The sequence below is a fragment of the Candidatus Centipeda massiliensis genome (assembly GCF_900290285.1).
GTDB classification, from domain to species: Bacteria; Bacillota; Negativicutes; order Selenomonadales; family Selenomonadaceae; genus Centipeda; species Centipeda massiliensis.
Genome location: NZ_LT985757.1, coordinates 57,672 through 115,342 on the forward strand (window position 1 = coordinate 57,672; position 57,671 = coordinate 115,342).

Below are 57,671 nucleotides of genomic sequence, written 5' to 3' on the forward strand. Positions count from 1 at the left end.
AGTACAGAGGTGAAGACCGTGGCAAAGAAGAAATCATCCGAGGATAAGACTGTCAAGCAGAAGTCTGTACAGGAACAGGCAGAAAAAACATCGGAGCAGCAGAAGAAGAAAACGACAGTAACCGTCAAGAAAAAAGATTCACCCGGCAAAGCGGTGGATGAGACGGTGAAGGCTGCCACAAAGTCCAAGAAAAAGCAGGTACAGAACTCCACAGCTCCTGTAGAAAGCATGCCAACGCCTACGATGACGGGATTTTTGACCGTACGTCTCCCCAAGACGCTGCGCAATTCGTTGGAACAAAAGATGCTCGAAGAGGAGGTTTCTCTGGATGAACTCGTGACCTATCTCCTGATGCGTGGACTTGCGGAAAAATAAAGGGAACGACAACGATGAAAAAAGAAGAGCGCGTTCTTCTCTATCAGTTTCCCGATGACCAAATCCATACGGCGCAGGATGTGTTCCGTACACTTGGTATTCGTATACAGATTCTTCCTGCGGACGCATGGCGTGAAAAGGTCGGCTACCTGCTCGGACACAAGGGATTTAAAGCCACGCAGATACAGGAAGAGCAGGAGTTCAGCTTCTCACACCGCCTCATTTTGTTGGAAAATATTCGTGGGAAACGGCTGACGAAAGTTCTCATGGCGATGGAGGAAGCGGGGATTCCGCATATCACGTACAAATCGACGATTACTCCGTACAATACACTGTGGACTCTGCGTTACCTGTGCGAACATATAGCGAAGGAACATGCAGTATCTGTCGAGGATCGGGAAGGAAAGATACAATGAAGAGATTTCTTGCCGTAGTGCTCTCTTTGATGCTTCTTTTTGTCGTGGGCTGCGGCTCGGAGCCGCAGGAAGCAACGGATGTGAAGCTCTCAAAACTGACCATCGGGCTGATGCCTGATACCGACTCCATCCCGTTTATCATTGCAGCAGAGCGCGGATATTTTGCCGAGGAAGGCGTCGAGGTGGAACTCGTTCCTTTTAAGAGTGCGATGGAACGGGATGCGGCACTCCAGAGCGGCAATCTTGACGGCGCAGTTTCCGATCTGCTTGCCGTCATCTTCGCGCGATCCGGAGGATTCTCTCTGCACGCGACATCCTATACGGACGGAAACTACAATCTCGTTGCGGGAAAACATACGGGGATTTCCTCTGCCGCCAATCTGCACGGAAAGGATATTGCCATTTCACGCAACACCATCATTGAGTATGTGACCGATGAAATTCTCGCAGTCAATGGCATGACGGAACAGGATGTCTCCAAGGTCGTTATTCCGCAAATTCCCGTGCGCCTCGAAATGCTGCAGAGCGGCAATCTTGCGGCGGCGGTTTTACCGGAGCCGATGGCGAGCGTTGCAGTGGCATCGGGCAGCCGATATGTAACTGGGTCGGGGGATCTCGGTATCAATCCGGGGGTGATCGTATTTACGGACTCCTCCATCAACGAGAAGGCGCAGTCTATTCGAGCAATGTATCGCGCCTACGATAAGGCTGTCAAATATCTCAATGATACACCGCGTGTGGAGTATATCGATCTCGTGATGGAAAAGAGCGGCTTTCCCGCCCCCGCACGCGATGCCCTCGAACTGAAGCCCTACCGATCCTCCGGACTTCCAGCGGAAAAGGATGTAGAGGAAGCAGTACACTGGGTAAAGAGTAAGGACTTGGGTAGGGACTATCGCTATGACGATCTTGTCTCCAAGCTGCTCACGGAGGAGAAGTAATGCCGTATCTCTCGCAGACAAGTGCGCCCATTCAGGAGGCTCTTGAACGAATGAAGCGCGCACGGCTTGTGCCATTTGACGTTCCAGGGCACAAGCGCGGACGTGGGAATCCGGAGCTTGCGGCATTCCTCGGGTCTGCCTGTCTCGATGTCGATGTGAACTCCATGAAGATGCTTGACAATCTCTGCCATCCGGTCTCGGTGATTCGGGACGCGGAGATTTTGGCAGCAGAGGCATTTCGTGCAGCACATGCATTCTTCATGGTGAGCGGTACAACAGGATCCGTACAGGCAATGGTGCTCTCGACGGTCGGGCGCGGCGATAAGATCATTATGCCGCGCAACGTCCATCGGAGTGCGATCAATGCTCTCATCCTCTGCGGTGCGATTCCGATCTATGTGAATCCCGGCATTGACGATATGCTCGGGATTGCGCTTGGTATGCGCGTGGAGGATGTTGTTGCGGCGATTGCACAGCATCCAGAGGCAAAGGCGGTTTTCGTCAACAACCCGACGTACTACGGGATCTGTTCCGATCTTCGTGCGATTACAGAACTCGCACACGCGCACGGCATGAAAGTACTTGTGGACGAGGCACACGGCACACATCTGTATTTCAGTGACCGTCTGCCCGTTGCAGCGATGGATGCAGGGGCAGACATGGCGGCAATCAGTATGCACAAATCCGGGGGTTCACTCACGCAGAGTTCACTCCTTCTCTGTTCGGACTCCATGCCGCTTGGTTATGTGCACCAGATTATCAACATCACGCAGACCACAAGTGCGTCCTATCTGCTCCTTGTCAGCCTAGACATCAGTCGGCGGAATCTTGCGCTGCGCGGGCGGGAGGTCATCGACAAGATCATCGATCTTGTTGCGTATGCGCGCGACGAAATCAATACCATTGGCGATTATTATGCTTACGGACGTGAGCTGATCGACGGCTCTGCAGTATATGACTTCGACACAACGAAGCTGTCCATTTTCACGCGCGCAACGGGACTTGCGGGGATTGAGGTTTATGATATCCTGCGCGATGATTACGATATCCAGACGGAGTTCGGGGATATTGCCAATCTGCTCGCCTATGTGTCGGTCGGGGATCGCCCGAAGGACATCGAACGCCTTGTCGCGGCACTGGCGGAGATTCGGCGCAACTACCGCAAGGATCCATCCAAGACCCTCAAGATGGAGTATATCGATCCTACGGTCATCTGCGGTCCGCAGGATGCGTTCTATGGAGCGAAGGAGTCTCTGCCCATCGCAGAAACATGCGGACGAATATGCAGTGAGTTTGTCATGTGCTATCCTCCGGGCATTCCAATTCTCGCTCCGGGGGAGCAGATCACGGAGGAGATCCTGACCTACATCCGTTATGCCAAGAAGAAGGGCTGTCAAATCACGGGGCCGGAGGATATGAGCATACGAAAACTCAATGTGATGACGGAGAGTTAAACGATGGAATTTTGGTACACAGAACAACATACACAAAATGTGCGCTTATCGATTCGCGTCAATCGTCAGCTCTACAGTGGACAGAGCGAGTTTCAGCGGATTGATGTATTTGAATCGCCTGAGTTCGGGCGATTTCTGACGCTTGATGGCTATATGATGCTGACAGAGAAGGACGAGTTCATCTATCATGAAATGATCGCACACATCCCTATGTGTGTTCATCCCGAGGCAGAGAACATCCTTGTAATTGGCGGCGGTGATGGGGGAACGGTGCGCGAACTCCTGCGCTATCCGTCCATACGACATATCGACCTCGTAGAGATTGACGAGATGGTGGTCGATGTCTGCCGTGAATACCTTCCATCGACTGCGTCATGTCTCTCGAATGAGCGCGTTCACATCCACTACGAGGACGGACTGCGCTTCGTACGCAAACCCATCGACACATACGACCTCATTGTCGTGGATTCAACTGATCCGTTCGGTCCGGGAGAGGGACTGTTCACGAAGGAGTTCTACGGGAATTGCTTCAAGGCACTGAAAGAGGACGGCATCATGATCAATCAGCATGAGAGCCCATTCTACGAGCAGGACGCCTATGCAATGCAGCGTATGCACCAGCGCATTGTACATTCGTTTCCATTCAGTCGTGTATACCAAGTCCATATACCAACCTATCCATCGGGACATTGGCTCTTTGGGTTCTCGTCTAAAAACCGCCACCCTGTGGAGGGCGTGGACTTTGCACGTTGGAAGTCGCTCGGCATAAAGACCCGCTACTATAACACACAGCTGCATGCAGCTGCATTTGCCCTGCCGAACTATGTGGAGGAGATACTTGAAGATGTGGAACCGCAACATTGAAACGTTTCTCGGATGTGACGGGACGTATGAGGACAGCCATATCGTGATCTTCGGCGCACCGTTTGACTCGACGACATCCTATCGCCCCGGAACACGCTTTGCCGCGCGTACCATGCGGGCAGAGTCCTACGGACTGGAGACGTACAGCCCCTATCAGGATCTTGATCTTGAGGATGCACACGCATTTGACGGCGGCGATTTGGAGCTCCCATTCGGAGACACAGAGCGTGCGCTGGATATGATCCATACATTTACGAAGAATATTTTGACAGACGGACGGCTTCCCTTTCTGATTGGCGGCGAACATCTTGTGAGTCTGCCCGCGATCAAGGCGGCGGCGGAAAAACACCCTGATCTTGTCGTGATTCATTTCGACGCGCATACGGATCTCAGAGACGAATATCTCGGCAATCACCTCTCCCATGCGACGGTTATCCGCCGTGTTTGGGATTTCCTCGGCGACGGACGCATTCATCAGTTCGGCATTCGCAGCGGTGAGCGTGCGGAGTGGAAGTGGGCACGCGAGGGTCATACGAATCTTCGCCCTTTTACATTTGCAGGGCTCTCCGAAGCAATCGCAGAGGTCAAGGATCGTCCCGTATATCTCACCATAGACCTCGATGTGCTCGATCCATCCGCATTTCCTGGCACCGGAACCCCAGAGGCGGGCGGCGTAACATTCATCGAACTCATGAAGGCAGCCCTTTCCGTCATTTACGGGTGCAATGTCGTTGCCTGTGACATGGTGGAGCTTTCACCGCCGCTCGATGCGAGCGGCACATCGACAGCGACGGCGCTCAAGCTCCTGCGGGAGATGATCCTTGCGCTCGAGACAGCTTTTCTTCGCCCGCAAACGGTATGAGGATTTTCGTTTGATACCTGCGGAGCGATTTGCTATAATGATTCGGATATAACAAAGAAAGACGGTGGAGGCATGAAGGTAACGGAACAGGATCTCACGACAACAGCGCATCTCTCGCGCCTTGCGATTCCTGCGGAGGAAAAAGAAGAAGCACTCAAAACATTGGGAGATTTTCTAACGTATGTGGATAATCTATCCAGTGTCGATACGGAGCATGTGCATCCAACGACGTATGCACTTCCCATCGAGAATGTCTTCCGTGCCGACGAGGTGCGCCCGTCCCTTTCCAACAAGGCGGCACTCTCGAATGCTCCTCTTGCAGAGGATGGCTATTTCAAGGTACCGAAGGTACTCGAGGGGTAAGGAGGATTTGTTTTGAGCCTATATGAAAAACCGGCGCATATCCTGCATGATATGCTAACGCGCAAGGATATCAGTGCACGCGAACTGACCGAAGATGTACTTTCGCGCATGGACGCGGTCGAAAACAAAATCGGCGCATATCTTTTGGAAAATCGTGAGGATGCACTTGCCGCGGCGGGTCGCGTGGATACGAAGATTGCAGCGGGGGAGGAGATTCCTTTCCTCGCGGGTATCCCGGGCGCGATCAAAGACAATATCTGTACGAAGGGCGTGCGCACGACAGCCGGATCAAAGATTCTGGAGAACTTTGTTCCGCCCTATGATGCAACGGTCATGACAAAACTGCATGATGCGGACGCTGTCATCCTTGGCAAGGCAAACCTCGACGAGTTTGCAATGGGCGGCTCGACGGAGAACTCTGCCTATCACCCGACTCATAATCCGTGGGACACAGAGCGTGTCCCTGGCGGATCATCGGGCGGCAGTGCGGCGGCGGTTGCATCGGGGACGGCGATCTGGGCGCTTGGCAGCGATACGGGCGGATCGATTCGTCAGCCTGCATCGTTCTGCGGTATTGTCGGGCTGAAGCCGACCTATGGACGTGTTTCCCGCTACGGACTTATGGCGTATGCCTCCTCCCTCGATCAGATTGGCCCCCTCACCCGTGATGTCACGGATGCCGCGCATCTCATGAACGTCATTGCGGGGAACGATGTCATGGACTCGACCGCAAGCAGGGCGGATGTTCCGGACTATACAAAGGCGCTGCGGAATGACGTAAAGGGACTCAAGATTGGTCTGCCAAAGGAATACTTCATCTCGGGAATGGACAGCGATGTCGAAGCCTCCGTTCGCAAGGCGATTGCGGATGTAGAAGCGATGGGAGCGGACGTGCGCGAGATTTCGCTCCCGCACACGGACTACGCCGTCTCGACCTACTATCTGATCGCCCCCGCAGAGGCGGCGACCAATCTTGAGCGTTACGACGGTGTCAGCTACGGTGCGCGTGTGGACGGCGAAGACCTCGTTGACATGATGACGCGTACGCGCACGGAGAAATTCGGTGCAGAGGTCAAACGCCGCATCCTCATCGGCAACTATGCATTGTCCGCAGGTTACTACGATGCCTATTATCTCAAGGCACTCAAGGTACGTACCCTCATTCAGCAGGACTTTACGCGTGCCTTTGAAGAGGTCGATGTTATCATGACGCCGACGGCGCCGACTCCCGCCTATAAGATCGGTGAGATGACAAGCCCCTTGCAGATGTATCTGCAGGACATCTCGACCGTTCCCGTCAATCTTGCGGGGCTCCCAGGGATTTCCATCCCCTGCGGTTTCACTGCGTCTGGTCTGCCCATTGGGCTGCAGATCATCGGGCGTCCGCTTGCCGAGGAGGCCATCCTGCGTGCGGCGTACGCCTATGAGCAGGCACATGATTTCCATACGAAATTGGCGCCGATTGGAGGAAGGGCATGAAATACGAAACCGTCATCGGTCTTGAAATTCACTGTGAACTCAAGACAAAGACCAAAATTTTCTGCGGCTGTGCGACGGGCTTCGGTGCAGATCAGAATACGCATGTCTGTCCCGTCTGCCTCGGACTTCCCGGCGTCCTGCCCGTCGTCAATCGTCAGGTGGTAAACTACGCCATCAAGGCGGGACTTGCAACCAACTGCGAGATCAATGGATATAGCAAGTTTGACCGCAAGAACTACTACTATCCAGATCTCCCGAAGAATTTCCAAACCTCGCAGTTCGACCTCCCGATTGCGGAGCATGGGTGGGTCGATATCGACACAGAGTCTGGGAAGAAGCGCATTCGTCTGACGCGCATCCACATGGAGGAGGACGCAGGGAAGCTCGTGCACTCCGGCACGACGATCAAGGACTCCTCCTCGTCCAACGTGGATTACAACCGTACGGGTGTCCCCCTACTTGAAATCGTCTCCGAGCCGGATATGTCCTCGGCGGAAGAAGCGCGTGCCTACATGGAGAAGATCAAGACGATCATGGAGTACATCGATGTCTCCAACTGCCGCATGGAGGAGGGGAATCTCCGCGCGGATATCAACGTCTCTCTGCGTCCTGTCGACTCGGACAAACTGGGAACGCGCACGGAGATGAAGAACATCAACTCCTTCAAGGCACTCGAAGATGCCATCAACTATGAAATTGAGCGGCAGACCGAGGTGCTCGAGGACGGCGGTCACATCATTCAGGAAACGCGCACATGGGATCCTGAGCGCGGCATCACCCTCTCCATGCGCAGCAAGGAGGAGGCACATGACTACCGCTATATGCCGGAGCCTGACCTGCCGCCGATTGTGACGAGCGCAGAGGAGATCGAGGCGATCCGCAAGGAACTGCCCGAGCTGCCCGATACACGCCGTGCCCGTCTGATGGACGAAGCGGGGCTTTCCGCTTACGATGCGGGCATCATTACAAGCTCGCGTGCAATGGCGGAGTACTACGATGCCATTACGGCGACGGGCGCGGACGCGAAACTCGCAGCAAACTGGCTGATGGGCGATCTCGCAAAGAACCTCAATGCCGAGGGCAAGACGATCGAGGATTCACCCGTTGATGCAAAGCGTCTCGGTGAGATGATCCTACTCATCTCGAAGGGGACGATTTCCTCGAAGATCGGCAAAACCGTATTCAAGGAGATGTGGACATCGCCCGATACACCTGAAAAGATCGTTGCGGACAAGGGGCTTGTCCAGATCACCGACACAAAGGAGATCGAGAATATTGTCGATCAGGTCATCGCAGCGAACGCAAAAGCCGTCGAGGACTACAAGGGCGGCAATAAGAAGGCAATCGGTGCGCTTGTCGGACAGGTGATGAAGCAGTCCAAGGGCAAGGCGAACCCACAGATGGTCAACGAACTCTTGGCAAAAAAACTCGGCTGACCAAGACTTTCCCATATGACAGGGAAGGGGAACCGCGAAGCGGTGGAAGGGGCACAAAGAAGGGGCGTTGTACGAAGTTTTGCTTCGTGCAACAGCCCCTTTGTCAAAGGGGGCATTTCCATGAACTATGAAGCTGCTATTTTCGATTTGGACGGAACGCTCGTCAACTCATTGGACGATCTGGCGGACAGTGCCAATGCCACACTTCACGCACACGGATTTCCTACACATGAAGTGGAGGCATATCGTTATTTCGTGGGCAACGGCTCCCGAAAACTCATCGAGCGAATCCTGCCGGAGGAACACGCAACAGATACGGCTTTCGTGGAGCAATTTATGTCGGAGTACAAGGACTGCTACGCGCGAAATCTGCTCCAAAAGACGAAACCGTACGACGGCATTCTGAAAATGCTTGAAGAGCTGCAGCGACGCGGTATTCCGATGGCAGTCTGTACCAACAAACATCAGTCCGCGGCGGAGACGATTGTAGAGGCACTGTTCCCGCACGATACATTTTTGGAAATCATCGGCGATCAGGAAGGACTGCCACGTAAGCCTGATCCGCAAAAGGTGCTTCGCATCATGAAAAATTTTGGCGTTACGGGGGAGCAGACCGCGTATTTTGGCGATACAAGCGTGGATATGGATACAGCGCGCAATGCAGGAGCGTCTGCAATCGGCGTTCTCTGGGGATTCCGATCGAGGGAAGAACTCGTGGCACATGGGGCAGATATTCTCCTGACACATCCGATGAAACTATTTGAAAAGGTAACATTTGCAGAACGATGAAGCAGAAAAAGATGATAAAGAAAGCCGTGCAGGCGATTCCCGTTTGCGAAGGACAGACCTATGAACTTCATATTGACCGCCTCGGAACGAGCGGGGAGGGAGTAGGGAGATATGAGAACTTTACCATCTTTGTCCCGCATGCACTCCCCGGCGAGACCATCTCTGCCGTCATTGAAGATGTAAAGAGCAGCTATGCACGCGGCCGTATCAAGCAAATCCTGCACGAGAGTGTCGACCGCGCTGCACCGCTCTGCGCACTCTACGAGGAGTGCGGCGGCTGTCAGCTCCAACACCTCTCCTATGAGGCTCAGCTGCATGCAAAACGTGCACAGGTCATAGACGCATTGACCCATATCGGCAAACTCCCGCAGATTCCCGTGCGGGAAACACTGCGTGCAGAAGAACCGTGGAACTATCGAAACAAGATGCAGTTTCCGATTGGACGAGACAGCGGAAAGATCGTGATTGGCTGCTTTGCACAGGGCAGTCACACGATTATCAATACGGAAAACTGCCATATCCAGCGTGCGGAGAACAATGACCTAGCAAATACTGCACGTGAGATTGCAGAACATCTCCACATTCCTGTCTATAACGAGGACACACACAAGGGGGTTCTACGCCATATCGTCGGACGGGTTGGGCGAAGCAACGATCTCATGGCCGTCATCGTTACTGCAACAAAGCAACTGCCGCGTGCCAAGGATTTTGTGCGCATGCTGCGCGAGCGTCTGCCGAACCTCGCCAGTGTTCATCAGAATATCCAGACCTATCGCAACAACGTCATCATGGGGCGCGACACACAGCTGCTCTGGGGACGACCGACGATTATCGATTCTTTGGGTCAGCTGAACTTCCACATCTCCCCACGCTCCTTCTTTCAGATCAATACAAGACAGGCAGAACGCCTTTACGAGCAGGCACTCTCCTATGCCGATCTTCACGGAACAGAAACGGTCATCGACGCCTATTGCGGCACGGGAACAATCACACTGTTTCTTGCCCAAAAAGCGAGGAAGGTCTACGGTATTGAAATCGTACAACCCGCCATCCTCGACGCGCGAAAAAATGCACGCGACAATCATGTAAAGAACGCCGAGTTCATCGTGGGCGATGCGACCGCCGTCATGCCCGCTCTCTACAAGCAGGGCATTCGCCCCGATGTCGTCGTCGTCGATCCGCCGCGTGCCGGCTGCACCGAAACCGTTCTGCGTACCTTTGCGAATATGAAGCCACAGCGCATCGTCTACGTCTCCTGCAACCCCGCCACACTTGCGCGCGATCTTGCTATCCTAAAAGACCTCGGTTATGCCGCACAGGAAGTTCAACCCGTAGATTTGTTTCCTCAGACATCACATGTCGAGACGATAACATTGCTGTTACGGATGAGGAAATAAAAGTTCGGAATACAATCTGAAAAACATACTTCCTGAAACACCATCGGGAAGATCATACCTCCGCAACACGTCAAATCCCCCCAATAAATTTATTGCAGGGGGATTTGAATGTGTACGTTTGGCGGTCTATACAAGAAAAAACCTCTCGATCCATTTGAATCGAGAGGTTTTGAGGTAAGTGTAATCTTAGTGAATCGCTGATAAGCTGAATTTATCAGTTCTTCCTTAGGTCATATCCTATTCTTTGACGTATGCCGTAATCGGCTTGTAATGCTTCTGGAAGAACTCCTCTGCAACCTGTGGGAAGAGTGCATAGGAGAGAACATCCTCATCGGACGGGTTGAGATAGCCCTTATTCTTGAGTTCCTCTTTAAACTCTGCAAATGTCGTTGCCTTCGCATCCTCGATGGAGCAGTCCTCGATGATATCCTCAGGCGCAATGCCAAGCGTGTCGGTCAAGAACTTGCGATCGATCTCAACAGGGGTTCTGCCGAACTTGCCGCGTGCGAGATCCTTGAACTCGGTTGGAACCATCTTGTAGCGCTCACCAGTCATAACATTGAAGGTCGCCATAGTACCGACAATCTGAGAAGACGGCGTAACGAGCGGGGGATAGCCGACATCCTTGCGAACGCGCGGCATCTCATCCAACAGATCCTGATACTTGTCCTCCATACCGGCTTCCTTGAGCTGGTTCGCAAGGTTGGAAAGCATTCCGCCGGGAATCTGGAAATCCAACACATTCGGGTTCACATCGAAGTAGCCCTTAAGGTTAAAGGTCTTGATGAGATCCTGCTTGACCCCAAGGAAGTACTTCGAGATTGGCGTCATCGCCTGACGGTCAAGCCCTGTATCGCGCTCTTCGCCTTCGAGCATTGCCACCATCGTCTCTGTGCACGGCTGCGAAGTATCGCTTGAGAAGGGGGCAAGTGCTGTATCAATGATATCGACACCTGCTTCGATCGCTTTCAGATAGGTTGCATGACCGAATCCCGAGGTGCAGTGCGTATGAAGATCAATGGGAATCTTTACCGCAGCCTTGAGCTTCTTGACAAGATCCTCTGCCACATACGGCTTCAGAAGGCCTGACATATCCTTGATACAGACGGAATGACAGCCCATTTTCTCGAGTTCAACAGCCAACTCGACGAAGCTCTCATTCGTGTGAACAGGGCTGATCGTATAGACCAGACAGCCTTGAACATGCGGCTTCTCAGGGCACTTGAGCGCCGCGTCAATCGCAACTTTGAGGTTGCGAATGTCATTGAGAGCATCAAAAATACGGAATACGCCAATGCCATGCTCAGATGCCTTCTGGACGAACTTTTCCACGACATCATTGGAGTAATGATTATAACCAAGCAGGTTCTGACCACGGAGAAGCATCTGGATCGGAGTTTTGAGATTCTTCTTCAAAATATCCAAACGCTCCCACGGATCTTCATCAAGGAAGCGCAGGCAGCTATCAAACGTAGCACCGCCCCATGCTTCAAGAGAATTGTAGCCAATGGCATCAAGTGCCGCAAGCTGTGGAAGCATATCCGAAATTCTCATGCGGGTTGCCAACAGTGACTGGTGACCATCGCGGAGGACAGTCTCAGTGATTTTGACCGGATTCTTTGCCATAAAAGAACACTCTCCTTGATTAAACAGTATAATCAAAAATTATATAACCCAACATCTAAATTATAGAATCAAATTGCATTATTGTCAATGACAAGTTATAAAATTCACATATCTTTGGATATCGTTTTCCATTAAAAATTCCCCCTCCAACTATCCATAATTACCATTATGGATAGTTGGAGGGGGAATCAATCTAAAACTACATGTCGGGACGCATTCCGGTTTTTCCGGCAAATTTATGATAGCTGCCGCCGTTGTGTCTGCGTTTCAATTCTTCAAGCAAATCCTCCGGTGTCATATTGTGATAAGCCAACAAAACCAAACAGTGATACCAGAGATCACCCATTTCATAAAGCACATCTTCACGAATGTTATTTTTGGATGCAATGATGGTCTCCGCCGTTTCTTCGCCAAGTTTTTTCAGGATCTTGTCTTGCCCTTTATCGAAGAGATAGTTTGTATAAGAGCCTTCCACCGGATGCAGCCGACGGCTCTGAATAACTTGATAGAGATCGGATAGAATCTCTGCAAGCGGCATATCATCTTTTGCATCAACGGGAACAATGCTGTTTTCGCTGGCATGATAGAGTTTCCGCCCGCTAAAGCACGAATACGATCCGGTATGACATGCTACACCGGTCTGTTTGACACGGAGAAGGAGCGTATCACCATCGCAGTCGTATGAGAGTTCCTGAACACGCTGCACATTTCCCGATGTTTCTCCTTTTTTCCACAGCTTCTTACGGCTGCGACTGTAGTACCACGCAGCCCCGGTTTCAATCGTTTTTTCAAGGGCTTCGCGGTTCATATACGCGAGCATAAGAACTTGATTGTTTTCTTCCTGAACAACAACAGGTACAAGCCCATGCGCATCAAATTGAATCATAGAAAGATCAACATTCATCAGAATCGAACCTCCAGACCACGTGATTTTAGGTATGTTTTAACTTCTTTGATCGACAGATCACCATAATGAAATAAGGACGCCGCGAGCACAGCATCCGCTTTTCCATCAGCAAGCACATCATAGAAATGCTCCAACTTGCCGGCTCCTCCGGAAGCGATTACGGGAACATTGACGTTTTCTGACACAGCGCGGGTAAGTGCAATATCATAACCGTTTTTCGTACCATCAGCGTCCATACTGGTTAGTAAAATTTCGCCAGCACCAAGCGCAACAGCATTCTTTGCCCACGAAATACAGTCCAACCCCGTAGGTATCCGTCCTCCGTTCATATAGACTTCCCACGAATTCTCCCCATTGCGTCTGGCATCGATTGCAATGACAATACATTGCCTTCCGAAACGCATTGCTCCTTCCCGAATAATCTCAGGATTTTTGATTGCGGCCGTATTTACAGAAATTTTATCTGCCCCCGCATTTAACATACGCCGCATATCTTCTGTGTTTCGAATGCCGCCTCCAACCGTCAATGGAATAAATACTTTTGAGGCACAGTCGGATACAACGTCCACCATTGTATTTCGCTCCTCATTGGACGCCGTGATATCCAGAAATACAAGCTCGTCTGCCCGTTCTTTGTCATAGCGCTCGGCTAAATCACCGGGATTTCCTGCATCTCTTAATCCGACGAAATTTGTCCCCTTGACGACACGCCCGTCTTTGACATCAAGGCAAGGAATAATACGTTTTGCAAATGTTTTTTTCAAGATGGAACTCCCCCTTTTTCAAAAGATGGATTCATGTTAGCGAGCAGCAGCAATCGCCTTGGATAAAGAAAGCGTCCCTTCATAGATGGATTTTCCGGCAATCACACCGATGATTCCATCCGCTTCCCGTTCTTTCAGTGCGTGAATGTCCTCCAGTGATCGCACTCCCCCAGAGGCAATGACACGGACGCCGGATTCCAATGCCAGTTTAGCGGTTGCTTCTACATTGACACCGGAGAGGGTTCCATCCCTCGCTATATCGGTATATATGATGGTTTCTAATCCATACGAGGAGAGTTCCTTCGCCAGAGCAATGGCAGAAATACCACCTGATATACCCCATCCGTCTATTGCTGCGATCCCATCCTTGGCATCAATTCCGACGGCGATGCGCTCTCCATAACGCTGGCAGGCTTCCTTGACGAGGCTTCGATTCTGGACAGCGGCAGAGCCTAGGATCACGCGGGATACACCAAGATTCAATGTGCTTTCTATGGCTTCGAGCGTACGTATTCCACCGCCGACCTCGATCGGAATGTGGATATTGCTGAGAATGTTCTTTATCGCGGCACCGTTGCATGGTTTTCCCGCAAGTGCCCCATCAAGGTCAACTACATGCAGGAATTCAGCCCCTTCTCGTTCCCAGCGGAGAGCGGCTTCCTCCGGCGCGGTGCTGTATACTGTTTCCTGTGCAAAATCTCCTTTGTACAGACGGACGCATTTCCCATTGCGCAAATCGATTGCAGGGAGAACAATCATACACTTACCTCCAATCCGTAACGGATAAAGTTATGAATGATGCGCAGCCCAATGTCCCCAGACTTTTCTGGATGGAATTGTGTTGCCATAATATTTCCTGCGGATATCGATGCTGTAATCTTCTCGCCGTAGAAGCATGTCGATGAAATGATGGACACATCATCAGGCATCGCGTGATAGCTGTGTACAAAGTACACATAGGGATACGGAGAAAGCCCATGGAACAGTCCAGTCTCTCTGTGATGTTCCGAAATATCCAGTGCGTTCCACCCCATGTGTGGAATCTTTTCATGCGGTGCGGATATTTTGTGCACATGGCCACGCAGTAGATTAAGCCCTTCTACGCCGGAGGATTCATCACTGCCCTCGAAGAGAATTTGAAGCCCGACACAGATACCAAGCAACGGAACCTCTCGCTCAACGTTCTCTTTGATTGCAGGAATTAGTCCGGATGCTTTTAGCTGCTTCATGCAGTCTCCGAACGCCCCCACGCCCGGAAGTACAACTTGATCCGAGGAGAGGATGTCTTCACTTCGGGAGCTGACACGTACTTCTGCCCCCAATGCGGCAAATGCTTTTTCAACACTGAATAAATTTCCCGCGCCGTAGTTTATTATCGTAATCATAATGAACTCCTCACAGAAGTCCCTTAGTCGATGGGACGGCATCCCCCAATCGCCCATCTTTTTCTGCGGCAATCCGAAGGGCGTGTGCAAGCGCCTTGAATACAGCCTCTACCTTATGATGCGAGTTCGTTCCATAGAGAATCTTCACATGCAGTGTGATCCCAGCATGCACGGCAAAGGCACGAAGAAACTCCTCCGTCAGCTCTGTATCAAAGGAACCGATCATTGGCGCCATGGGAACATCCCCGGGATCATAGACGAGAAATGGGCGGCCGCTGATATCCAGTGCGACAAAGGCAAGGGTCTCGTCCATCGGAAGATAGAAAGAACCATATCGCGTTATGCCGCGTTTATCGCCAAGAGCAGCATGAAATGCCTGCCCCAGCGTAATGCCAATATCCTCAATGGAGTGATGTCCATCGACTTCGATATCTCCATTGCATTTCACATGGAGATCAAACTGACCATGCGCAGAAAAGAGTGTCAGCATGTGGTCGAAGAAGCCAATACCGGTGGAAATCTCTGATATTCCCGTACCGTCCAAACTAATGGAGACAGAGACATCTGTTTCTTCTGTTTTTCTGTGTGTTTTTGCACAGCGCTTATTCATGGATGTTCCTCCACAAAAGACTTCATGACGCGATAGACTGCATCGTTTTCCTCTGGACGACCGATGGAAACCCGCAGCATATTTTCGAGCTGCGTAGTCTTACCAAAACTTCGTACGCCGATCCCATGTTTGATAAACGCTTTGTTCAGCGCGTCTGCGTGAGGATAATGAATCAGAATGAAATTTGCATGAGATGGATAGACCGTCACAGAATGGAGCTGTCTATACTTTTCCTGCATACGCTCACGTTCCGCACAGATCATTTGAATCTGCGGCTCAAACTCCGAGCGCATTTGAAAGACGGTATCTGCTGTGACCAGTGACGGAACGTTGATATGATACGGCATATAGGTCTTTTCCACCATCGCAATGGCATCCCTATGTGCCAGCATATAACCGACACGACACGAGGCAAGTGCATACGCTTTTGAGAAGGTACGTGCAATCATGATATGTGGATATTTTTTCAGCAGCGGCAGAGCCGTATTTCCATAAAACTCAATGTACGCTTCATCAATCAGAAATGCACATGAGATATTCTCTGCGATACATTCAATATCTTCCATTGTCAATACTTGCCCCGTCGGATTGTTCGGGTTGCAGATTACTGCAAGGGAGGCATCGCTTTGATTGACCGTCTGGATGAAGGTCTCTACATCCAGTGTATAATCCTCGTTCAGAAGAACAGGAACAGCGGAAGCATCTGCCACGGCAGCATAGATTCCGTACATGGAAAATGACGGGGTTGGATAAACGATCTTATGTCTATCATCACCGCCAAAGGCGTAAAATACCTTCTCTATGATCTCGCTTGAACCATTTCCAATGATGACATTTTCTTTACGATACCCGTACGCCTCCCCAATCTGCTCACAGAGCAGATCATATTCTTCGTTGGGATAGCGTGAAAATGCTACACGTGACAGGCGCGTCATAACCCGTTCCTCTACCAAAGGGGGAAGCCCGATATTTGATTCGTTGGCATTCACCTTGATGTGCCAATCCTGTTCACTTGTATCATAGTGTGGCATCAACGCCAATCCATCACGATAGTTCAGCATATTCTCCCCTCCTCATCCGAATTGCACGCGCATGTGCCTCGAGCCCTTCTGTTTCGGCAAGACGAATGATATCATCGCTGACATCCTCAAGGGCTTTCTGCGTATAGGATATGATGCTTGTACGTTTCATGAAAGTCTCTACATTTAGAACAGAATAGAATCGCGCCGTCCCTCCCGTCGGCAGAACATGATTTGGTCCTGCGAAATAGTCCCCGAGCGGCTCCGGAGAATATTCTCCGATAAAGATAGCTCCGGCGCATCTGATCTGAGGAAGCGTATGGAACGGATCTCCGAGGAGCAGCTCAATGTGCTCGGGTCCAGATACATTCGCAAGATGAATCGCCTGCTCCATATTCTCTGTTACGATAATACGTCCGTTGGCTTCCAGAGATGCACTTGCGATATCCTTACGCGGAAGTGTTTCCAACTGGCGCAGCACCTCATTCATGGATTGCTCCGCCAACGATTTGTCATCTGTGATGAGAATACTCGACGCAAGAGGGTCATGTTCTGCCTGACTGAGCAAATCTGCGGCTATGTATGAAGGGGACGCACTGTCATCGGCCAGAATCAGAATTTCGCTTGGTCCCGCAAGCATATCAATATCGACGTGACCGTATACTTCCTTCTTTGCAAGTGTCACAAAAAGATTCCCGGGTCCCGTGATCTTATCGACACGGGGAACACATTCTGTCCCATAAGCCATCGCTGCGATTGCCTGTGCACCGCCCATTTTGAATATTTTATGAATACCGAGGAAGCGAGCGGCAACAAGAACGTATGGGTTTATCGCACCATCCTTGGTCGGAACAGACATAATGATCTCTCCAACACCAGCAACAAGAGCGGGAATCGCATTCATAAGAACCGACGAAGGATATGACGCTGTTCCTCCAGGGACATAGATGCCGACACGAGCGAGTGGAAGAATCACCTGACCGAGAATCGAGCCGTGTGCGCGGTAAGTCATCCACGCACGAGGTTTTTGCTCCTCATGATAGGAGAAGATATTGTCAGCCGCCTTTTTGAGCGAGGCGACGACGTCCGGATCAGCCTTGCGCTCAGCTTCACAAAATTCCTTCTCCGACACCATCAAGCTGTCCGATGTCAGATCAACACAATCCAGTAATTTGGTGTAGTGAAAGAGTGCCTCATCCCCCTTATCCCGCACATCTCGAACAATGCGATGAACAAGCGCAGTCGGCGAAAGATCTTCCCCGAAGATTTGCATATTGCTCTGTCGTATACAGTCGCTAAGCGTCAGCTCATCAAACGCCTTCTTTTTGAGCAGATCTTCGGCAGCACCTATGCCAATATCTGCAACAGAAACAATATTCATCGGACTTCCCCGCTTTCTAAAACTTGTTTCAAATCGTTGACGATGTTATAAATACGATCGAACTTTAGCTTAAAGCTCACGCGATTGGCAATGAGGCGGGCACTGACATCCATAATGTGTACGACCTCTTCTAAGTCGTTCTCTGCGAGTGTAGTTCCGGTCTCCACAATATCGACAATACTCTCGGAAAGCCCCACAATCGGCCCCAATTCAATTGATCCGTTCAGCTTGATATACTCCATCTGCATTCCCTGCTGTGCAAAGAATTGCTCCGCGATATGCGGATACTTCGTTGCCACTCGCGTGTGTGCATAATCGGTGAGATGTGCACGTTTCTCCGCACGCGGCACAGCCATCATGAGCCGACATTTTCCGAACCCGAGATCAAGCAGCTCATAGACATCCTGCTCAGACTCCAGCAGCACATCCTTACCGATGATACCAATATCTGCTGCGCCATACTCCACGTATGTGGGCACGTCCGATGTTTTTGTGATGATGAATTGAACCTTGTGCGCATCATTTGAAATCACAAGTTTACGAGATTTTTCACTGAGGTTGTCTGCTGTGATTCCAATTTTCTGAAATAGATGTGCGGATAGAGAGAACAGTTTTCCTTTTGGCAAGGCGATTGTCAAATAATCAGCAGCATATTTTTCCATGTAATCCCCTCTTATCCTTTAGTTGGTTAAAGAGCTAATATAATCGTATACTACCACGTTGGAGATAATAGGTCAACCAATCAAAAAGGATTTTTACCTCTTATCGCGAATACTCTGTAAGTATATAGAAAATTCATCCATACAAAAGGAGTCGCAGATGGCACTTCAAATATTATCATTTGTAAGATTAAGTGATAAACAAATAGGTCTCATCCATCAAAGCTATCCACATTGTCAATGCAGATGTATACGTCCATCGGAAGTCGGTGACGTTCTTTCCGAGATAGATATTCTGTTGGGTTATGATGCGCAAATGGACATGGAGAAGTATCTCCCCCAAATGCCGCGCCTCCAATGGATCCATACGTATAGTGCGGGCGTTGAAAAACTTCTATCGAACGTGACGTTCTCTCAGTCCGATATACTGCTGACAAATTCGCGCGGCATTCATGGCATCCCCATGGCAGAGCATGTACTTGGGACAATGCTTGCGTCCGGCAGGTGCCTCATCGAGGCATGGGAAAATCAAAAGGCACGTATATGGAAGCGCTTGACGGAGCCTGACGAGCTGTTTGGAAAAACTGCAGCCATCATCGGGTTGGGCAGCATCGGCAGAGAGATTGCAAAACATCTCAAAAATATGGGGATGCGTGTTGTTGCAGTAAAGCAAACAACATCTATCGAGCCGTTTGTCGATCAGTTATTTACGATCGATCATCTGCCAGCGGCACTGTCCTGTGCGGACTACATAATCGTTACCCTTCCCTTGACACCGCAGACCAAAAAATTATTTAACCGCAAAACATTTGACATGATGAAAGAAAATGCATTCTTCATCAATGTATCCAGGGGCGATATCGTCGAAGAAGCCGACTTAGAGGAGGCTCTTACGACAAAGCGCATACGCGGAGCCTCCCTTGATGTTTTCACGACCGAGCCGCTTCCAGAGGATTCTCCGTTGTGGGATGTGCCGAATTTGTTTATCACACCGCACCACTCGGCGATATCCCCCATGTATCTGGATCGATCCCTCAAAATTTTTCGCAACAACTTACAGATCTTCCCGCAGCGTATTGGGATGCTCAATGTAGTAGACAAGCAGCGCGGTTACTGAGCCGCACATGTTCAATTCCATGCATCCGCCTGTTTTAATATGGACAGCACCAGAGAATCCTCTGGTGCTGCTTTTTTTTGATGATATTGAATGATTTCCGCTTCTTTCACAGTGCCGATTGCACGCAATTTATCTGCACCGATATACGGATGACTGACGTAGACGTATAGCGCCATTCCGATTCTTCCACGAATACGCCGTGAATCTTTCACGCGGGTGAAATAAGGGATAGCGGATGGAACAAATCGATATAGGAGGACGGCGAGCACCTTTCCCCAGATATCAGCCGTCCCTTTTGTACGTCCAATATCATGGAGCAATGCGCAGCGCGTGAGCAGGAGATACTCAGCCGTATCCATGTGTCCATGTTCTGTATAGAGTTCTTGTGCTGTAAGTGCGACACGAAAGGCATGATACTGATCTGCCGCATGCATATCATAGAAAAGCTTTTGCTCCGCAGAGCTAAGATACGACCGCACAAAGTCATGTCCTTTCGCATCAAGCCGCCCGAACAAAGCGCGCATAAACTGATGAATCCGCTGTCTCATCCGAAATACTCTAACAATTCATATCCCCGTGCTGCGCAGGATTGTTCGGCACATGTACGGGACTGCTCCTTCATCCCAAGTTCCACAACCTTGCCCGCCCGACGAAGCTCCGTCGCTCGCCGGATCGCATTATCAATGCAAGCATCTGTATAGCCGATATACACATCTTTAGAGGAAGGCCGAATTTGTACTCCTTGGCGAGAAAGTGCAAGCAAAATTCTCTCCACACCGAGAGCAAAACCCGTTGCCGGCATGGGATGTCCATATTCTGTCAAAAGATGATCATAGCGACCGCCACCACATAACGGAAATCCCAATCCGATTGAATAGCCCTCAAAAACCATTCCTGTATAGTAGTTAAAATCTCGGATGGTACCAAGATCAAAGCGAACATAATCCTCATAACCGTATGACTGGATCAGCGCATAAATTGCGGCAAGATTGTCAACAGCTGACCGGCTCTGCGTATTGAGAGGAAGATCATAGAGTCGTTTCAGCAGGTCATCCTTGCCATTCAGCAACGGCAGCGTCTTCAGTGTTTCTCTGGCCTCAAGCGAAAGAGGCAATGCGTCAATCAGCTGATTCATGAAGACAATATCATGACGTTCTATTGCGGACTTGAACTCCTTGCACTGCTCATCCTCGATCTCATAATATGCCAGCATACCATCAAGGAAATCGACTTGTCCCATGTGTATCTGAAAATCCTTGATTCCGCATGTAAGAACGGACTCGATTGCCAAAGCAACAATTTCAGCGTCTGAGGCAGGTGTATCACTCCCCATTAGCTCTACTCCCGCTTGATGGAATTCACATTGACGCCCCATCTGCGTTTGCTCCACACGAAATACGTTGCCCAAATAGGACAATTTCAAAGGAGTGGGCGCATCCTTCAGACGGCTGCTGACCAGTCTTGCAATCGGCGTTGTCATTTCGTTGCGGAGAGCAAGAGGCTTGTTCTGATTCCCCAACAGCATAAATAGAGAATTCTCCTCCGATATGCGTGGTGCCAATGTTTCCAGATGTTCAATGGTAGGCGTGACGACCTCATCATATCCCCACAGCCGAAACAGACCGGACAGGTTATTTTCCATGTGCCGCATTTCTGCTGCATCTTCGGGCAGGAGATCTCGTGTTCCGTATGGTGTTTCCAAAATAAGTTTTTCAGATTTCATCGAAGGTTCTCCTTATCAATCAGCGGTTCAGAAATCCCCTTTTCAAGTACGAGCGTATATCCGTCTGCACCGTAATTCAGACATCGTTTAACACGGCTGATGGTCGCAGTACTGGCTCCGGTATGTGCCACAATATCGTCATACGTATTTCCGGCATACAGCATACGGGCAACATCCAGGCGCTGTGCCATCGCACGGAGTTCCCCGATCGTACAGACATCTTCAAAGAATTGGTAGCACTCCTCCATGGTATCCAGCGAAAGGATGGCACGACACAGTTGATCGGTTAGATCATCTCTCAATTTTTGATTTACCATTATAGATCCCTCTCATGAATACTCCGACTCATTTGCTTATTTGCTCACAGTATATCACAGAATCAAGCCTACGAAAAGTTGAGACAGCGATCCCCGTATCAATCAAGAAGAAAAATGCAGCACAATATCCTTACCATCCCATGCTGTTTGATCGGTCGGAACAGAGATACGAACTATCTTTTCCTCATTGTTTTCCGTGCCAGTGTCAACGATTTCCTCTACCGTCCCCTGCTCAGAAAAACCGTTCAGCTCATATTGAACAAATTGTCCCGGATAAACGCGATCTGCAAGCGCGCTCGGTATTTCCGCCTCGATCCGACAGTTATCCATAATACGCAAAGATAGAATATCGTCTCCGCTCTCAATACGATCTCCTTCTTTTACGAAAATCTGCGACACCGTACCTTCGCGCACAGCAAAGAGTCCTGTCGTTCCCGTATGGTCACGCGCTTTCGCAAATAGAGCCTCCGCTTTTTTTAGCTGCTCCTCTGCCGCCCGTATTGCGACAGGGTTTGGTGCTTCTGCAGTTTGCCCACTGCCCACAGTCAGCATATTTTTTTCCTGCTCGTATGCCGCAATAGCTTCCTTTCTTTTCGCTGCGCTGACTGCCCCCATTTCATATAGTTCATTCATGCGCTCCATACGCACGCGCGCTGACTCTAAGGCCTCTGTTGGTACGGGGATACTCTGCGCCGCCACTGTTCCATATTGGATTTGTTCGATGTTCTTTTGTGCGAGTTCTACATTCTTTTTCAAGTGTGCAAGTTCCTCGTCTGAGCATACATTCTGTACTGTGACAAGGAGTGCTCCCCGCACAATAGATGCTCCTTCCTCTGTATGTATTTCTTGAACAATCATTGGATTTGCTGCCTGTAATATGCTTTGCTCGTAGACAAGACGCGCATTTGATATTATAAATTGATCCGATTGCCTCATCCCATACAGTAGGAAAAATGAAAGACAGGTGACAACGAACAAAAAAATGGTAAGAAACAGATATGTTCTCCTTTTTAGGAGCTCGGTAATGTCGTTTTCCATAGCAGCCTCTAAAAAATATGGCTGTCAGCAATGTGACAGCCATGAGCCAATGTATCATATTAGGAAAGCACCGAAAAATTCAGCCGCGCCATCTTAGCGCATCTTTTTCTCCCGCACTTCGCCGGCAAATCTTCCACATAGCCCTTGCTATGCGTCCGGTTTTCCTCCTTGTTCGGATGAAAAATCTACGTCAATCTGAGGGGCTATTTTATCAGTGATTCCTTAGACAGATGTCTGCTGACGTATGACCGCAACCGCTTCTTCAAATGCCTGCGGGAGTTGTTCCGGATTCTTGCCGCCAGCCTGAGCCATATCGGGACGTCCACCGCCGCCTCCGCCGACGGCTTTTGCAGCCGCCTTGATGATATTGCCCGCATGTGCTCCTAGCTTCACTGCTATCTTATCCGCCTTGACTACCAGACTGACCTTATCGTCAATAACAGCACCAAGAACCACAATCCCGCAATCCAGCTTCTCACAGGTAAGATCCGCAATGTTGCGAAGTTCATCCATGGAGTCGACATTGGCTTTTCCCACAACCACATGGAACTTTCCAATCTCTTGAACGCCCATAAGAAGCTTCTGTGCATCCGCCTTATCACGGAACTCGGCAAAACTCCGCAGCTGCTCCTGCATAGACTTTCTCTCGCTCATAAACTTATCAATTTGTGCAACAAGCTCCTCGGATCTCGTCTTTAGTTTATGTGAGAGTTCCTGCACGGTCCGTGCCATTTCTGTCGCATAAGCAAACGCAGCACAACCGGTAATTGCCTCGATGCGGCGCACACCGGCCGCAACGCCCGATTCACTGACAATCTTGAACAGGCCAATCTGTCCCGTGTTGGTTACATGAGAACCACCGCAGAGCTCGATGCTGAAGTTTGGGACACGAACGACACGGACAATATCGCCGTACTTCTCTCCGAAGAGCGCCATCGCACCAAGTGCCTTTGCCTCATCAATCGGCATCGTGGAGATATGGAGGTCAATCGAACGAAGTATCTCTTCATTGACAAGCTCTTCGACATCGCGAAGCTGCTGCTCGCTCACAGGTTCAAAGTTTGTGAAATCAAAGCGAAGCCGTTCCGGTGTAACAAGTGAGCCCGCCTGCTGTACATGATCGCCGACAACGCGCTGAAGTGCCGCCTGTAAGAGATGGGTTGCCGTATGGTTTCGCGCAGATGATAGTTTTTTCGTTGTATCAAGGCAGATTTCCACGGAGTCACCGCGTTGGATCTGTCCTTCCTCGACGTACGCCACATGATAGACCGTTCCATCTGGCAGACGCTTCGTGTTGCTAACGGTGATATATCCCAGATCACTGCGCAGAACACCCTCGTCCCCGACCTGCCCGCCGCCTTCTGCGTGGAATGGTGTCGTGCTCAGAATGATTCCGGCACTCTCTCCATCACGGAGCGAGTCGACGAGTTCTCCTTCACGCCAGATTGCGACAACGGTCGCTTTCGTTGCCGCTGCATCCTCTGACAGGCTTCCGGTATCTATGCCCGAGAGATCGGGAACAGATACCGCCTGATTTTCTGCACGTGCACTCCTTGCACGCATGCGCTGCTTCTCCATCTCTCCCTGAAAGCCCTCACCATCCAAGGTGATTCCATTTTCGTGGAGAATCTCCTCGGTCAGCTCACACGGGAATCCATACGTGTCATAGAGTTTGAAACCGACTTCACCGGGGAGAACGGTCTCATTAGCAGACTTCAGTCGCGTAACTTCATTATTCAGAAGTTCAATGCCCTGTGCCAGCGTGGACGCGAAACGATCCTCCTCAACGCGGATCACACGCTTGATATAGTCCTGTTTTGCGAGAAGCTCGCCAAAATCCTTTGCATCACGGAAAATCTCAACAACAGCATCCACCGCACCATCAAGGAATGGCTTTGTTATCCCAAGCATACGCCCATGACGGATTGCACGGCGAAGCGTGCGGCGCAGAACGTATCCGCGTCCTTCATTCGACGGAAGTATGCCGTCCATAATCATGATGGCGACGGAGCGCGCATGGTCGGCAATAACCTTGAGTGAAATGTCTTTTTTCGGATCTGTGCCGTATGGCACATCCGATACTTTAGACATATACTCAATAATCGGATAGAGAAGGTCTGTCTCAAAGTTTGTTTTCTTGTTCTGCACAACAGAGGCAAGGCGCTCCAATCCGCAGCCCGTATCAATATTCTTGTGTGCGAGGAGATTGTACTCTCCTTCCTCCGTACGATCATACTGGGTAAAGACAAGATTCCATATCTCGAGAAAGCGATCACAGTCGCAGCCAACCCCGCACGTCGGTTCACCACAACCGCGTTCCTCACCAAGATCGATGTAGATCTCGGAATCCGGTCCACAGGGACCTGGACCGATTTCCCAGAAGTTATCCTCCAATGCGACAATATGATCCGGCGACACATCAGTCTCTTCTAACCATATCGCGCGTGCCTCATCATCCTCCGGATAGATGGAAACCCAGAGCTTGTCTTTTGGAAGTTCGACGACTTCCGTCAGGAATTCCCAGGCCCACGGAATCGCCTCCCTCTTAAAGTAATCGCCAAAGGAGAAGTTTCCAAGCATCTCAAAGAAGGTCTGATGACGCGCCGTACGTCCGACATTCTCGATGTCTCCGGTACGAACCGAACGCTGACAGGTAACGATACGGTTTCTGGGAGGTTTCATCTTTCCTGTAAAAAAAGGCTTCAACGGTGCCATACCCGCACCAATCAGAAGAAGCGTAGGATCGTTTTCCGGCACAAGGGAGTAACTGGGCAAACGAAGGTGGCCCTTTTTTTCTGCGAAAAACTGCAAATAGGCTTCCCGCAGTTCGTTTCCTGTCATATATTTCAACGTAATCGCCCTCCTAATACCATATTCGCAAAGAACTTGAGTGTGCGTAAGTATAGCATAAAATCATGGAAAAATATAGGAATCTAGAATTGTCAACTCGGTATACATGTACCTATATTATACAGTCACATGATACTTTTTACCAGTTCCTTTGCCTGTTCCTCCGTCATCAGGATCTCGCGCGGCTTATTGCCACCGGCGCTTGGTCCGATGATGCGCAGCTCCTCCATCGTGTCGACCAATCGTGCCGCTCTTGTATACCCAACACCCAATCTGCGCTGAATGTTGGATGAGGATGCCTGTCCTGTAGACATGACGAGTTCAACCGCATCTGGGAGAAGCAGATCCTGCTTGATCTGAACCCCATCATCTTCCGTGCTGTCATTTTCTGTCGCTTCGCTCTCCATGAAGTCAATGAGTTCCTCGTTCTCATTGATCTCCTGCCCTTGTGCACGAATATAGTCCAGAAGCATTTCAACTTCCTCGTCACTGATAAACGCACCCTGCACGCGAATAGGCTTGGCCGCACCCTGCGGAGAAAACAGCATATCTCCTTTCCCAAGCAGTGTCTCCGCTCCGCCGCGATCCAAGATTGTGCGTGAATCTACCTGGGACGAGACGGCAAAGGAGATTCGGGACGGAAGGTTTGCCTTGATGATACCCGTGATAACATTGACCGATGGTCGCTGTGTCGCGAGAATCATGTGGATTCCTGCAGCACGCGCTTTTTGCAGAATTCTGCAGATTGCATCCTCCACATCCCGTGGAGAAACCATCATAAGATCAGCTAGCTCATCAATCACAATGATGATGAACGGAATTCTCTCCTCCGGATAGCGGCGATTGAACGTCTTGATATCGCGGACTCCATGATTTGCAAAGATCGAATAGCGTTTTTCCATCTCCTGCACTGCCCAATTTAAGACGGAGGACGCTTTCTTGGGATCGGTCACAACCGGTACCATGAGATGTGGAATCCCGTTGTAATTGGAGAGTTCCACCATCTTGGGGTCAATCAGAATGAACTTCACTTCATCCGACGTTGCTTTGAACAGAATGCTTGATATGAGTGTGTTGATGCACACGGATTTACCGGATCCAGTTGCACCAGCGACCAAAAGATGCGGCATCTTCCCGATATCCGCGAAAATTGCATGACCGCTAATGTCCATGCCAAGACCTACTGTGAGTTTGGAAGCTGCTTCCTGAAACTCAGGATTCTCCAATACCTCTCGAAGCTGAACCCCCTCCAACGTACGGTTCGGGATCTCGATGCCAATTGCCGCCTTGCCGGGAACCGGTTCGATACGTACCGAGGATGTTGCCATCTGCAGGGCAATGTCCTCCGCAAGATTCGTAATCTTGCTCACTTTCACCCCTGGAGCAGGTTCCAGATCATAGCGCGTGACTGCAGGACCATGACAGGTGCTGACGACCTTCGCATTTACATGGAAACTTTCGAGTGTCTGCTGTAAAATCCGCGCATTATCCTTGATTTCCTGCGCAAGCATCTCGTTCGCTTTCTTGATATGCTTGGAAAGAATCTGTGTGACTTTGGGAAGTACGTACGGATGCTGACCGTTCTCGTCCACAGCAGACACCGTTGGAGCTGCGGGTGCTGAGTGAGAAGACATCTCTGCTTCTGCTGCCGGCACGAGAGGAAGAACATCCTGTATATCATCCGTCACGTCTTCTATCACGGGCGGATCAATCACCGTAGGCTCTTCTGCAATACATTCCTCCTGTATTGGAGGAATGTCGGTCTGCGTCTCTTCCCTTCGTCCACTGTCAAGCTCATCATCGTCTATGGGAATAGAAACATCTTTCTCCACCTGATTAAGCGTCGGCTCTTTCACCGCGATGGGACACTCCAGTTCCTCGGAGGCAGGTGCGATACGTTCTGCATTGTCGAAGGACGCACCTTCTGGTTCACGCATTGGAACTTCCAAATTTTTTGCGATATCAACAGATGCGAGTGCTTCATCTGCCTCCAAAAACATCGGATCATTCGCCTGATTGTACGGGGTTGCCGAAAGTGTATGATGAACAATCGCGGCTGTTTTTGTTTCAATTTTTTCTGCCGCAACACTTACTTTGTCGCACGTGGTACTGATAACAGCCCCTGCAGCAGTTGCCCCTTTTTTCGCCTGTTCTTTTGTCTTCATATAGCCGGAGGCAAGCGACCATGTTGTCGCCAAGAGTACAGATCCCACAATGATGGTGCTCAGCAGAATGATCGCGCCGTCTACCCCAAAACAAGTACGCAATATGAGAAGAAAGCCCCCACCGACCAATCCTCCGCCGTCTGCGAGATTCTGCGGAAGGATTTCCTCATCAACGGGCACTACAAAATGATGCCATACGGCGAGAAGTGCAATGTATATACCGATGATGCCAAAGAATTTTTTTGTATAGAGCAACCCGCGATGATGAATAATGTATTGCAGGCTGATGAGGGCGATGACCAAGATCGCAAAAGGAGCTCCCCAGCCGAACAAGTAGCGAAAGAGATCCGCAAAGAAAAAGCCAACAAAACCAACGTTCCATCCGAGAATACCTACTGCCGAAATAAGAGCAAAAGAAAGAAGGATAAGACCGATGAGTTCATACTTCCGTCCTGATTCGTTCGGTGTTGTACTCCTCCGTTTGGTGGAGACAGACCGCGACGTTCGTCGGCCGGAACTTTTCTTTCCCAAAAACAATCCCTCCATATCACAGTATGCCCCCGCTCTGGGAGAGCGGAGGCATAGCAAATAAATCACCGTTGTCTACAATACAGCAGTATACTATTTTGTCAGCCGATCTGCAACTTTTTGCGCTTCAAACAGAATGCGATCTTCATCCAAGGTCTTGAGCGCACTGTGTTCCATGAGAACTTTTCCGTTCACCATCACCGTATCAACCGACGAGGATTTCGCAGAATATGCAAGGAGTGACACAGGGTTATAGCACGGTGTCCATGCTGCTCCGTGCATGGAGAAGAGCACAATGTCTGCCTTATCTCCTGCCTGCAGTCGGCCGACACCGTGGAGGGAGAGTGCCCGTGCGCCGTATTCCGTCCCCATCTTAACTGCAGTAAGTGCCGGTACGGCAAGTGGATCGAGCGTATCCACCTTATGGAGCAGTGCCGCAAGCTGGACTTCATCCAGCATATCCAGATTATTGTTGCTGGATGCACCATCTGTTCCAAGTGCGACACAGATACCTTCTGCCAAGAGACGCGGAACAGGTGCTGTTCCGCTCGCGAGTTTCATATTGCTGCCGGGGTTGTGCGCAACACGAATATGATACTTCTTAATGATATCAATATCCTCATCGTCCAAATGAACACAATGTGCGGCAAGTGTACCGTTTTCAAACAGTCCCGTCGAAGCGACATGGGCGAATGGCCGCTTTCCATATTCCTTCAGGCAGTTCTCGATCTCGCCCACAGTTTCCGACATGTGGATATGTACCTCAGCACCAAGCGCCTGTGCCTTTGCGGCAACCTTCTTTAAGTAGTCCGGCGGACAAGTGTAGAGCGCATGAGGGCCAAACATGACGGTAATACGGCCGTCTGCAGCACCATGGAAATTCTCATAGAGAGACGCATTTTCCTCCAGCTTCTTCTCGCTGTCCGGCACAACACCAATGAGCCCTCTCGATAGTACACCGCGCAGCCCGGATGTCTCGACGACTTCGGCAACGCGTTCCATATCTGGCCCGTACATATCGGCAAACGACGTTGTCCCGCTGCGGATCATCTCGACAGCAGCGAGCATAGCGCCCCAGTAGATATCATCCGAGCGCAGATTTGCCTCGATCGGCCAGATCATCTGCTCCAGCCAATCCATCAGTTTCATATCGTCTGCATAGCTGCGCAGGAGTGTCATAGACGCATGCGTATGTGCATTGACAAATCCAGGGATTGCAAAGTGATCCGTTCCGTCAATCGTATGATCCGCTTGAAAAGTGGCAGGAACATCTCCCACAGATGTGATCCGATCATCAGTGACGGCAATATTGGCCGGCGCCGTAGTGCCATCGGGCAAAAGTGCCGTGACATTCTTAATCAGCGTATTCAATGCAGTCTCTCCTATGCCAAGCCGAGATATTCTCTCTGCTCCGCACTCAGTTCATCAATGGAAACACCGAGTGAGTTCAGTTTGATATTTGCAATCTCGACATTGATCTCATCCGGCATGAGGTGTACGCCCTTCTTCATTTCTTTTCCATGGCGTACCAGATGAAGTGCAGAGAAGAACTGCACACCAAACGAGAGATCCATGATCTCGGCAGGATGTCCATCGCCTGCCGCGAGGTTGACCAATCGACCTTCCGCCAAGAGATAGAGCCGGCGCCCATCGGGCTGAACAAACTCTCTGATATTGTCGCGTACGACTTCATTGGACACAGAGCCCTCGGTCAGTTCTGGAATATTGATCTCAACATCGAAGTGACCGGAGTTCGCCATCATAGCGCCGTTTTTCATCACATCGAAGTGGCGTTTGCAGAGAATGTCCTTATTGCCCGTAAGTGTCAGGAAAATATCGCCAACCTTTGCGGCTTCATCCATTGGCATGACGTAGAAGCCATCAAAAACCGCCTCAATCGCCTTAATCGGATCGACCTCCGTAATAATGACGTTTGCACCAAGCCCGCGTGCACGCATTGCTCCGCCCTTGCCGCACCAGCCGTATCCCGCAATGACGACCGTCTTGCCTGCAATGACGAGGTTCGTCGTGCGCATAATGCCGTCCCATGTGGACTGACCGGTTCCATAGCGATTGTCAAAGAGATACTTGCAGTATGCGTCATTTGCCGCAATCATCGGGAATTCAAGTTTGCCCTGGCGTTCCAATGCCTTGAGCCTGTGTACGCCCGTTGTCGTTTCTTCCGAGCCGCCAATGAGTCCGGGAAGAAGATCGCGCCGCGTTGTATGAAGCATATCAACCAGATCCCCGCCATCATCAATGACAATATCCGGCTTGATATCGAGTGCCTTGTTGAAGAATACGGCGTATTCTTCCTCGGTGCATCCATGCCATGCAAAGACATGGATTCCCTCCTCCACGAGTGCCGCCGCAACATCATCCTGCGTGGACAGCGGATTGCTGCCCGTAACAGCAACCTCTGCGCCGGCGTGCTTGAAGATTGTCGCCATATAGGCGGTCTTTGCCTCAAGATGCAGGGTAATCACCATCTTGATGCCAGCAAACGGCTTCGTGACCGAATACTCCTTGTCGGCTGCCGCCATTACCGGCATAAATCGCTTCACCCAGTCAATCTTTGCGTGACCAGACGGTGCGAGTGCAATATCTCGAATCATTGATTCCATGTAAGATCTCCTCTTTAGTTTTCAATTCCTTTACGCGCAGGAACGCCCTGTTCATAGTAGTGGCGTACTTCCCGCATTTCTGTAATAAGATCTGCGCGATCCATCAACCATTGTGGGGCATTTCGCCCCGTACAAACGAGCTCCATTTCGACAGGAAGATTTTGCAGAAGTTTCTCCATTTGTTCCCGCTGGAGCAACCCAAAAGATAATGCAATATTGATTTCGTCAAGAATGACGAGATCAGCATCTCCTTTGAACATAACATCCATCACACGCTCGAATCCAGATGTGAGCAGGGCAACATAATCTGCCGGCGGCTGCCCTTTGGGGAAAATAACAACGTCATCGCCTAACAGGGCTCTCGCCTTTTCATCCATCATCCCCTCTTCTGCGACAAAGAAGGGCTTTCCGCTCGTTTCAAGCGTCATATTGGGCATTGCACGCAAGAGCCCCTGCTCACTGTAGGCAAGCCCCTTCATAAACTGCATCATGAACACGCGATGTCCCGCCCCAAGTGCGCGTATGGCAAGACCGATCGCAGCCGTTGTCTTTCCCTTTCCGTTTCCGGTATAGACCTGAATCATCAGAGAAGAGCCTTGTGGCTGACGTTGATGCGTCCCTTTTCATCAATTTCGACAACCTTGACCTCAAGCTGGTCGCCGATCTTGACAACATCCTCGACATTCTCCACGCGATGTTTTGCAAGCTGTGAGATATGACAAAGCCCCTCTTTGCCGGGCAAGAGTTCAACAAACGCACCAAATTTTAGGAAGCGTGTGACGCGTCCCGTATAGACCTCTCCTACCTCGACTTCGCGTACAATGTCCTCAATCATCTTGCGGGCGCAATCCATTGCCTCCATATTCGGAGATGTGATGAAGATGTTGCCATCCTCATGAATATCGATATCCACACCTGTTTCATCAATGATCTTACGGACGACCTTGCCCCCCGTTCCAATGACATCGCGAATCTTATCGATGTCAATGGTGATAACCTCCACGCGAGGCGCATACGGCGAAAGTTCTGCCGCCGGCTTGTCAATGCATGCGAGCATCTTTTCAAGAATGAACGCACGCCCCTCCTTTGCCTGTGCGAGAGCCGAGGCAAGAATATCCCGTGTGATTCCGGCGATCTTGATGTCCATCTGAATTGCCGTAATCCCTTTTGATGTACCGGCCACTTTAAAGTCCATATCACCAAGGGCATCCTCCATCCCTTGAATATCCGTAAGGATAGAGTAGTCATCCCCATCGCGCACAAGCCCCATCGCCACCCCAGAGACAGGACGCTTAATCGGAACTCCAGCACACATAAGCGACAGCGTGCTTCCGCAGACACTCCCCATCGAGCTCGATCCATTTGACTCAAGAATCTCCGAAACAAGACGAATCGTATAGGGGAAATCTTCAATCGATGGAATCATGGGAAAGAGCGCGCGTTCCGCAAGTGCTCCATGCCCGATCTCACGCCGACCGGGACTGCGCATGGGACGCGCCTCGCCGACACTGTACCCTGGGAAATTATAGTGATGCAGATAGTGTTTCGTTGTCTCAGGACCAAGTCCGTCGATGATCTGTTCGTCTCCAATCGAACCGAGCGTCGTGACGGTAAGCACCTGCGTCTGACCTCTCGTAAAGAGACCTGAACCGTGCGTACGCGGCAAAATGCCAACCTCACAGCTGACAGGGCGCACCTCATCCAACGCACGTCCATCTGGACGGATTTTTTCGTGCGTAATCATGTGGCGGACAATCCCCTTTTCGATCTTGTAAAGGATCTGTCCAATCTCTTTTGCAGCATCCGGATATTCCTCGACGAAATGCTCCACGGTCTCCGCCTTAATGGCAGAAATATCTGCGTCACGCGCAAGCTTGTCGCTGTTCCGTGTCGCGGCATCAAGGCGCTCCTCTGCATACGCACGCACCTCGAACTCCAGTTCCTCGGAAACAGCAAAAATCGCAGGAATGATCTTTTCTTTTCCACAGGCACTCTGAATATCGTTCTGAAACTCGACAAGGCGACGAATCTCAGCATGACCGAACAGGATCGCATCGAGAACGATCTCTTCGGAAAGTTCGTTTGCACCCGCCTCCACCATCATAACAGCATCGTGAGAACCGGCCACGGTAAGGTTCAGCTCCGAAACAGCGCGCTGTGCCTCCGTCGGGTTGATAACAAATGCACCATCAATATAACCGACACGCACGCCCGCAATCGGACCCATAAAGGGGATATCCGATACAGTGAGTGCACAGGAGGCACCGATCATAGCAGCGATTTCCGGCGGATTGTCCTGTTCCACAGAGAGAACGGTAGCAACGATTTGGACATCGTTCCGAAAGCCTTCGGGGAAAAGAGGACGAATAGGGCGGTCGATCAGGCGTGCACAAAGAACGGCATCACTGCTCGGTCGTCCCTCTCTCTTGATAAAGCCGCCGGGGATCTTCCCTGCAGCATACATTTTCTCCTCATAGTCCACCGTCAGCGGAAAGAAGTCAACGCCCTCGCGCGGGGCACTGGAAGCTGTCGCTGTGACCAAAACGACAGTGTCGCCATAGCGAACCAAGACAGCCCCATTCGCCTGTTTTGCCATCTTCCCGTACTCTATGGTCAGCGTTCGTCCGCCCAACTCCATCTCAAAGCATTGCATAATATCCTCCTAGGTGTTTTCATTCGTTCCACAAGACAAAAAGCATTCGACAAAACATCTTGGAATCCTCGTCCCCATAGCAAAAAGGCGGGGATTCCCCCGCTCTTTTCTCCTCGTATCGGAAATATTACTTACGCAGATTGAGCTTCGTGATAATCGAGCGATAGCGCTCAATATCTGTCTGATACAGATAGCTCAGCAGTCGGCGACGATGCCCAACCATCTTCAGAAGTCCACGGCGTGAGTGATGATCCTTCTTATGTTCTTTCAGATGTTCCGTCAGATACTGAATACGTGCCGTCAGGACAGCAATCTGTACCTCAGGAGAACCAGTGTCCCCCTCGTGTACTGCGTGTTCCTTGATAATTTCCTGTTTCTTTTCCTGTGTGAGCATATCGAATCCTCCTTATAAAATTTCCACCAGTGACCAAGAAAACGTCGGATTATTCGTTATCTGAGTCATGGTTCTATTGCGTTCATCATAATACCATAGAAATATTTTCTTGTAAACGAAAACTTTTATCAAAAATATGTTCGACAGTTTTCTTATCCTCTGCAATCTGATGAATTAAATCATCAATCGAAGAAAACCGCTTCTCATCTCGTATTCTTTCATAGAAGGAAACCATGATCTCTGCGCCGTAAAGATCGCCGGAGAAATCCAAGATGTGTACTTCCAAACGGCGGTCACAGCCATCGAATGTTGGGTTGTTCCCGATATTTGCAACCGCGTGGTAGATCTTCTCCTGATACAGAACAGTTACGGCATAAACACCATTCGGCAGACGCTCATACACCTCGTATAATGCAAGATTTGCAGTAGGAAAGCCAAGGCTGCGCCCGCGTGCCTGCCCATGTATCACAATGCCGTTGATGGAAAACGGATAGCCGAGATATTCGTTGACTCTATGCAAATCTCCGCTCTCAATAAAGGCACGAATCCTCGTGCTGCTCACGGGTGCTCCATCACGCATGACCGACGAACAGACGGTCAATCGAAATCCATACGTCCGGGACGCTTCATGCAGAAGTTCCGGTGTCCCGACACCACTGCGTCCAAAGGTATAGTTCTCCCCCACAACAATGTACTGCGGCGAAAAATAACGTCGAAGAAGCCGAATAAAATCGTCCGGCTCAGTCTCGGCAAAATCCGAGGTAAATGGTATCTCGACCAAGGCATCCACACCGAGGTTCTTCAGAATACGGAGACGCATCGCATCACTTGCAATACGACGAGGCGTGTGCTCCGGCGTAATGACGGAGCGCGGGTGATTTGCAAACGAAAAAACAAGCGCAGTCCCTTTGATCTCCTGCGCCTTTTCGACTGCTGTACGTATGATCGCTTGGTGCCCGATATGAATCCCATCGAACATACCGAGAGCGACTACGATATTTGGATACTTTGATGGAAAATCAACAAGTTCTTTATATTTTTCCATGGGGAAGAAACATTCTCCTCGTATGTATATTCCGTCGATCAAGGCTCTCCAATCACGCGCAGCTCTGGGAAAAGCTCGACAGCGTGTTTTGCGTAGACACGTTTCTGCACTGCCGCAATCAGTCGTTGGACATCGGATGCACTCGCATTGCCGATGTTGATAATAAACCCCGCATGTTTCTGCGAAACTTGCGCACCGCCAACGGTAAGCCCTTTTAGTCCGGTCTGCTCGATCAGTGTCCCGGCAAAGTATCCGGGCGGTCGCTTAAACGTACTGCCCGCACTCGGATAGGACAATGGCTGCTTGCTTTCCCGACGGTGATTCAAGTCTGTCATGCGCTCCAGGATCATATCCCTGTCCGCTTCCCGCAAGTGCAGACGCGTTTCACAGATGACCTCGTCCCTGCTTTGAAAAATACTGTGACGATAGCCAAAATCAAGCTCGGTAGCAGCATACAGACGTTCAACCCCGTCCCGAGAAACCGTTCGGACCGAGGCGACAACAGATTTCATCTCATCATCATACGCACCTGCATTCATGAAGATCGCACCGCCGATGCTCCCAGGAATCCCACAGGCGAACTCCATCCCCGAAAGAGAGTTTTGCTGTGCAAACGCGGCAACATCTCGCAGCAGAGCGCCCGCGCCGACGATGAGGTCTGCACCATCAAGCGTAACATCTGCCATCTTTTTCCCAAAGCGTATGACAAGCCCGCGGATACCACCGTCACGAACCAATATGTTGGAGCCGTTCCCAAGCAGGGTAATCGGCTCTCCATATTCCTTTGCCATACAAATAATTTTCTGCACTTCCTCCGTATTTTTCGGATAAAAGAGAAGGTCTGCGGGTCCTCCGATCCGAAATGTCGTATGAAAGCGCAGAGGGGCATCTATAAAGAGCTGCGCAGCATCGAATACTCTCTCACAGGCTCGCACAAAATCCTTATTCATATCGTATCTGCTCCCTCAGGACACCCCGACCCGCACAGACGTAAATCAGCAAATGAATTTTGCCGCAGTGCCTCGTACGCAACTACGGCAACAGCATTGGACAGATTCAGTGAACGCGCCCCTGCCTGCATTGGAATACGAATGGTATGTTCCTCGTTGGCAGCCAGCAGCGCCTCCGACAGTCCCGCCGTTTCCTTCCCAAAAACAAGAACGGAATTTGACGTATATGCAATATCAGCGTAGCTGTGTTTTGCCTTGGTCGTACAGAAATAGAATGGTGCTCCTGCATATTGTTGTTGAACATCAGCAAAGCTGTCATGATAATGCAGCTTGACAAGGTGCCAATAGTCCAGCCCTGCACGTTTCAAATGTTTATCATCGGTCGAGAATCCAAGTGGCCGAACCAGGTGAAGCTCGATGCCCGTTCCGGCACACAGGCGTGCAATATTTCCTGTATTTCCCGGAATCTCAGGTTCGACCAGGACGATGTGCATAAGATATGAGCCCCCACTCTTCCAGAAATAATGCAACGCCATTATAGCGAATTACAGGCATAAAAACAACCCACAGAAGCAGAAACTCCCGTGGGCTGCGAGGATCGTTCTTCTTATCGCAAAATCGCACCTTCATTTGCGGACGTTGTCAACTTCGCATAGCGGGCAAGATACCCCGTTTTGATTTTAGGTTCTGGCTGTACCCAATTTACACGACGCTTCCCAAGTTCTTCGTCACTGATCTCAAGCTCAAGTTTACGATTTGGAATATCAATCGTAATCATGTCACCATCCTCGATCAGTGCAATCGGACCGCCCGACATTGCCTCCGGCGATATATGTCCGACACATGCGCCCTGACTTGCACCACTGAACCGCCCATCTGTTATGAGACCAACCTTCAGCCCCATTCCTGTGATGACTGCCGTCGGATTGAGCATTTCCTGCATACCGGGACCGCCCTTCGGTCCCTCGTAACGGATGACAACCACATCGCCATCGTGAATCTTCCCCTCCATGATGGCGTTGACACCATCTTCCTCGGAGTTAAAGCACCGTGCTGTACCACGATACGTAAGCATATCGTCTGCAACCGCCGATGCCTTGACAACGGCGCAATCCGGCGCAAGGTTTCCGCGCAGGATGGCAAGACCACCCTCGGGGCGATATGGATGCTCGACACTATGGATTACCGTTGGGTCCAGAACCTTTGCGTATGCGATGCGCTCCCGCACCGTTCCTGTAACGGTCAGTGCATCCAGATGCAACAGATTCATCTTCGACAATTCCTTCATCACCGCCGTAATGCCGCCCGCCTCATTCAGATCCTGCATGTGGTGCGTTCCTGCGGGACTCAGCTTCGTAATATACGGCGTACGTCTACTGATCTCATCAAACAGCGGCGGTGGAAGCTCAATTCCCGCCTCATGTGCAATCGCCGTGAGATGCAGAACGGTATTCGAAGAACCTCCGATGCCCATATCGACCGTGATCGCATTTTCAAATGCCTCACGCGTCATAATGTCGCGCGGGCAGATATTATTTTTAACAAGGTCAAGGATGACTGCACCCGCATGCTTTGCCAGCAAGCGACGCTCTCCTGTGTAGGGCGCAGGAATTGTTCCGTTGCCAGGGAGACCCATGCCGAGCACCTCGGTCAGAGAATTCATCGTGTTCGCTGTAAACAGACCGGAGCAGGAACCGCAGCTGGGGCAGGCATGTTCCTCAATAGCAGCCATCTCACTGGCATCCATCTTGCCGGCAGCAAACATCCCGGCTGCCTCGAATGCCTGACTGACACTGATGTCACGTCCGCGATGGCGTCCGGCAAGCATGGGGCCGCCGCTGACGAGAATTGCAGGAATGTTGAGGCGTGCCGCCGCCATTAGCATTCCGGGTACGACTTTATCGCAGTTTGGAATGAGAACAAGTCCATCGAATCCAGACGCCATAGTAACAGCCTCGATGGAGTCCGCAATGAGTTCACGGCTCGCGAGAGAGTATTTCATCCCCGTATGTCCCATAGCAATACCATCACAGACACCAATCGAAGGAAATTCAATCGGCGTTCCGCCTGCGGCTGCCACGCCAAGTTTCACGGCTTCCGCAATCGTATTCAGATGAAAGTGTCCCGGGATAATCTCGTTGAACGAATTACAGACTCCGATCAGCGGCTTTCTCAAATCCTCCGAACCATATCCGTTGGCATGAAACAGTGAACGATGCGCACAACGTGTCGCTCCTTTTTTTACAACATCACTTCTCATAAAAAGCTCTCCCAATCTACTATCATTTATGGATAATACACACATCCATAAACCAACCAAATTTTACAAAGACATGACAGAAATTGTAACGCATTCCATGATTTTTTTCAATAGCTTTACCGCAATGAGTTTATCGCACATGGCACACATGCGATGAATGTGCTATAATCATTAAAACTCAATTCCCTTCTGGGCTTTGATTCCCTTTTGAAAAGGATGCTTAACCAGGTTCATCTCTGTAACGAGATCCGCCCGTTCAATAAGTTCTTGAGCAGCATTGCGCCCCGTAAAAATCAGGTGTGTCCTATTCGGACGCACAGCGAGCAGCCGATCCAACTCAGCCAAGGAAATGAACCCAAAGGAATAAGCATAGTTAAACTCATCGAGGATGATCATATCCCATGTGTTCGCATAGAGTTCATCTGCTGCCGTTTGAAGAAGCGCATGAGCGGCACTGCGATGTTCAGCCTCCGCGCCGCTTCCTCTCTGCGAAAAACCAAGTCCTCCCTGACGAATTTCGATATAGGGGCGTACAGATGAGAGTGCCTTGATGGCTTCAAGCTCTCCATACGCCCAGCTCCCTTTGATAAATTGCAGAATGAGTACGCGCATTCCATTCCCCCACGCACGTACAGCCATACCAAGAGCTGCTGTGGTTTTTCCCTTTCCCTCACCGGTGTGAACGATAACAAGACCTTTGGTTTCCATACGCAATCCTCAACTTTCTAAAAGACAGATTGATATATTTTGGGTGAATGAATGAAACATTATTTTTTCTTTACGGCAATTATTTTCCTCGCCGTTCTCGGTTGTATTTTTCTCATTGAGAAAACAGATCTACTGGGCTTGAGGAAGATTGACATTGCCGCTGAAGTTCGCGAGGTCAATGACACATCCACACTCGTATGGGAGCGTCTTCCATATCCCTGTTATTATCGCATTGATACATATATCAAAACAACGGGAACAATCACAGGAGAGTCTATTTACGAACATGTAAAGACAGAGTTTACCACCACGCCATCCTGTCCGATCTCCTCCGCACCGATCCCATTTTATTATCGAATTACAGCGTACGGAATGTTTGGTGCGGTAACAGCTCCATCGACAGCGATTGCTGCTCCGTATTTTATGGCAAAATCCCCCATTTCCATCAGTCATTATACCGAGGATCACCCTGCAAGCCTCATGCCATTTCTGTTATGGCACAGTATGCCGAATGCCGTGCTTTATGAGGTTGAAATACTTTCCGCACCACCGGCACAGGAAGGAGGTACCGCACTTTCTCCTCAAAATCATTTGACAAGTACACGCAGCGTTTTCACAAACGGGTGGCAGGCGGATCTTCGAGCCTATCGCTCTTACAAAAAACTTTACTGGAGAGTGCGTGCTCTCGGACTGAAGCATGAGCCTCTTGGTGAATTTTCTGAGGCGCAACCGTTGTACTTGGATGAATCTGCAGAAATTCCGAATCATCCGATTCCAAACACATTCGATCAGGTCACGAACTTTCGTCAACCACTTTATCCTGTATATCAGTGGATTCCACTCAATGGTGTAACGCGTTATGAGGTTGAGCTCCTCACAGAGCCTCCCGCACAACCCAATGGGACGCTAGCTGATCCACAACGTGCGTGGGCCCAGACGATCAATGATACGAACTCTATCTATGACGAATATGCTCGTCTATACGCTGGCGTATATTACTGGCGTGTACGGGGAATCGATAATGAGAACACCACCGTTGGTACATGGTCAGATCTTGCTTCGTTTACCGTCGATTCCTTGGATGATCGTCACGTCTATGCCGTGGCGCTCGGCGACAGTATCACGCATGGAGGAGGTGCTATATCAAGCTCTCCGGCATTTCTCGAATACAGTTATACCACATACTTAACATTTGACTGCATCAACCTTGGGCGCAGCGGAGATACAGCACACAGTACTCTGGAACGTTTTGAACAGGATGTGGTTCCACTTCATCCGGCGAATGTGCTTATCATGACAGGTTCAAACAGTCTGAGAGCGATTGGTGTAACGGCACAGGACATCATTGATGATCTGGATGAATTACAAAAAAAATGTCTTGCCCATAATATGCGCCCTATTTTTCTTACACTTTTGCCGCTCAACCCGGAACGCATCACGCTCGCATTCCATTCGGAAACGGATCGTTCGTGGTATTGGAAGCTGCAGGTGGTCAACACGTGGATTCGTACACAAGCGTTTTATGTGGACATAGAGCCATATTTCTATGACACCCAGAAACACATCCTGAATCCACTACTCTCTACGGATGGGCTACATCCAGACATTGACGGCAAACGAATGATGGCAGAAGCCATCAATGAGCACCGCGAACTGTTCCGCGATCCCCCATAATCAGAAACCACGCGATATTATACCGCGTGGTTTCTTTATGCTTTCGACTGAATCAACATTGCATCCCCAAAGGAAAACAAGCGGTATTTTTCTTCAACTGCCGTACGATATGCCTTCAGTGTGAATGTACGTCCGGCAAATGCACTAACCAACATAATCAGCGTGGATTTTGGCAGGTGGAAGTTCGTGATGACAGCGTCGACAACATTGAATTGATATCCGGGATAGATAAATATATCCGTCCATCCTGTTCCCACCTCAACACTTCCTGTCTGTGCAGCCGATGCTTCCAGCGTGCGAATAGATGTTGTGCCGACAGCGACAATACGTCTCCCTTCTTGTTTTGCTGTTTGAATCAACTTTGCTGTTTCCGCTGGTACAGAGTAGAACTCTTTGTGCATAACATGATCTTCGATCACGTCCACATGGACAGGTCGAAATGTTCCAAGCCCGACATGAAGGGTAACAAAGCCAAATTGGACGCCCTTATCCCGCAGCTCCTGCATGAGTGATTCTGTAAAGTGAAGTCCCGCCGTCGGAGCGGCAGCCGAGCCCTTGACACGGCTGTATACGGTCTGGTAGCGCTCTCGATCCGCAAGTTTCTCGTGGATATAGGGCGGAAGCGGCATCGTCCCCAAACGATCCAAAATCTCTTCAAACACACCGTCATAGATAAAACGTACAATACGTCCACCAAAATCCGTATGGGCAAGAATCTCACAGGAAAGCTCGTCACCAAAATGAATGATGGATCCAACGCGTACTTTCTTCCCCGGCTTTACCAACGCCTCCCACTGGTCTTTATCGATCTGACGCAGGAGAAAGACCTCGACCCTCCCGCCCGTATGACTGCGCGTTCCAATGAGGCGTGCAGGAATGACACGCGTATCATTGAAAATCAAAACATCTCCTTTCTTTAGATATGTTCCAAGTTCATAAAATTGACGATGTTCAATCGCACCATCTTTTGGGTTCAAGACCATAAGACGAGCCGTGTCCCGCGGCTCAATCGGTGTCTGAGCAATGCGATCCTCTGGAAGATCGTAGTCAAAATCTGAAATATTCATCTAGCTGCACACCTTGCCTAGTATAACTTTTCGAGTGTAACGCCTGTATAGTAATGAAAGAGAATGTCCTTGTAACTGCTCCCCTTGTCTGCAAGAGCTTTCGCCCCCCACTGGGAGAGTCCAAGCCCATGACCGGAACCATATCCACTGAATACGACATCAGTTATGCCAGCACGTATATCAAACAGCGTACTTGGCAAAGAGAAGAATGTGCGCAGATCATTGCCAGAGAGAACGATACGTCCCTTCGTTCCGATCAACTCCGCCGAACGTACGCGACCGGACGGACTTCGATCACCGCTCCCCTTTCCCACGATCAATGGAGAGAGATGTATTTCCTTGAGTGTTCCAAGCATGGTTCCGTTCTGTTCCACCTTTTGCATGAATTCACTCATCAGAACCGCGCGTGTCCATGGCTGTGTCTGCGTTTGCAGATCGGGCACAGCGCACAGATAGGGCACAGAGCTCCCCCACACATGTTCGCTGAACTCCGTCATACCTCCGGAATCCGTGTGAAACAGAGCGTCAATGATGCTGCCGTTGTAACAGAGCACCTCTCCTCTCGTATGATTGACCGCATCTGTTGTTGTGCGCGTCTCTGCCGCCATGCCTTCATAGACTTGACAATGTGACGTATTACAGAGGTCAAATCCCTCCGCACTGTGCCGCTTTCGATTCTTCAGAGCGAAGGTACGCGCCGCAACACTCTGCGCCTGCAGCGCCTCTGCTGACCAGTTCGGCGGCATTTCTTTCGGGATAACGCCATAGAGATAGTCCTCAACCAGTACGTTATTGATGACGGTAATCCCATTCTTTTTCAACAGTGTGACAGATCCTCGATATGGTGCATCATTGATCTTGACAAATCCCACAACATTCGGCTGGATGAGCAAACGATCCGCCTTGATTTCCTGCCCATTCACAAGAAAATGCGCTTGCTGCATGCGAATGTCAAGTTCTATCCCTGATGGAACCTCCAAAATCGGTGCTTGGTCAGTATCTGCGTAGACGTGGAGGATACCATCGGTTGCTGCAAGCCGAACCTCGGATACGCCCTGACTGAGCCCCACAGTAATTTCCGGCTGCCATGAAGCAACGCCCCGCTGAGGCAGAAAGGCAAGTACAACAAAGAAAAAGAAGCTGCAGAGCCAATGACAGCGATTCATCACAACGCCTTCTTTCCCAATTATGCCATCAGGCGCAGTCGTTTCTTCTCTTTGTTTTCCTTGCGCTGAAGCTTACGAAGTGCACGACTGTAGCGCTCCTCCTCACTGAATACACAGCCGCAGTAGGACTGACGGTAGAGCCCAAGTTCTTTGCTGAGATCGATCCCATCCTGCCAGCCGACGCGAAAATCCTCGTAGTAAAAGGAGATTCCATATTCTTTGGCAAAACGTTCTGCAACGGAGCGCATGAGATCATGCTGTTGATAGATGCTGTAAAAAAGCGTCGAGGTAAAGCTGTCAAAGCCATGTTCTACCGCATATCGCGCTGATTCTTCCAACCGCCAGGTATAGCACATACGGCAGCGCCCCTTCTTTGTTCCCTCCGCCGGAAGCGCTTTCTTTAAAAATTCGCGCATCGCATACGTTTCGTCTGCAATAAAATCCATCTGCATAAGCTCCGCAAATTTCCTTGCGTTCTGCAGACGTTCCTCCCATTCTTTGTAGGGATGGATATTCGGGTTGAAGAAATATCCTGTGGGTTCAATGCCGTCGCCACGTAATTTTTTCAGAGGATAGCAGGAGCAGGGGCCACAACACATGTGCATGAGTAATCTCATCTCAGAGCAACTCTCCTTGTCTAATTTCATTTTTGGGGAACGGAATCCCGATATGTTCGTATCCGCTGCGTGTTACAATCCGACCGCGTGCTGTACGGGCAATAAACCCCAACTGAATCAGATACGGTTCGTAGACATCCTCGATGGTCTCCACCATCTCACTGAGAGCTGCTGCCAACGTTTTTAGGCCGACAGGCCCGCCGGAGAACTTTTGAATCATGACTTCCAGCATATAGCGATCCTTGTTCTCGAGCCCCTTGTCATCGACCTCAAGTGCTTCCAGTGCCTCAATGGTAACGGTCTTCGATATCGTACGCTCACCTGCCACCTGTGCAATATCGCGGACACGCTTCAGGATGCGGTTTGCAACACGTGGCGTTCCCCGCGAGCGGCGTGCAATCTCGAGCGCCCCCTCACGCTCAATCTGCACAGAGAGGATCTCGGCGGTGCGTTCGATGATGAGCAGCAATGCTTCTGGTGTATAGTATTCCAAACGCGATTGGATGCCGAAACGGTCACGTAGAGGAGCTGAAAGTGCTCCCGTCTTGGTCGTTGCGCCAACGAGGGTAAACGGGGCAAGATCGAGACGCAGAGAGCGTGCGCTGGGTCCCTTGCCAATGATAATGTCAATGGCATGATCCTCCATCGCTGAATAGAGAATCTCCTCGACATGATGTGAAAGACGATGAATCTCATCAATGAAGAGAACATCATGCTCCTGCAGATTTGTGAGAAGAGAGGCAAGATCCCCCTGCCGTTCGATGGCAGGCGCCGAGGTCTGACGAAAATTGGCGCCCATCTCATTCGCAATGATCGCTGCAAGCGTTGTCTTTCCAAGTCCAGGCGGTCCATAGAGGAGGACATGATCCAGCGCTTCGCTGCGCGAGAGCGCCGCTTGTATGAACTTGGACAAATTCGACTTTACCTTATCCTGTCCGATGTACTCGTTCAAATGCCGTGGGCGAAGGCTATACTGCCAGCCGTCCGTCGTCTGTTCCTCAAAGGAAACAAGCTCCTCATCCTCATACATATCCAATGTCACGTCCCTCCTTTCCTTAGAATCGCTGCAGCGCTGCCAACGCATAACGAATAATTTCTTCCGTACTTGCCCACTCGGTCTTTTTTTTCAGCACAGATTGGATTTCGCTCTGTCCAAAGCCAAGATTGAGAAGCGCTTCTGTCGCCTCAGCAATCTTATCTCCCATACCATCAGAACAATCACCTGTATGATCTGCATAGGAATCATCATCAAAAGAAGTGGTTGCTAGTTTATCCTTCAGTTCCAAGATAATCCGCTCTGCCGTCTTTTTCCCAATCCCAGGGAGCTTCGTAATTGCCTTGACATCTTTTTGATGGATCAATCGATAAAACTCGTTTGCTGTAATTGCCGAAAGAATCCCCTGTGCAACCTTTGGGCCGATTCCCGATATGCCGATCAAATGTTGAAAGAGATCATACTCCTCCTGTGAAAAGAACCCATAAAGGAGGATCGCATCCTCGCGCACATGTGTATGAATATAGAGCATGACTTCTTCGCCGACATCGATATGATTGCGCGTCTGATGGGAGACAAACACACGATAGCCAACATCATGGACATCTAAAAAGCAATAGTCTGGAAATGTGTAGGCAACTTTTCCACGTAAAAATCCGATCATTGATTCTATGCTCCCCATCTATATCCGATTGCGCCATGCTATACTGTCCACACAATGCGCGGCACTAATCGCGACCGCAAGGGCATCTGCCGTATCGTCAGGATGTGGCGGCGAGGGCAAGTTCAGGAGCTTCGTCACCATGTATATGACCTGTTCTTTTGTCGCCTTCCCATAGCCCGTCACAGACTGCTTTACCTGCAGTGGCGTACGCTCCACGATCGGAATATTATTCTGCGCTGCAGCAAGAAGTACGATGCCGCGTGCCTGTCCAACCGGAATCGCTGTCGTCACATTTCGATTGAAGAAAAGCTGCTCCACACCCATGGCATCGGGAGAATATTTTTCGATGAGCAATGTAAGCTCCGTATGGATTTTCAAAAGGCGCTTTTCCACCTCCATTTTCGATGGTGTTGTAATCGCACCGTAGGCATGAGAGCGCAGACGTGAGCCCGTCAGCTCCACAAAGCCATAGCCGCATATAGCAGTCCCAGGGTCGATACCGAGTACTAACATCTTCTTATTCTTAAAAGAGTGCAGACATCACGTCTGCACTCCGATAAGCAATCCTCCGCTTATTCATCCATCTCATAGTTACTGTAGACGTTCTGGACATCATCGTTGTCCTCGAGCGCGTCGATCAGCGTCTGCATCTTCTCAGCGTCCTTATCAGCAAGATGAACCGTTGTATCCGGAACCATCGTTACCTCGGCAGATGCTGTTTCGATTCCCTTTTCTCCAAGAATCGCCTCAATCGCCTCAAAGGCTTCCGGTTCGGCAACAATCTCAAAGACATCGTCCTCCGAACGCATATCCTCTGCGCCGGCCTCCAGGACGATCTCAAGGAGCGCATCCTCATCATCAAACGCCTCGCGCTCTACGATGAAAACCGCCTTCTTCTTAAACATCCATGCAACACAGCCATCCTGCCCAAGGTTGCCGCCGTACTTTGAAAAGAGATGACGGACATCCGCCGCCGTACGATTGCGGTTGTCGGTCAGAATATCGAGCATGACGGCTGTACCGCCTGGCCCATACCCCTCGTAAAACAGCTCTTCGTAATTGCTGCCCTCAGTGGCGCCAAGCCCCTTCTGAATGGCTCGATTGATATTGTCCTTCGGGATATTGTTTGCCTTTGCCTTGGAAAGGGCAAGTTTCAGGCGCATATTCCCCGTAGGATCAGCGCCGCCCATGCGAACAGCAATCGTGATCTCACGCCCGATCTTCGTTGTAATCTTGCCGCGAATCGCGTCATTTGCGCCCTTCTTGCGTTTGATATTTGCCCATTTTGAATGTCCTGACATCGTTCCGATCTCCTTCTCAATATACAAGCCGATAGTGCTTCTTTTTTCCTTTTTTTATCAGTGCTGCACCATCCGTAAAATCCACTTCGCTAAGAATATAATGCTCATCGGAGACACGCACATCATTGAGCGTGAGCCCTCCCTGCTGAATCATGCGGCGAGCTTCACTCTTCGAGGAGAATACATCACCGCGCACAAGCACATCCACAAGCTTTTCACCCACAGCGGTATGGATCTGTGGAATCTCCGTCGACGTACCGCCGCCGAAGAGGGCTTTCGCTGTCTCCTGTGCCTTCTCAGCCTCGCGCTCGCCATGAACGATCTTAGTCACCTCGTATGCGAGAATCTCCTTGGAGCGGTTGATCTCATGCCCCTCGGCAGAAGCAAGGCGACGCACCTCATCCATCGGGAGATACGTGAGCAGTGAGAGACAGGTCTCGACATCGGCATCATCGATATTGCGCCAATACTGGTAAAAGTCATAGGGCGACGTTTTTTCGGCATCGAGCCAGAGCGCACCGCCTGCTGTCTTTCCCATTTTGGTACCATCACTCTTTGTAAGCAGCTTGTTTGTAAGACCGAATACCGTGATGTTCTTCTTGCGACGGCAGAGTTCTACCCCCGCAATAATATTCGACCACTGGTCATCGCCGCCCATCTCGAGCTTGCAACCATAGCGTCCATTGAGCTCCATGAAGTCATACGCCTGCATAATCATATAATTGAACTCAAGGAAGGTCAAGCCCTTTTCCCAGCGCTGCTTGTAGCTCTCGGCAGCGAGCATGCGATTGACGGTAAAGTGAGCGCCAATATCACGGAGCAGATCGATATAGTTCAGCTTGCGCAGCCAGTCTCCATTATCCACCATGATCGCCCGATCATCCGCGAAATCGATGAAGCGGGAAATCTGCCTTCGAAAGCAGTCACAATTATGACGGATGGTCTCATCGGTCATCATCTTTCGCATATCCGTACGCCCTGAGGGGTCTCCAACGGTACCCGTGCCGCCGCCGACAAGACAGATCGGACGATGTCCCGCTCTCTGCAGATGAGACATTGCCATGAGCGCAATCAAATGCCCTGCATGAAGGCTGTCTGCCGTTGGGTCAAAACCGGTATAAAAAGAGACCTGCTCCTGTCCAAGGAGTTCGCGCAATCCTGCTTCATCTGTGCACTGCGCAAGAAACCCGCGTTCTTTCAGTATATCAATGGCGTTCAATATGCTACCTCTTTCTTAGTTCTGCCCTTTTTCTACTCCCGTTCCAGGCTCTGGCGGCTCTACGACAGATGACGGTGAGGAGTGTGTAGGAGAAGTATGGGGCGCACCCTCACTCTTTTCGGCACTGGAATTTGTTACTGGCTTAACAGAGTCCTTCCCCTTCTCATCTGGTTTTTTCTTTTCATTTTTTTCTTTCTCCGGATCTTCCATCGGCTCGCCTGAAGATGCAGCGAATGAGGGCGCCTCCTCGAAGTTTCGCACGGGAAGTCCCGCGAGAGCTTTCACCATAAATGCCTGCCATATAACGGCAGGTGTCGTTCCTCCAGCCATGCCATGTAGGTCACTGAGGCTGTCGTTTCCAATCCAGACGCCTGCAACTAAATCCGGTGTATATCCAACGAACCACGCATCGTGATAGTCACTGGTCGTCCCTGTTTTTCCAGCGGCAGGTCTTCCGATATTGGCTCGTGTTCCCGTACCGCGACGGATAACCTCTTGCATCATTGCCGTCATCGTAGCAGCATTTGCTGCTGAAATCACACTCTTTTCCTTCCTCTGCGCTTCTTCAAGGACTTTCCCGGTACGTGAAACAACACGGATGATGGCCACCGGCTCAACATGTATGCCGCGATTTGCAAATGTACCATACGCGCTGGTAAGCTCTAGAGGAGTAACACCGCGAGTCATGCCGCCGAGTGCAACTGCAAGATTGCGGTCATTGGTATCTCCATCGAGAACAAAGGTTGATATCCCCATCTCCTGCGCGTAGTATATTGCCTTATCGATACCGATGTCCTGTGCAATTCGCACGGTAGGCACATTCAGTGACCACTGCACTACATCACGGAGGCGAACCTTGCCGGAAAAATTGCGGCTATAATTCTGTGGCTCCCAGCCGCCAATCTTTAAAGGTTTGTCGTCAATGATGGAATCTGCTGTATATTTGTTCTCAAGTGCAGCTGCAAAGACGAAAGGTTTGAATGCGGAACCGGGTTGACGTACGGCCTGCGTTGCCCGATTAAATTGATCTGTCCCACGTCCGCCAACCATAGCACGGATATAGCCCGTGTGTGGATCAATCGCAACTAAGGCACCCTGAGGCTGAACAATGCCATTTGCATCAGTAAAATACGTTGGAAGGTTCTGCATCGCACTTTCAGCAGCCGCCTGCAGCCCCATATCAATGGTCGTATAAATCTTGAGGCCATCTTTATAGATGGCATCATCCCCATACTTCTCCGAAAGCAGCTGTAGCACATAATCAACAAAGTAGGAGGGACCTTTTACGCCATCATTGGTTGTCTTCGCGATGGATAACTCTTCCTTCTTTGCGGCCTTTGCCTCGCTTTCACTGATATAGCCATATTTGACCATCTGATCCAGAACGACAGCTTTACGCTGTGTTGCCGCTTCCATATTATTGAGCGGCGAGTAATAGTTTGGGCTCTTTGGGATACCTGCGAGCATCGCACATTCATTCAGCGTCAGATCTTTGACATCCTTGCCAAAATACGTGCGTGCCGCAGCCTGAACACCATACGCTCCCTGCCCAAAATAAATCTGATTCATATAGAGTTCAAGGATTTCTTGCTTTGTATACTGACGTTCGAGCTGGAGCGCAAGAAATACTTCCTGTACTTTGCGCTTGAACGTCCGATCCTGCGTCAGATAGGCGTTCTTCGCAAGCTGCTGGGTGATGGTGGAGCCGCCCTCTGTAACCGTACGTCCCCGAATATTTGCCCATACAGCGCGTACGATTCCACGTGGATCAATTCCAATGTGCTCGTAAAATCGATTATCCTCAACGGCAATAAAGGCATTTTGGAGGTTTTTCGGAATTTCATTGATGCCGACAGGTCTGCGATTTTCAGCCGCATGAATATTGGCAATCTCGTTTCCATGAATATCATAGATTTGAGATGATGCCGGAGGAACGATATCCTCCGCCAGATTCGGTCTGGTATTCAGGCTTGCTGTTAGGAATCCACACCCCACGCCAATAATCATGACAAACAGGATCAGCCCAATGGCGAGAATTGCTTTTCCAAGAACGGAGCCGCTTTTTGACTTCTTTGTCACTTTCTTTTCGCTTTTCTGCATAGATACCTTCCTGTCTGGATGTTTCTCCACTGCACTCTGCCTACAATCCAATTTCTATATTTTATCACAAACTCCGAATTTTGTAAGGATATTTTGTCAAAATTGCTTACTTCAATTCGACAACCGTGGCTCCAGTGCCGCCTTCGGAAATGTCGGCGAACGAAAAGGTCAGAACGGAGCGATGTCGTTTCAGATAGTCCTGCAGACCCTGACGCAGCGCACCCGTCCCTTTTCCATGAATCACGAGAATCTTGGAGAGTCCCGTAAATACGGCATCATCGATAAATTTTCCAAGTGCATCTTCGGCCTCAAGGACGGTCATGCCGCGCACATCGATCTGCGGTCTTATTTCTGCCGATTTCTTGGAAATCGAAGTCCCAACATGAACTTTCGTGCTCTTCTTATGTTTTTTTCGTCCCACGAAAGTACAGGCATTCATCTTGACAATCGTACGCAGTCCACCGACTTGGACAGTCAGCTCATTATCCTGAACGGCAAGTACCGTGCCCTCCTGTGCAAGACTCTTGATGTAGACAATGTCACTCGCCTGAATATTATTCGGACGAACGGGTTCTCCAACAAGCTCATGTTTTGGGAGTCCCCCTTGAACGTATGCTTCATCCAAACGATTTCTGGCATCCTGAATCGCCTTGCGGCGTTCCTTCACACCGTGATCGTCAAACTGCTCCTTGAGGGATTTGATGGTCTCCTCTGCACTGCGCCGCGCCTCTCGGACGATGTTATTTGCCTCCTCACGCGCCTTGTGCAGAAGTTCCTGACGCGATGCAGAGAGTGCTTCACGTTCACTTCGCAGACGTGTCTCGATGGCTGTTATCTCTGATTCTCTGTTATGAAGTGCACGATTCCTTGCTTCGTAGTCCTTCTTTTCCTGTTCGAGTTCATTGACGATCCGCTCAAAATGTGTATGTTCCTCGTTGATATAGATTTCGGCGCGCGCGACAATATCTTGCGGCAGACCAAGCTGACGACTGATCGAGAAGGCATTGCTCGCCCCTGGTATGCCAATCAGAAGCCGATATGTGGGACGCAACGTCTTCAGATCAAACTCAACCGAGGCATTCTCCACGCCCGGCTGTGTGTAGGCATAGGTTTTAAGAGCAGCGTAATGAGTGGTTGCAACAACAGCTATTTCGCTGTGTAAAAAATGTTCGATGATACTGCGTGCGAGGGCAGCCCCCTCATCCGGATCGGTGCTTGCTCCGACCTCATCCAGCAGAATGAGATCGCCCTCCTCTGCCTTTTCAATGATGCGGACAATGTTCCGCGTATGCGCCGAAAAGGTGGAGAGACTCTGCTCAATGCTCTGTTCATCACCGATGTCTGCATAGATATTGCGATAGACGGGGAGTTCCGAATCCGAAGCAGTCGGCAGAAAACAGCCAATCTGTGACAAAAGCGCCAACAGCCCCAGCGTCTTCATACTCACCGTCTTGCCGCCCGTATTCGGTCCTGTAACCAAAAGAATGGAAAACGTCTTCCCGAGTTCTATGTCGATTGGAACGACCTTATCCTTCGGGAGCAGCGGATGTCTCGCTCGCTTCAAGTGAACATATCCATCCCGATTCAGTGTCGGCGGATACGCCTCCATCTCCCGTGCAAGTCCGGCGCGTGCAAAGATGAGATCGATCGCCGCGAGTATGTCGCAGTTTGCCGCAAGGATGGAGCCATTCAAAGCAATCTCCGCCGAAAGTTTCTGCAGGATCCGCTGGATCTCCTGCTCACGTGCAAGCCCCATCTGCCGCACCGTATTATTCAGTTCTACCGTTGCGAGCGGCTCGACAAAAAGGGTTGCGCCGCTGGCGGACTGATCGTGAATGACACCGGGGAAATAGTTTCGGTACTCCTGCTTGACCGGGATGACATAGCGCTCGTCACGCACAGTGACAATCGCTTCCTGAAAGTATTTCTGATTCGCTGCATCATGCAGGATTGCGGACAGTCGATCCTTCACACGCGCCTGTGCCGTATGCAGTTCACGCGTAATCCTGCGCAGTTCAGGACTGGCATCATCGCGGAAATTCCCATGCTCGTCAATAGTATCCTTCAAATGACGCTCCACCATGCCGAGGATTTCAATGGGCTTTGCCTGCTCCTTAAGCAGGGGGACATCCAACGTGAGATCGCGGAAGAAATACTTCACATTCCGCATACCGCCCATCGTACTCATGACAGAGCGCAGTTCATCAATTTCGAGGATGGATCCCCTTGCCGCAGTTTTCAATATATCCCGCAGATCATAGACTCCACCGAACGGCGGTGCCTGCACTTGCAGAATCTGCACCGCCTCCGCCGTCTCCTGATGAAGCCTCGCGACCTCATCGTAATCTCCGGAAGGCACGACACTGCGGCAGCGTTCTTTGCCCTGCATCGTGGCGGCAAATGCTGCAAGCCAATTTGTGATTTTTTCGTATTCCAAAACCTTGAATGACTCAGTGTCCATACGTACCTCTTATAAAATACCGCGGAAATAATGCCCGCGCGTAATATCTTTGCCCTCCTGCAAACGAAGGTGCTGTTCATCTTCTTCCTTCAACGGTGCTTTCCGATCCATAGCCTTCCGATACATTCGGACAACGCTCTGCAATTCCTTGATCGAAACTCCGCGCCCCTCGATCCGCAGAGTCGCTATTCCCATCTCCAAAAGCTGATGCACATAGGGCAGCAGCGATAGTTTCTTGCTATTGAGGATGTGCATACGGCAGAACTGATCAGTCACTACGGGAAAGTCTACATTCTTGCGGTCACGGAGGAAGAATCTCTGCTTGCGACACGGCATGGAGCATTTCCCCGTATCCAGATCCCCCAGAAAACTGCCTAGGACACAGTACTCCGAGATCATGAGCGGAAGCTGACCACTGACAAGGACAGTCAGCGGAATGGGGCTTGTCTTTGCGAGGCGTTCCATCTGCTTGCCGTTGAGCTCCGGTGACAGGGTTGCCTCACCAAATCCACACGCATGCAAAAAATCAAGGGTGGACGGATTATAAGAGATCATCGAATAATCTGCATGAAGTGTCACGGGCACGCGTTCATGCGCAAGATATGCCGTTCCGATGTGATGGACGTGCAGGGCTGCAGGCAGTTTCTCTCCAAAGCCATCAAACAGACGCATCAGCGCCGCCTGCTCATCTCCTCGAACAATGCGCGGCGTGTTATAGTCGATGCGAATACCACAGTCCTCCGCATAGTCCCACGCCGCTGCATAGCCCTTCGATTGGAGCATTGTTCCTCGAAAGGACTCTCCACCGAACAAAATCCCATCCGCCCCTGCAGCAACAGCCGCCTTCATCGCCTCTATGTCGTCCACAGCAACCATGAGTCTTGCCGGTCGCGGAGAAGAAATATCCGGTGTACTGAACGTCGACGTTGCTGTATTTGCCTGCGTAAAGCGTGCGGTGGAGACACGTTTGTTTTCAAAGCGCTGTGTGCGCAAATCTTCCAGCGCAGCAATGGCGGAGCGTCGCAGATGATTGAGTTCACTGACCGGCACCATCACAGCATCATCCATATCACACGAGAGTTCCGCAAGAGAAAATAACGTCGTACCAAGGCGCCCCATCTGCTTTTCAGCGGTTTCAACCGTAAGCGGGTGATTGTTCGCCGAGACGACCACATAATCGCTTTCTGCATCCGCTTGATTTCCCTCGTCGTCTTCGACGTGGAGACGCAATCTCTGTCCGAGTCTTGCGTGAAGAACAGCTCGAAGAGGAATCCGGTCGCAGGATTCCGCATCATAAGAGTGTCTTGCTGCCTCCATGAGTTTCGCATCATAGACCTTGAAGACACGATCGTGTATGTGTACCTTTCCGTGAATGGCAAAGGAAACGGTATCTCCGGCAACTGCCTCAAAGCATTCCTGACCGTGTGCGTCGTACAGGCACTCGATCTCCGCACTGACACGACCGCCGACCTTCACCCAGAAATCCACCTGATCACGGGCGGCAAGTCCTCCGGACAGCTTCACCGTGACCATGTTGGAGGCACGATCATAGGATGTGACACGTCCGATCAGAAGACCGCGGTTATTCGGGCGACGGTCACTCATCATGTATCTGCCCTGCCGTTTTTCCATATATGCAGTTGTAAAATCACGATTGAATACCTGCGCCAGATGGGCACGGTCAGAATCATCAATTGCTGGTCGCTGAGCATCAAGATAATTGTCAATCGCTTTACGGTACGTATGCACAATCGTCGCAACGTATTCCGGCCTCTTCATGCGTCCTTCAATTTTAAGGGAGTCAATGCCCGCATCAAGCAGCTGAGGGATGAGTTCGATCGCATTCAGATCGCGCGGTGAGAGGAGAAAGTTGCCCGCCGTCTCACCAAGTACATCATTCCCCTGTGCATCGACCAATGTATAGGGCAGACGGCAGGGCTGTGCACAGCGTCCACGGTTCCCGCTGCGTCCGCCGATCATGCTGCTCATCAAACATTGACCGGAATAGCAGACACAGAGCGCCCCATGCACGAAACACTCGATCTCTACACGGCTCTTTTGGCAAATATCTCGAATCTCTGGGATGGAAAGTTCGCGCGCCAACACCACACGTGAAAAACCAAGCTCCGTCAGTGCTTGAACACCAGCAAGATTATGTACTGTCATCTGTGTACTCGCATGAAGCGGAAGCAGAGGCACAACCTCTTTCGCCAGCCGAACGGCACCGAGATCCTGCAAGAGGACGGCATCCGCTCCCGCATCGTAGAGAAACGACAGATATTGTTTTAATTGTGGGAGTTCATCGCGGTCGATAATCGTATTGACGGCGACGTGCACCTGCACATCTTTCAAATGTGCATATCGAATGATCTCAGCCAGTTCATCCTCATCGAAATTTGAGGCATAGGCACGTGCGCCGAACATCTTACCGGCAAGATATACCGCATTTGCTCCGTTTTCAACAGCGGCGAGAAACGCTTCCTTCGTCCCCGCAGGAGCGAGTAGTTCCACCAATGAATTCAGTCCTTTTTATCACGATCATCTGCATTTTCGCATGAAATCTCATCGGCAGCAGCACGCATTTCTTCAAAAAGGCGAAGCTGGTCATCATTCAGAGAATCCTTTACATCATTCACGTCAGGCAGCGTGGGAAGATCCTCAATTTGCTGTAGACCAAATGCCCGCAAAAACAGGTCTGTTGTTCCGTAAAGAATTGGACGACCAACGACCTGCTTGCGCCCCATTTCACAGATCAGCTCCAGTTCAAGCAAGCGTGCAATGGAACGTTCCGCGCGAACACCACGAATGTGCTCCACTTCCTGTTTTGTAATGGGTTGTTTATAGGCAATGATGGCGAGTGTTTCCATCGCCGAAGCGGAGAGTGTCGGCTGCACTGTCTCCGAGAGTTTCTTCACCCACGGAAAGGCATTCGGATGGGTCACCAGCTGATAGCCGCCTGCGGATCTGCGCAGAAATATTCCGCTCCCCCGCTCCGACAGGATATGTTCCAGCTGTGTCAGAGCTTCCTGTACTTCCCATTCAGGAGCTTCTATGATTTCGGCGAGTTTGGAGACGGTGAGCGGGAGACCGGCAGCGAATAAGACGGCTTCCAAAATACTTGCCCTACTGAGAGACTGCACGGCTTCCCTCCTTCATCGAAATAGAGATTTCATGATATAGATGTTCCTGTGTAATATATATCATCTGCATTTTTGCAAGTTCCAAAAGTGCTAAAAATGTCGAGAGAAGTTCCTCACGCGTTCCCGTGGGGAAAGCGTCGTTCAGCTTGATCCTGCCATTCCTGCGCCGAAGGAGCGCGAGGATATCCGTCATCTTATCCTGCACGCGATATTCCTCTGCCGACACAACGACAGCCGGTATGACCGGCTCCTCCCGTATGCGCTGCACATCCGAAAAGATATGCATAAGCGCCTCTGCCGATAGGCCTGTAATCGGGAGCCTGTGGGCGGGCAGCGGCATCGGTGCCCGCTCCACATACGGACTCTGTGCGTTATTCAGAGAAAAGAGAATGGACGAGACCTCTTTAAAGCGACGGTATTCGAGCAGACGCTCCACAAGCTCCATCCGCGGATCTTCTTCCTGATCCTCTTCCACGTCACTCTTCGGCAACAGCATACGCGACTTGATCCGCAGAAGGGTTGCCGCCATGACGAGGAATTCACTTGCATATTCAATGTCGAATTGATACAACGTATCAACATAGTCTAAATATTGTCGTGTCAGACGTGCTATAGGAATGTCATAGAGATCTATTTTGTTCTTTTCAATCAGGTGCATGAGCAGATCCATTGGACCTTCAAACGCATCCAATTTCACAAGATAATCTGCTGCCATGAAGTATCCTTAGAACAGGAGAATGCTGCCGATGATCTTATAGCCTCCATATACCAGCTGAAAGAGCGGCATCAGAACAACGCTGAGCAACGGCGTGGCGATGAATACGATCATGATAAGCAAACTGTATCGCTCAATGGATTGGTAGCGATAAGCAAGGTCAGGCGGCAGAAGGTTCCTCAAAATGTGCGATCCGTCCAGCGGAGGAATTGGGAGCATATTGAAGATTGCAAAGTTGACGTTATAGACGAAGATCATCTGAATGATGCTGTAGGTGATCGGAGAAACATCCAGATGATGTGATCGGATGAAGAGCATAACATAAAAAGCAAGAAACCCCAGCAGAAGGTTCATGGCGGGTCCCGCAATGGATACGAGAATATCGTCCCGCTTTGGCTGACGGAAATTGCTCGGGTTGACCATAACAGGTTTTGCCCATCCGAAACGTACGAGAAAGAGCATAATCAGTCCGATGGGGTCGATATGCGCACGCGGATCAAGCGTCAGTCTGCCCATCAAACGCGGCGTAAAATCTCCGAGCGACACAGCGGCACGCGCGTGCGCATACTCGTGAAAGGTCATGGCAATGATGAGTCCCGGGATTCCGAGCAGCATCTCTTCAAAATTAAATCCGAACATCTTTATCTCCCGCGCATCAACTTCTCAGACGCTCTTGCGCCATCATGAGCGAAATAATCGTCTTCGAGTCTATAATCTCCCCCGACTTTACCATTGCCAGCGCATCGGAAAACGGCATTTGAACCACATTGACAAACTCATCCTCATCGGTATGCTGTTTTCCGACCAATAGGTTCCGGGCAAGGTACAGATGAATATACTCGTTGGAAAAGCCTACCGTCGTTGCAATCGTTGTCAGTTTTTCATATTGTTCCGCCGTATAGCCGGTCTCCTCTGACAGCTCACGACGCGCGCAGTGCAGGGGATCCTCACCCTCCACATCAAGTTTTCCCGCAGGCACCTCGAGGGTCACCTGCCCGATGGGATAGCGAAACTGGCGCACCAGAATTACATTCCCGTTTGGCAGAACGGGCAGCACCGCCGCCGCTCCCGGATGGTGAATCCACTCACGCACCGACTCCTTCCCATTGGGCAGACGCACCATATCGCGGCGCACATGGAGCAATGTTCCGTCAAAGATATTCTCACTGCTGCGTTTTACTTCTACAAGATCCTCATACATCGTGAATCCTCCTATCATCAAACACACATATCGCCTTATTCCTGAACTTCGTCCTCACGTTTTACAAACAAGGCGCTCACAAAATCCTCTGCACGGAACGGACGCAGATCGTCGATGCCCTCTCCTACTCCAATCCATTTAATCGGAATCGAAAGCTGTGACTTAATTCCGATGGTTACGCCGCCCTTTGCTGTTCCGTCCAATTTGGTAAGGACAACACCTGTCACAGGTGCTGCCTGTGTAAAGAGTTCTG

At 50.4% G+C, this 57,671-nt stretch carries 55 protein-coding genes (2 of these 55 cut by a window edge); 13 read left to right on the forward strand and 42 right to left on the reverse strand.

Annotated elements, in window-relative coordinates; all coding sequences use genetic code 11:
- The 11 genes from C8273_RS10870 to rlmD form a co-directional block, all read left to right on the forward strand.
- Positions 1 to 375, forward strand: the 3' end of a protein-coding gene (locus tag C8273_RS10870) for an NYN domain-containing protein (RefSeq protein ID WP_106627730.1). The gene continues 483 nt to the left of window position 1, outside the view; the window shows 375 of its 858 coding nt (coding positions 484–858); its start codon lies beyond the left edge, outside the window; the stop codon is at positions 373 to 375.
- Positions 376 to 389: 14 nt separating this feature from the next.
- Positions 390 to 791, forward strand: coding sequence for a DUF3783 domain-containing protein (locus C8273_RS10875; RefSeq protein WP_106627731.1), 402 nt, complete (start codon positions 390 to 392; stop codon positions 789 to 791).
- The gene (locus tag C8273_RS10880; protein WP_106627732.1) at positions 788 to 1,732 is read left to right on the forward strand and encodes an ABC transporter substrate-binding protein; all 945 of its coding nucleotides are present in this window, start codon (positions 788 to 790) and stop codon (positions 1,730 to 1,732) included. The genes C8273_RS10875 and C8273_RS10880 overlap by 4 nt, the downstream gene beginning before the upstream one ends.
- The gene (locus C8273_RS10885; RefSeq protein WP_106627733.1) at positions 1,732 to 3,186 is read left to right on the forward strand and encodes an aminotransferase class I/II-fold pyridoxal phosphate-dependent enzyme; all 1,455 of its coding nucleotides are present in this window, start codon (positions 1,732 to 1,734) and stop codon (positions 3,184 to 3,186) included. Before C8273_RS10880 ends, C8273_RS10885 begins: the two co-directional genes overlap by 1 nt.
- A gap of 3 nt (positions 3,187 to 3,189) precedes the next feature.
- Positions 3,190 to 4,050, forward strand: coding sequence for a polyamine aminopropyltransferase (gene speE / locus C8273_RS10890; RefSeq protein ID WP_106627734.1), 861 nt, complete (start codon positions 3,190 to 3,192; stop codon positions 4,048 to 4,050).
- Positions 4,031 to 4,912: an agmatinase gene (speB, locus tag C8273_RS10895; RefSeq protein WP_106627735.1), complete on the forward strand. Its 882-nt coding sequence runs from the start codon at positions 4,031 to 4,033 to the stop codon at positions 4,910 to 4,912. The genes speE and speB overlap by 20 nt, the downstream gene beginning before the upstream one ends.
- A 72-nt stretch (positions 4,913 to 4,984) precedes the next feature.
- The gene (gene gatC, locus C8273_RS10900) at positions 4,985 to 5,275 is read left to right on the forward strand and encodes an Asp-tRNA(Asn)/Glu-tRNA(Gln) amidotransferase subunit GatC (RefSeq protein WP_106627736.1); all 291 of its coding nucleotides are present in this window, start codon (positions 4,985 to 4,987) and stop codon (positions 5,273 to 5,275) included.
- Positions 5,276 to 5,287: 12 nt separating this feature from the next.
- Positions 5,288 to 6,754: an Asp-tRNA(Asn)/Glu-tRNA(Gln) amidotransferase subunit GatA gene (gene gatA / locus C8273_RS10905; RefSeq protein ID WP_106627737.1), complete on the forward strand. Its 1,467-nt coding sequence runs from the start codon at positions 5,288 to 5,290 to the stop codon at positions 6,752 to 6,754.
- A complete protein-coding gene (gene gatB / locus C8273_RS10910) occupies positions 6,751 to 8,190 on the forward strand; it encodes an Asp-tRNA(Asn)/Glu-tRNA(Gln) amidotransferase subunit GatB (RefSeq protein WP_106627738.1) in 1,440 nt (479 codons plus the stop codon). The genes gatA and gatB overlap by 4 nt, the downstream gene beginning before the upstream one ends.
- 120 nt (positions 8,191 to 8,310) lie before the next feature.
- Positions 8,311 to 8,979, forward strand: coding sequence for an HAD family hydrolase (locus C8273_RS10915; protein ID WP_106627739.1), 669 nt, complete (start codon positions 8,311 to 8,313; stop codon positions 8,977 to 8,979).
- Positions 8,976 to 10,376: a 23S rRNA (uracil(1939)-C(5))-methyltransferase RlmD gene (rlmD, locus tag C8273_RS10920; protein ID WP_106627740.1), complete on the forward strand. Its 1,401-nt coding sequence runs from the start codon at positions 8,976 to 8,978 to the stop codon at positions 10,374 to 10,376. Before C8273_RS10915 ends, rlmD begins: the two co-directional genes overlap by 4 nt.
- Positions 10,377 to 10,613: 237 nt before the next feature.
- Here the strand turns inward: rlmD and C8273_RS10925 are convergent, their stop codons facing one another.
- The 9 genes from C8273_RS10925 to hisG all read right to left on the reverse strand — a co-directional run bounded on the left by C8273_RS10925 (position 10,614) and on the right by hisG (position 18,730).
- On the reverse strand, positions 10,614 to 12,002 hold the full coding sequence (locus tag C8273_RS10925) for a pyruvate carboxylase subunit B (protein ID WP_106627741.1): 1,389 nt from the start codon (positions 12,000 to 12,002) through the stop codon (positions 10,614 to 10,616).
- A gap of 199 nt (positions 12,003 to 12,201) precedes the next feature.
- On the reverse strand, positions 12,202 to 12,906 hold the full coding sequence (hisIE, locus tag C8273_RS10930; protein ID WP_106627742.1) for a bifunctional phosphoribosyl-AMP cyclohydrolase/phosphoribosyl-ATP diphosphatase HisIE: 705 nt from the start codon (positions 12,904 to 12,906) through the stop codon (positions 12,202 to 12,204).
- Entirely contained in the window at positions 12,906 to 13,673 is a 768-nt protein-coding gene (hisF, locus tag C8273_RS10935) for an imidazole glycerol phosphate synthase subunit HisF (RefSeq protein ID WP_106627743.1), read from the reverse strand. The genes hisIE and hisF overlap by 1 nt, the downstream gene beginning before the upstream one ends.
- 36 nt (positions 13,674 to 13,709) lie before the next feature.
- Complete coding sequence (gene hisA / locus C8273_RS10940) at positions 13,710 to 14,432, reverse strand: 1-(5-phosphoribosyl)-5-[(5-phosphoribosylamino)methylideneamino]imidazole-4-carboxamide isomerase (protein WP_106627744.1); 723 nt, start codon at positions 14,430 to 14,432, stop codon at positions 13,710 to 13,712.
- Positions 14,429 to 15,058, reverse strand: a complete 630-nt coding sequence (gene hisH, locus C8273_RS10945; RefSeq protein WP_106627745.1) for an imidazole glycerol phosphate synthase subunit HisH — start codon at positions 15,056 to 15,058, stop codon at positions 14,429 to 14,431. The genes hisA and hisH overlap by 4 nt, the downstream gene beginning before the upstream one ends.
- 10 nt (positions 15,059 to 15,068) lie before the next feature.
- Entirely contained in the window at positions 15,069 to 15,668 is a 600-nt protein-coding gene (gene hisB / locus C8273_RS10950; protein WP_106627746.1) for an imidazoleglycerol-phosphate dehydratase HisB, read from the reverse strand.
- Positions 15,665 to 16,729 carry a histidinol-phosphate transaminase gene (gene hisC, locus C8273_RS10955; RefSeq protein ID WP_106627747.1) on the reverse strand — a complete coding sequence of 355 codons (1,065 nt, stop codon included), beginning with the start codon at positions 16,727 to 16,729 and terminating at the stop codon, positions 15,665 to 15,667. Before hisC ends, hisB begins: the two co-directional genes overlap by 4 nt.
- A complete protein-coding gene (hisD, locus tag C8273_RS10960; protein WP_106627748.1) occupies positions 16,713 to 18,068 on the reverse strand; it encodes a histidinol dehydrogenase in 1,356 nt (451 codons plus the stop codon). The genes hisC and hisD overlap by 17 nt, the downstream gene beginning before the upstream one ends.
- Positions 18,065 to 18,730, reverse strand: coding sequence for an ATP phosphoribosyltransferase (gene hisG, locus C8273_RS10965; protein ID WP_106627749.1), 666 nt, complete (start codon positions 18,728 to 18,730; stop codon positions 18,065 to 18,067). The genes hisD and hisG overlap by 4 nt, the downstream gene beginning before the upstream one ends.
- Before the next feature lie 157 nt (positions 18,731 to 18,887).
- Here hisG and C8273_RS10970 point away from each other — a divergent pair, with 157 nt between their 5' ends.
- Entirely contained in the window at positions 18,888 to 19,844 is a 957-nt protein-coding gene (locus tag C8273_RS10970) for a D-2-hydroxyacid dehydrogenase (protein ID WP_106627750.1), read from the forward strand.
- 11 nt (positions 19,845 to 19,855) lie between these two features.
- Here C8273_RS10970 and C8273_RS10975 read toward each other — a convergent pair whose 3' ends face one another.
- The 17 genes from C8273_RS10975 to cobO form a co-directional block, all read right to left on the reverse strand.
- Positions 19,856 to 20,392: an HD-GYP domain-containing protein gene (locus C8273_RS10975; RefSeq protein ID WP_106627751.1), complete on the reverse strand. Its 537-nt coding sequence runs from the start codon at positions 20,390 to 20,392 to the stop codon at positions 19,856 to 19,858.
- Positions 20,389 to 21,567, reverse strand: a complete 1,179-nt coding sequence (gene hisZ / locus C8273_RS10980) for an ATP phosphoribosyltransferase regulatory subunit (RefSeq protein WP_106627752.1) — start codon at positions 21,565 to 21,567, stop codon at positions 20,389 to 20,391. Before hisZ ends, C8273_RS10975 begins: the two co-directional genes overlap by 4 nt.
- Positions 21,564 to 21,884 (reverse strand): YerC/YecD family TrpR-related protein, encoded by a 321-nt coding sequence (locus C8273_RS10985; protein ID WP_106627753.1) that lies wholly within the window; start codon positions 21,882 to 21,884, stop codon positions 21,564 to 21,566. The genes hisZ and C8273_RS10985 overlap by 4 nt, the downstream gene beginning before the upstream one ends.
- Positions 21,885 to 21,986: 102 nt before the next feature.
- Positions 21,987 to 22,922 (reverse strand): HlyD family secretion protein, encoded by a 936-nt coding sequence (locus tag C8273_RS10990; RefSeq protein WP_106627754.1) that lies wholly within the window; start codon positions 22,920 to 22,922, stop codon positions 21,987 to 21,989.
- Between the two features lie 59 nt (positions 22,923 to 22,981).
- Positions 22,982 to 23,107 carry a secretion protein HlyD gene (locus tag C8273_RS13295; protein WP_106627820.1) on the reverse strand — a complete coding sequence of 42 codons (126 nt, stop codon included), beginning with the start codon at positions 23,105 to 23,107 and terminating at the stop codon, positions 22,982 to 22,984.
- Positions 23,108 to 23,144: 37 nt separating this feature from the next.
- A complete protein-coding gene (gene alaS, locus C8273_RS11000) occupies positions 23,145 to 25,763 on the reverse strand; it encodes an alanine--tRNA ligase (RefSeq protein WP_106627821.1) in 2,619 nt (872 codons plus the stop codon).
- A gap of 134 nt (positions 25,764 to 25,897) precedes the next feature.
- A complete protein-coding gene (locus C8273_RS11005; RefSeq protein WP_106627755.1) occupies positions 25,898 to 28,483 on the reverse strand; it encodes an FtsK/SpoIIIE family DNA translocase in 2,586 nt (861 codons plus the stop codon).
- Positions 28,484 to 28,558: 75 nt separating this feature from the next.
- Complete coding sequence (locus C8273_RS11010; protein WP_106627756.1) at positions 28,559 to 29,836, reverse strand: amidohydrolase; 1,278 nt, start codon at positions 29,834 to 29,836, stop codon at positions 28,559 to 28,561.
- Between the two features lie 11 nt (positions 29,837 to 29,847).
- Positions 29,848 to 31,089: an adenosylhomocysteinase gene (locus tag C8273_RS11015; protein WP_106627757.1), complete on the reverse strand. Its 1,242-nt coding sequence runs from the start codon at positions 31,087 to 31,089 to the stop codon at positions 29,848 to 29,850.
- A 14-nt stretch (positions 31,090 to 31,103) separates the two neighbouring features.
- Positions 31,104 to 31,673: a cob(I)yrinic acid a,c-diamide adenosyltransferase gene (locus C8273_RS11020; protein WP_106627758.1), complete on the reverse strand. Its 570-nt coding sequence runs from the start codon at positions 31,671 to 31,673 to the stop codon at positions 31,104 to 31,106.
- Positions 31,673 to 33,742 carry a polyribonucleotide nucleotidyltransferase gene (locus C8273_RS11025; RefSeq protein WP_106627759.1) on the reverse strand — a complete coding sequence of 690 codons (2,070 nt, stop codon included), beginning with the start codon at positions 33,740 to 33,742 and terminating at the stop codon, positions 31,673 to 31,675. The genes C8273_RS11020 and C8273_RS11025 overlap by 1 nt, the downstream gene beginning before the upstream one ends.
- Before the next feature lie 127 nt (positions 33,743 to 33,869).
- Positions 33,870 to 34,136, reverse strand: a complete 267-nt coding sequence (rpsO, locus tag C8273_RS11030) for a 30S ribosomal protein S15 (protein ID WP_006306336.1) — start codon at positions 34,134 to 34,136, stop codon at positions 33,870 to 33,872.
- Between the two features lie 85 nt (positions 34,137 to 34,221).
- The gene (locus tag C8273_RS11035) at positions 34,222 to 35,181 is read right to left on the reverse strand and encodes a bifunctional riboflavin kinase/FAD synthetase (RefSeq protein WP_106627760.1); all 960 of its coding nucleotides are present in this window, start codon (positions 35,179 to 35,181) and stop codon (positions 34,222 to 34,224) included.
- Between the two features lie 38 nt (positions 35,182 to 35,219).
- Complete coding sequence (gene murB / locus C8273_RS11040; RefSeq protein WP_106627761.1) at positions 35,220 to 36,131, reverse strand: UDP-N-acetylmuramate dehydrogenase; 912 nt, start codon at positions 36,129 to 36,131, stop codon at positions 35,220 to 35,222.
- A complete protein-coding gene (locus C8273_RS11045; RefSeq protein WP_106627762.1) occupies positions 36,128 to 36,625 on the reverse strand; it encodes a tRNA (cytidine(34)-2'-O)-methyltransferase in 498 nt (165 codons plus the stop codon). The genes murB and C8273_RS11045 overlap by 4 nt, the downstream gene beginning before the upstream one ends.
- Before the next feature lie 113 nt (positions 36,626 to 36,738).
- Complete coding sequence (gene ilvD, locus C8273_RS11050; RefSeq protein WP_106627763.1) at positions 36,739 to 38,391, reverse strand: dihydroxy-acid dehydratase; 1,653 nt, start codon at positions 38,389 to 38,391, stop codon at positions 36,739 to 36,741.
- 171 nt (positions 38,392 to 38,562) lie between these two features.
- Positions 38,563 to 39,099, reverse strand: coding sequence for a cob(I)yrinic acid a,c-diamide adenosyltransferase (cobO, locus tag C8273_RS11055; RefSeq protein WP_106627764.1), 537 nt, complete (start codon positions 39,097 to 39,099; stop codon positions 38,563 to 38,565).
- 51 nt (positions 39,100 to 39,150) lie between these two features.
- Between cobO and C8273_RS11060 the strand changes: the two genes are divergently transcribed.
- Positions 39,151 to 40,773: an SGNH/GDSL hydrolase family protein gene (locus C8273_RS11060; protein ID WP_106627765.1), complete on the forward strand. Its 1,623-nt coding sequence runs from the start codon at positions 39,151 to 39,153 to the stop codon at positions 40,771 to 40,773.
- 35 nt (positions 40,774 to 40,808) lie between these two features.
- On the opposite strand, the gene queA is transcribed toward C8273_RS11060, so the two are convergent.
- The 16 genes from queA to ftsY form a co-directional block, all read right to left on the reverse strand.
- Complete coding sequence (gene queA / locus C8273_RS11065; RefSeq protein WP_106627766.1) at positions 40,809 to 41,840, reverse strand: tRNA preQ1(34) S-adenosylmethionine ribosyltransferase-isomerase QueA; 1,032 nt, start codon at positions 41,838 to 41,840, stop codon at positions 40,809 to 40,811.
- A 17-nt stretch (positions 41,841 to 41,857) separates the two neighbouring features.
- Positions 41,858 to 43,006: a SpoIID/LytB domain-containing protein gene (locus C8273_RS11070; RefSeq protein ID WP_106627767.1), complete on the reverse strand. Its 1,149-nt coding sequence runs from the start codon at positions 43,004 to 43,006 to the stop codon at positions 41,858 to 41,860.
- A 20-nt stretch (positions 43,007 to 43,026) separates the two neighbouring features.
- On the reverse strand, positions 43,027 to 43,623 hold the full coding sequence (locus C8273_RS11075) for an epoxyqueuosine reductase QueH (RefSeq protein WP_106627768.1): 597 nt from the start codon (positions 43,621 to 43,623) through the stop codon (positions 43,027 to 43,029).
- Between the two features lies 1 nt (position 43,624).
- Positions 43,625 to 44,653, reverse strand: a complete 1,029-nt coding sequence (ruvB, locus tag C8273_RS11080; RefSeq protein WP_199821104.1) for a Holliday junction branch migration DNA helicase RuvB — start codon at positions 44,651 to 44,653, stop codon at positions 43,625 to 43,627.
- Between the two features lie 25 nt (positions 44,654 to 44,678).
- Positions 44,679 to 45,281: a Holliday junction branch migration protein RuvA gene (gene ruvA / locus C8273_RS11085; RefSeq protein WP_106627770.1), complete on the reverse strand. Its 603-nt coding sequence runs from the start codon at positions 45,279 to 45,281 to the stop codon at positions 44,679 to 44,681.
- A gap of 18 nt (positions 45,282 to 45,299) precedes the next feature.
- Positions 45,300 to 45,794 carry a crossover junction endodeoxyribonuclease RuvC gene (gene ruvC / locus C8273_RS11090; RefSeq protein WP_106627771.1) on the reverse strand — a complete coding sequence of 165 codons (495 nt, stop codon included), beginning with the start codon at positions 45,792 to 45,794 and terminating at the stop codon, positions 45,300 to 45,302.
- A 59-nt stretch (positions 45,795 to 45,853) separates the two neighbouring features.
- Positions 45,854 to 46,582 carry a YebC/PmpR family DNA-binding transcriptional regulator gene (locus C8273_RS11095; protein WP_106627822.1) on the reverse strand — a complete coding sequence of 243 codons (729 nt, stop codon included), beginning with the start codon at positions 46,580 to 46,582 and terminating at the stop codon, positions 45,854 to 45,856.
- 16 nt (positions 46,583 to 46,598) lie between these two features.
- On the reverse strand, positions 46,599 to 47,804 hold the full coding sequence (gene tyrS, locus C8273_RS11100) for a tyrosine--tRNA ligase (protein ID WP_159060771.1): 1,206 nt from the start codon (positions 47,802 to 47,804) through the stop codon (positions 46,599 to 46,601).
- A 12-nt stretch (positions 47,805 to 47,816) separates the two neighbouring features.
- On the reverse strand, positions 47,817 to 49,901 hold the full coding sequence (locus C8273_RS11105) for a transglycosylase domain-containing protein (protein WP_106627773.1): 2,085 nt from the start codon (positions 49,899 to 49,901) through the stop codon (positions 47,817 to 47,819).
- A gap of 106 nt (positions 49,902 to 50,007) precedes the next feature.
- On the reverse strand, positions 50,008 to 52,362 hold the full coding sequence (locus C8273_RS11110) for an endonuclease MutS2 (protein ID WP_106627774.1): 2,355 nt from the start codon (positions 52,360 to 52,362) through the stop codon (positions 50,008 to 50,010).
- A gap of 9 nt (positions 52,363 to 52,371) precedes the next feature.
- Positions 52,372 to 54,876, reverse strand: coding sequence for a DUF3656 domain-containing U32 family peptidase (locus tag C8273_RS11115; protein WP_106627775.1), 2,505 nt, complete (start codon positions 54,874 to 54,876; stop codon positions 52,372 to 52,374).
- Positions 54,877 to 54,881: 5 nt separating this feature from the next.
- A complete protein-coding gene (gene scpB / locus C8273_RS11120; RefSeq protein ID WP_106627776.1) occupies positions 54,882 to 55,502 on the reverse strand; it encodes an SMC-Scp complex subunit ScpB in 621 nt (206 codons plus the stop codon).
- Positions 55,486 to 56,217: a segregation and condensation protein A gene (locus tag C8273_RS11125; protein ID WP_106627777.1), complete on the reverse strand. Its 732-nt coding sequence runs from the start codon at positions 56,215 to 56,217 to the stop codon at positions 55,486 to 55,488. Before C8273_RS11125 ends, scpB begins: the two co-directional genes overlap by 17 nt.
- A gap of 9 nt (positions 56,218 to 56,226) precedes the next feature.
- Complete coding sequence (locus C8273_RS11130; protein ID WP_106627778.1) at positions 56,227 to 56,856, reverse strand: site-2 protease family protein; 630 nt, start codon at positions 56,854 to 56,856, stop codon at positions 56,227 to 56,229.
- 16 nt (positions 56,857 to 56,872) lie between these two features.
- A complete protein-coding gene (locus tag C8273_RS11135; RefSeq protein WP_106627779.1) occupies positions 56,873 to 57,418 on the reverse strand; it encodes an NUDIX domain-containing protein in 546 nt (181 codons plus the stop codon).
- Positions 57,419 to 57,453: 35 nt separating this feature from the next.
- On the reverse strand, positions 57,454 to 57,671 hold the 3' end of the coding sequence (gene ftsY / locus C8273_RS11140; protein ID WP_106627780.1) for a signal recognition particle-docking protein FtsY. The gene runs 718 nt beyond the window's last position; 218 of the gene's 936 nt are visible here — the last part of the coding sequence; its start codon lies beyond the right edge, outside the window; the stop codon is at positions 57,454 to 57,456.

Bases quoted from the DNA above. Each gene is read 5' to 3' on its own strand.
- C8273_RS10875 (WP_106627731.1), top strand. From the start codon at position 390: ATGAAAAAAGAAGAGCGCGTTCTTCTCTATCAGTTTCCCGATGACCAA.
- C8273_RS10880 (WP_106627732.1), top strand. From the start codon at position 788: ATGAAGAGATTTCTTGCCGTAGTGCTCTCTTTGATGCTTCTTTTTGTC.
- C8273_RS10885 (WP_106627733.1), top strand. From the start codon at position 1,732: ATGCCGTATCTCTCGCAGACAAGTGCGCCCATTCAGGAGGCTCTTGAA.
- speE (WP_106627734.1), top strand. From the start codon at position 3,190: ATGGAATTTTGGTACACAGAACAACATACACAAAATGTGCGCTTATCG.
- speB (WP_106627735.1), top strand. From the start codon at position 4,031: ATGTGGAACCGCAACATTGAAACGTTTCTCGGATGTGACGGGACGTAT.
- gatC (WP_106627736.1), top strand. From the start codon at position 4,985: ATGAAGGTAACGGAACAGGATCTCACGACAACAGCGCATCTCTCGCGC.
- gatB (WP_106627738.1), top strand. From the start codon at position 6,751: ATGAAATACGAAACCGTCATCGGTCTTGAAATTCACTGTGAACTCAAG.
- C8273_RS10915 (WP_106627739.1), top strand. From the start codon at position 8,311: ATGAACTATGAAGCTGCTATTTTCGATTTGGACGGAACGCTCGTCAAC.
- rlmD (WP_106627740.1), top strand. From the start codon at position 8,976: ATGAAGCAGAAAAAGATGATAAAGAAAGCCGTGCAGGCGATTCCCGTT.
- C8273_RS10925 (WP_106627741.1), bottom strand. From the start codon at position 12,002: ATGGCAAAGAATCCGGTCAAAATCACTGAGACTGTCCTCCGCGATGGT.
- hisIE (WP_106627742.1), bottom strand. From the start codon at position 12,906: ATGAATGTTGATCTTTCTATGATTCAATTTGATGCGCATGGGCTTGTA.
- hisA (WP_106627744.1), bottom strand. From the start codon at position 14,432: ATGATTGTTCTCCCTGCAATCGATTTGCGCAATGGGAAATGCGTCCGT.
- hisH (WP_106627745.1), bottom strand. From the start codon at position 15,058: ATGATTACGATAATAAACTACGGCGCGGGAAATTTATTCAGTGTTGAA.
- hisB (WP_106627746.1), bottom strand. From the start codon at position 15,668: ATGAATAAGCGCTGTGCAAAAACACACAGAAAAACAGAAGAAACAGAT.
- hisC (WP_106627747.1), bottom strand. From the start codon at position 16,729: ATGCTGAACTATCGTGATGGATTGGCGTTGATGCCACACTATGATACA.
- hisD (WP_106627748.1), bottom strand. From the start codon at position 18,068: ATGAATATTGTTTCTGTTGCAGATATTGGCATAGGTGCTGCCGAAGAT.
- hisG (WP_106627749.1), bottom strand. From the start codon at position 18,730: ATGGAAAAATATGCTGCTGATTATTTGACAATCGCCTTGCCAAAAGGA.
- C8273_RS10970 (WP_106627750.1), top strand. From the start codon at position 18,888: ATGGCACTTCAAATATTATCATTTGTAAGATTAAGTGATAAACAAATA.
- C8273_RS10975 (WP_106627751.1), bottom strand. From the start codon at position 20,392: ATGAGACAGCGGATTCATCAGTTTATGCGCGCTTTGTTCGGGCGGCTT.
- hisZ (WP_106627752.1), bottom strand. From the start codon at position 21,567: ATGAAATCTGAAAAACTTATTTTGGAAACACCATACGGAACACGAGAT.
- C8273_RS10985 (WP_106627753.1), bottom strand. From the start codon at position 21,884: ATGGTAAATCAAAAATTGAGAGATGATCTAACCGATCAACTGTGTCGT.
- C8273_RS10990 (WP_106627754.1), bottom strand. From the start codon at position 22,922: ATGGAAAACGACATTACCGAGCTCCTAAAAAGGAGAACATATCTGTTT.
- alaS (WP_106627821.1), bottom strand. From the start codon at position 25,763: ATGACAGGAAACGAACTGCGGGAAGCCTATTTGCAGTTTTTCGCAGAA.
- C8273_RS11005 (WP_106627755.1), bottom strand. From the start codon at position 28,483: ATGGAGGGATTGTTTTTGGGAAAGAAAAGTTCCGGCCGACGAACGTCG.
- C8273_RS11015 (WP_106627757.1), bottom strand. From the start codon at position 31,089: ATGGAATCAATGATTCGAGATATTGCACTCGCACCGTCTGGTCACGCA.
- C8273_RS11020 (WP_106627758.1), bottom strand. From the start codon at position 31,673: ATGATTCAGGTCTATACCGGAAACGGAAAGGGAAAGACAACGGCTGCG.
- C8273_RS11025 (WP_106627759.1), bottom strand. From the start codon at position 33,742: ATGCAATGCTTTGAGATGGAGTTGGGCGGACGAACGCTGACCATAGAG.
- rpsO (WP_006306336.1), bottom strand. From the start codon at position 34,136: ATGCTCACACAGGAAAAGAAACAGGAAATTATCAAGGAACACGCAGTA.
- C8273_RS11035 (WP_106627760.1), bottom strand. From the start codon at position 35,181: ATGGAAAAATATAAAGAACTTGTTGATTTTCCATCAAAGTATCCAAAT.
- murB (WP_106627761.1), bottom strand. From the start codon at position 36,131: ATGAATAAGGATTTTGTGCGAGCCTGTGAGAGAGTATTCGATGCTGCG.
- C8273_RS11045 (WP_106627762.1), bottom strand. From the start codon at position 36,625: ATGCACATCGTCCTGGTCGAACCTGAGATTCCGGGAAATACAGGAAAT.
- ilvD (WP_106627763.1), bottom strand. From the start codon at position 38,391: ATGAGAAGTGATGTTGTAAAAAAAGGAGCGACACGTTGTGCGCATCGT.
- cobO (WP_106627764.1), bottom strand. From the start codon at position 39,099: ATGGAAACCAAAGGTCTTGTTATCGTTCACACCGGTGAGGGAAAGGGA.
- C8273_RS11060 (WP_106627765.1), top strand. From the start codon at position 39,151: ATGAAACATTATTTTTTCTTTACGGCAATTATTTTCCTCGCCGTTCTC.
- queA (WP_106627766.1), bottom strand. From the start codon at position 41,840: ATGAATATTTCAGATTTTGACTACGATCTTCCAGAGGATCGCATTGCT.
- C8273_RS11070 (WP_106627767.1), bottom strand. From the start codon at position 43,006: ATGAATCGCTGTCATTGGCTCTGCAGCTTCTTTTTCTTTGTTGTACTT.
- C8273_RS11075 (WP_106627768.1), bottom strand. From the start codon at position 43,623: ATGAGATTACTCATGCACATGTGTTGTGGCCCCTGCTCCTGCTATCCT.
- ruvB (WP_199821104.1), bottom strand. From the start codon at position 44,653: ATGTATGAGGATGAGGAGCTTGTTTCCTTTGAGGAACAGACGACGGAC.
- ruvA (WP_106627770.1), bottom strand. From the start codon at position 45,281: ATGATCGGATTTTTACGTGGAAAAGTTGCCTACACATTTCCAGACTAT.
- ruvC (WP_106627771.1), bottom strand. From the start codon at position 45,794: ATGTTAGTACTCGGTATCGACCCTGGGACTGCTATATGCGGCTATGGC.
- C8273_RS11095 (WP_106627822.1), bottom strand. From the start codon at position 46,582: ATGTCAGGACATTCAAAATGGGCAAATATCAAACGCAAGAAGGGCGCA.
- C8273_RS11105 (WP_106627773.1), bottom strand. From the start codon at position 49,901: ATGCAGAAAAGCGAAAAGAAAGTGACAAAGAAGTCAAAAAGCGGCTCC.
- C8273_RS11110 (WP_106627774.1), bottom strand. From the start codon at position 52,362: ATGGACACTGAGTCATTCAAGGTTTTGGAATACGAAAAAATCACAAAT.
- C8273_RS11125 (WP_106627777.1), bottom strand. From the start codon at position 56,217: ATGGCAGCAGATTATCTTGTGAAATTGGATGCGTTTGAAGGTCCAATG.
- C8273_RS11130 (WP_106627778.1), bottom strand. From the start codon at position 56,856: ATGTTCGGATTTAATTTTGAAGAGATGCTGCTCGGAATCCCGGGACTC.
- C8273_RS11135 (WP_106627779.1), bottom strand. From the start codon at position 57,418: ATGTATGAGGATCTTGTAGAAGTAAAACGCAGCAGTGAGAATATCTTT.